At 58.4% G+C, this 56393-nt stretch carries 55 protein-coding genes, 12 tRNA genes and 5 pseudogenes (2 of these 72 cut by a window edge); 45 read left to right on the top strand and 27 right to left on the bottom strand.

Annotated elements, in window-relative coordinates; translation table 11 throughout:
- Together ESO89_RS07130 and ESO89_RS07135 are read right to left on the bottom strand one after the other, a co-directional pair.
- A protein-coding gene (locus ESO89_RS07130) for a hypothetical protein (protein WP_128904875.1) crosses the window boundary here: on the bottom strand, window positions 1–162 show its 5' portion. It extends 567 nt beyond the left edge of the window; only the first 162 of its 729 coding nucleotides appear in the window; the start codon lies at window positions 160–162; its stop codon lies off the left edge, out of view.
- 246 nt (window positions 163–408) lie between these two features.
- Window positions 409–1863 (bottom strand): annotated as a pseudogene (locus ESO89_RS07135) (transposase); the annotation flags it as partial.
- 667 nt (window positions 1864–2530) lie between these two features.
- Here ESO89_RS07135 and ESO89_RS07140 point away from each other — a divergent pair.
- Together ESO89_RS07140 and ESO89_RS07145 are read left to right on the top strand one after the other, a co-directional pair.
- Window positions 2531–2770, top strand: a complete 240-nt coding sequence (locus ESO89_RS07140; protein ID WP_128904876.1) for a hypothetical protein — start codon at window positions 2531–2533, stop codon at window positions 2768–2770.
- Between the two features lie 589 nt (window positions 2771–3359).
- Window positions 3360–4427 (top strand): glycosyltransferase family 4 protein, encoded by a 1068-nt coding sequence (locus ESO89_RS07145; protein WP_128904877.1) that lies wholly within the window; start codon window positions 3360–3362, stop codon window positions 4425–4427.
- 737 nt (window positions 4428–5164) lie between these two features.
- On the opposite strand, the gene ESO89_RS07150 is transcribed toward ESO89_RS07145, so the two are convergent.
- On the bottom strand, window positions 5165–5485 hold the full coding sequence (locus ESO89_RS07150; protein ID WP_128904878.1) for an LSm family protein: 321 nt from the start codon (window positions 5483–5485) through the stop codon (window positions 5165–5167).
- 403 nt (window positions 5486–5888) lie between these two features.
- On the opposite strand from ESO89_RS07150, the gene ESO89_RS07155 reads away from it, so the two are divergent.
- The 14 genes and pseudogenes from ESO89_RS07155 to ESO89_RS07220 all read left to right on the top strand — a co-directional run bounded on the left by ESO89_RS07155 (window position 5889) and on the right by ESO89_RS07220 (window position 15288).
- Window positions 5889–6206, top strand: a complete 318-nt coding sequence (locus ESO89_RS07155; RefSeq protein ID WP_128904879.1) for a PadR family transcriptional regulator — start codon at window positions 5889–5891, stop codon at window positions 6204–6206.
- Window positions 6203–6679 (top strand): hypothetical protein, encoded by a 477-nt coding sequence (locus ESO89_RS07160; RefSeq protein WP_128904880.1) that lies wholly within the window; start codon window positions 6203–6205, stop codon window positions 6677–6679. The genes ESO89_RS07155 and ESO89_RS07160 overlap by 4 nt, the downstream gene beginning before the upstream one ends.
- A 44-nt stretch (window positions 6680–6723) precedes the next feature.
- Entirely contained in the window at window positions 6724–9585 is a 2862-nt protein-coding gene (locus ESO89_RS07165) for a plasmid replication protein RepH (RefSeq protein ID WP_128904881.1), read from the top strand.
- Window positions 9582–9839 carry a hypothetical protein gene (locus ESO89_RS07170; RefSeq protein ID WP_128904882.1) on the top strand — a complete coding sequence of 86 codons (258 nt, stop codon included), beginning with the start codon at window positions 9582–9584 and terminating at the stop codon, window positions 9837–9839. Before ESO89_RS07165 ends, ESO89_RS07170 begins: the two co-directional genes overlap by 4 nt.
- Window positions 9832–10482 (top strand): restriction endonuclease, encoded by a 651-nt coding sequence (locus tag ESO89_RS18475; protein WP_164932760.1) that lies wholly within the window; start codon window positions 9832–9834, stop codon window positions 10480–10482. Before ESO89_RS07170 ends, ESO89_RS18475 begins: the two co-directional genes overlap by 8 nt.
- A 91-nt stretch (window positions 10483–10573) precedes the next feature.
- Window positions 10574–11005 (top strand): type VII toxin-antitoxin system MntA family adenylyltransferase antitoxin, encoded by a 432-nt coding sequence (gene mntA / locus ESO89_RS07180; protein WP_128904883.1) that lies wholly within the window; start codon window positions 10574–10576, stop codon window positions 11003–11005.
- Window positions 10998–11426, top strand: coding sequence for a type VII toxin-antitoxin system HepT family RNase toxin (gene hepT / locus ESO89_RS07185; RefSeq protein WP_241686150.1), 429 nt, complete (start codon window positions 10998–11000; stop codon window positions 11424–11426). The genes mntA and hepT overlap by 8 nt, the downstream gene beginning before the upstream one ends.
- A 30-nt stretch (window positions 11427–11456) precedes the next feature.
- A complete protein-coding gene (locus ESO89_RS07190) occupies window positions 11457–11885 on the top strand; it encodes a hypothetical protein (protein ID WP_241686151.1) in 429 nt (142 codons plus the stop codon).
- 98 nt (window positions 11886–11983) lie between these two features.
- Window positions 11984–12184, top strand: coding sequence for a ribbon-helix-helix protein, CopG family (locus tag ESO89_RS07195; protein WP_128904885.1), 201 nt, complete (start codon window positions 11984–11986; stop codon window positions 12182–12184).
- A gap of 154 nt (window positions 12185–12338) precedes the next feature.
- Window positions 12339–12732: pseudogene (locus ESO89_RS18950) on the top strand (toxin-antitoxin system TumE family protein).
- 23 nt (window positions 12733–12755) lie between these two features.
- Window positions 12756–13205, top strand: a complete 450-nt coding sequence (locus ESO89_RS07205) for an HVO_A0114 family putative DNA-binding protein (protein ID WP_241686152.1) — start codon at window positions 12756–12758, stop codon at window positions 13203–13205.
- 19 nt (window positions 13206–13224) lie between these two features.
- Window positions 13225–13470 (top strand): toxin-antitoxin system TumE family protein, encoded by a 246-nt coding sequence (locus tag ESO89_RS07210; protein WP_241686154.1) that lies wholly within the window; start codon window positions 13225–13227, stop codon window positions 13468–13470.
- A complete protein-coding gene (locus ESO89_RS07215) occupies window positions 13451–13900 on the top strand; it encodes an HVO_A0114 family putative DNA-binding protein (protein ID WP_128904887.1) in 450 nt (149 codons plus the stop codon). The genes ESO89_RS07210 and ESO89_RS07215 overlap by 20 nt, the downstream gene beginning before the upstream one ends.
- A gap of 143 nt (window positions 13901–14043) precedes the next feature.
- Complete coding sequence (locus ESO89_RS07220; protein ID WP_128904888.1) at window positions 14044–15288, top strand: RNA-guided endonuclease InsQ/TnpB family protein; 1245 nt, start codon at window positions 14044–14046, stop codon at window positions 15286–15288.
- A 290-nt stretch (window positions 15289–15578) separates the two neighbouring features.
- Here the strand turns inward: ESO89_RS07220 and ESO89_RS07225 are convergent, their stop codons facing one another.
- From ESO89_RS07225 to ESO89_RS07240, 5 genes and pseudogenes are all read right to left on the bottom strand, one after another.
- A complete protein-coding gene (locus tag ESO89_RS07225; protein ID WP_128904889.1) occupies window positions 15579–15995 on the bottom strand; it encodes an HVO_A0114 family putative DNA-binding protein in 417 nt (138 codons plus the stop codon).
- A 42-nt stretch (window positions 15996–16037) separates the two neighbouring features.
- Window positions 16038–16133, bottom strand: a pseudogene (locus ESO89_RS19485) (toxin-antitoxin system TumE family protein); the annotation flags it as partial.
- Window positions 16132–16539 carry a hypothetical protein gene (locus ESO89_RS07230; RefSeq protein ID WP_128904890.1) on the bottom strand — a complete coding sequence of 136 codons (408 nt, stop codon included), beginning with the start codon at window positions 16537–16539 and terminating at the stop codon, window positions 16132–16134. The pseudogene ESO89_RS19485 and the gene ESO89_RS07230, both read right to left, overlap by 2 nt.
- A 1-nt stretch (window position 16540) precedes the next feature.
- On the bottom strand, window positions 16541–16801 hold the full coding sequence (locus tag ESO89_RS07235) for an AbrB/MazE/SpoVT family DNA-binding domain-containing protein (RefSeq protein WP_094558200.1): 261 nt from the start codon (window positions 16799–16801) through the stop codon (window positions 16541–16543).
- 52 nt (window positions 16802–16853) lie between these two features.
- Complete coding sequence (locus ESO89_RS07240) at window positions 16854–17615, bottom strand: DeoR family transcriptional regulator (RefSeq protein WP_128904891.1); 762 nt, start codon at window positions 17613–17615, stop codon at window positions 16854–16856.
- 232 nt (window positions 17616–17847) lie between these two features.
- Here ESO89_RS07240 and ESO89_RS07245 point away from each other — a divergent pair, with 232 nt between their 5' ends.
- Together ESO89_RS07245 and ESO89_RS07250 are read left to right on the top strand one after the other, a co-directional pair.
- Window positions 17848–20109 (top strand): hypothetical protein, encoded by a 2262-nt coding sequence (locus tag ESO89_RS07245; RefSeq protein ID WP_128904892.1) that lies wholly within the window; start codon window positions 17848–17850, stop codon window positions 20107–20109.
- A 22-nt stretch (window positions 20110–20131) separates the two neighbouring features.
- The gene (locus ESO89_RS07250) at window positions 20132–22123 is read left to right on the top strand and encodes a hypothetical protein (RefSeq protein WP_241686155.1); all 1992 of its coding nucleotides are present in this window, start codon (window positions 20132–20134) and stop codon (window positions 22121–22123) included.
- Window positions 22124–23625: 1502 nt separating this feature from the next.
- Here ESO89_RS07250 and ESO89_RS07255 read toward each other — a convergent pair.
- Both ESO89_RS07255 and ESO89_RS07260 read right to left on the bottom strand, forming a co-directional pair.
- Complete coding sequence (locus ESO89_RS07255; protein ID WP_128904893.1) at window positions 23626–23919, bottom strand: hypothetical protein; 294 nt, start codon at window positions 23917–23919, stop codon at window positions 23626–23628.
- Window positions 23920–23934: 15 nt separating this feature from the next.
- Window positions 23935–24186, bottom strand: coding sequence for a hypothetical protein (locus ESO89_RS07260; RefSeq protein ID WP_128904894.1), 252 nt, complete (start codon window positions 24184–24186; stop codon window positions 23935–23937).
- A 274-nt stretch (window positions 24187–24460) separates the two neighbouring features.
- Here ESO89_RS07260 and aglF point away from each other — a divergent pair, with 274 nt between their 5' ends.
- The gene (gene aglF / locus ESO89_RS07265; RefSeq protein ID WP_128904895.1) at window positions 24461–25216 is read left to right on the top strand and encodes a UTP--glucose-1-phosphate uridylyltransferase AglF; all 756 of its coding nucleotides are present in this window, start codon (window positions 24461–24463) and stop codon (window positions 25214–25216) included.
- 20 nt (window positions 25217–25236) lie between these two features.
- Here the strand turns inward: aglF and ESO89_RS07270 are convergent, their stop codons facing one another.
- The 3 genes from ESO89_RS07270 to ESO89_RS07280 all read right to left on the bottom strand — a co-directional run bounded on the left by ESO89_RS07270 (window position 25237) and on the right by ESO89_RS07280 (window position 28980).
- Entirely contained in the window at window positions 25237–26145 is a 909-nt protein-coding gene (locus tag ESO89_RS07270) for an NAD-dependent epimerase/dehydratase family protein (RefSeq protein ID WP_128904896.1), read from the bottom strand.
- 50 nt (window positions 26146–26195) lie between these two features.
- Window positions 26196–27614 carry a sugar transferase gene (locus tag ESO89_RS07275; RefSeq protein ID WP_128904897.1) on the bottom strand — a complete coding sequence of 473 codons (1419 nt, stop codon included), beginning with the start codon at window positions 27612–27614 and terminating at the stop codon, window positions 26196–26198.
- 199 nt (window positions 27615–27813) lie between these two features.
- The gene (locus ESO89_RS07280; RefSeq protein WP_128904898.1) at window positions 27814–28980 is read right to left on the bottom strand and encodes a sensor histidine kinase; all 1167 of its coding nucleotides are present in this window, start codon (window positions 28978–28980) and stop codon (window positions 27814–27816) included.
- 487 nt (window positions 28981–29467) lie between these two features.
- Between ESO89_RS07280 and ESO89_RS07285 the strand changes: the two genes are divergently transcribed.
- A complete protein-coding gene (locus ESO89_RS07285) occupies window positions 29468–30733 on the top strand; it encodes a dicarboxylate/amino acid:cation symporter (RefSeq protein WP_128904899.1) in 1266 nt (421 codons plus the stop codon).
- Between the two features lie 96 nt (window positions 30734–30829).
- Here the strand turns inward: ESO89_RS07285 and ESO89_RS07290 are convergent, their stop codons facing one another.
- From ESO89_RS07290 to ESO89_RS19375, 3 genes are all read right to left on the bottom strand, one after another.
- Window positions 30830–31021 (bottom strand): ATP-binding protein, encoded by a 192-nt coding sequence (locus tag ESO89_RS07290; RefSeq protein WP_128904900.1) that lies wholly within the window; start codon window positions 31019–31021, stop codon window positions 30830–30832.
- Between the two features lie 45 nt (window positions 31022–31066).
- Window positions 31067–32308, bottom strand: a complete 1242-nt coding sequence (locus tag ESO89_RS07295; RefSeq protein ID WP_128904901.1) for an RNA-guided endonuclease InsQ/TnpB family protein — start codon at window positions 32306–32308, stop codon at window positions 31067–31069.
- Window positions 32309–32812: 504 nt separating this feature from the next.
- Window positions 32813–33211, bottom strand: a complete 399-nt coding sequence (locus ESO89_RS19375; RefSeq protein ID WP_128904902.1) for an outer membrane protein assembly factor BamB family protein — start codon at window positions 33209–33211, stop codon at window positions 32813–32815.
- Here ESO89_RS19375 and ESO89_RS07305 point away from each other — a divergent pair.
- On the top strand, window positions 33202–34086 hold the full coding sequence (locus ESO89_RS07305) for an IS1595 family transposase (RefSeq protein ID WP_128904903.1): 885 nt from the start codon (window positions 33202–33204) through the stop codon (window positions 34084–34086). The two genes, ESO89_RS19375 and ESO89_RS07305, sit on opposite strands and share 10 nt — an antisense overlap.
- Window positions 34083–34880, top strand: a pseudogene (locus ESO89_RS07310) (IS5 family transposase). Before ESO89_RS07305 ends, ESO89_RS07310 begins: the two are co-directional and overlap by 4 nt.
- Window positions 34881–35382: 502 nt before the next feature.
- Here ESO89_RS07310 and ESO89_RS07315 read toward each other — a convergent pair.
- Together ESO89_RS07315 and ESO89_RS18480 are read right to left on the bottom strand one after the other, a co-directional pair.
- Complete coding sequence (locus tag ESO89_RS07315) at window positions 35383–35649, bottom strand: MarR family transcriptional regulator (RefSeq protein WP_128904904.1); 267 nt, start codon at window positions 35647–35649, stop codon at window positions 35383–35385.
- Window positions 35650–36084: 435 nt separating this feature from the next.
- A complete protein-coding gene (locus ESO89_RS18480; protein ID WP_164932762.1) occupies window positions 36085–36321 on the bottom strand; it encodes a hypothetical protein in 237 nt (78 codons plus the stop codon).
- Window positions 36322–36596: 275 nt separating this feature from the next.
- Here ESO89_RS18480 and ESO89_RS07325 point away from each other — a divergent pair, with 275 nt between their 5' ends.
- Genes ESO89_RS07325 through ESO89_RS18485 form a run of 3 tightly spaced genes read left to right on the top strand, consistent with a single transcriptional unit; the run spans window position 36597 to window position 40343 of the window.
- Window positions 36597–39446 carry a plasmid replication protein RepH gene (locus ESO89_RS07325; protein WP_128904905.1) on the top strand — a complete coding sequence of 950 codons (2850 nt, stop codon included), beginning with the start codon at window positions 36597–36599 and terminating at the stop codon, window positions 39444–39446.
- Window positions 39443–39700, top strand: coding sequence for a hypothetical protein (locus tag ESO89_RS07330; protein WP_128904906.1), 258 nt, complete (start codon window positions 39443–39445; stop codon window positions 39698–39700). The genes ESO89_RS07325 and ESO89_RS07330 overlap by 4 nt, the downstream gene beginning before the upstream one ends.
- Complete coding sequence (locus ESO89_RS18485; RefSeq protein ID WP_164932763.1) at window positions 39693–40343, top strand: restriction endonuclease; 651 nt, start codon at window positions 39693–39695, stop codon at window positions 40341–40343. Before ESO89_RS07330 ends, ESO89_RS18485 begins: the two co-directional genes overlap by 8 nt.
- 175 nt (window positions 40344–40518) lie before the next feature.
- Here ESO89_RS18485 and ESO89_RS07340 read toward each other — a convergent pair whose 3' ends face one another.
- Genes ESO89_RS07340 through ESO89_RS07350 form a run of 3 tightly spaced genes read right to left on the bottom strand, consistent with a single transcriptional unit; the run spans window position 40519 to window position 41291 of the window.
- Entirely contained in the window at window positions 40519–40773 is a 255-nt protein-coding gene (locus ESO89_RS07340) for a type II toxin-antitoxin system HicA family toxin (RefSeq protein WP_128904907.1), read from the bottom strand.
- A 9-nt stretch (window positions 40774–40782) separates the two neighbouring features.
- Window positions 40783–41055, bottom strand: coding sequence for a type II toxin-antitoxin system HicB family antitoxin (locus tag ESO89_RS07345; RefSeq protein ID WP_164932764.1), 273 nt, complete (start codon window positions 41053–41055; stop codon window positions 40783–40785).
- Complete coding sequence (locus ESO89_RS07350; RefSeq protein ID WP_128904908.1) at window positions 41052–41291, bottom strand: helix-turn-helix domain-containing protein; 240 nt, start codon at window positions 41289–41291, stop codon at window positions 41052–41054. Before ESO89_RS07350 ends, ESO89_RS07345 begins: the two co-directional genes overlap by 4 nt.
- Before the next feature lie 651 nt (window positions 41292–41942).
- Between ESO89_RS07350 and ESO89_RS07355 the strand changes: the two genes are divergently transcribed.
- From ESO89_RS07355 to ESO89_RS07425, 16 genes are all read left to right on the top strand, one after another.
- A tRNA-Gln gene (locus ESO89_RS07355) sits at window positions 41943–42018 on the top strand.
- Between the two features lie 3 nt (window positions 42019–42021).
- A tRNA-Asp gene (locus ESO89_RS07360) sits at window positions 42022–42095 on the top strand.
- 326 nt (window positions 42096–42421) lie between these two features.
- Window positions 42422–42508 (top strand) — tRNA-Ser (locus ESO89_RS18490).
- Window positions 42509–42510: 2 nt separating this feature from the next.
- A complete protein-coding gene (locus ESO89_RS18765) occupies window positions 42511–42651 on the top strand; it encodes a hypothetical protein (protein ID WP_206731738.1) in 141 nt (46 codons plus the stop codon).
- A 226-nt stretch (window positions 42652–42877) separates the two neighbouring features.
- Window positions 42878–42963 (top strand) — tRNA-Ser (locus tag ESO89_RS07370).
- Between the two features lie 47 nt (window positions 42964–43010).
- A tRNA-Leu gene (locus tag ESO89_RS07375) sits at window positions 43011–43092 on the top strand.
- A gap of 42 nt (window positions 43093–43134) precedes the next feature.
- Window positions 43135–43217: transfer RNA gene (locus ESO89_RS07380), tRNA-Leu, on the top strand.
- 4 nt (window positions 43218–43221) lie between these two features.
- A tRNA-Tyr gene (locus ESO89_RS07385) sits at window positions 43222–43293 on the top strand.
- A gap of 4 nt (window positions 43294–43297) precedes the next feature.
- Window positions 43298–43424: transfer RNA gene (locus ESO89_RS18495), tRNA-Thr, on the top strand.
- A gap of 34 nt (window positions 43425–43458) precedes the next feature.
- Window positions 43459–43531: transfer RNA gene (locus tag ESO89_RS07395), tRNA-Glu, on the top strand.
- Between the two features lie 103 nt (window positions 43532–43634).
- Window positions 43635–43705: transfer RNA gene (locus tag ESO89_RS07400), tRNA-Met, on the top strand.
- 12 nt (window positions 43706–43717) lie between these two features.
- Window positions 43718–44122 (top strand): hypothetical protein, encoded by a 405-nt coding sequence (locus ESO89_RS07405; RefSeq protein WP_128904909.1) that lies wholly within the window; start codon window positions 43718–43720, stop codon window positions 44120–44122.
- A 47-nt stretch (window positions 44123–44169) separates the two neighbouring features.
- A tRNA-Glu gene (locus tag ESO89_RS07410) sits at window positions 44170–44245 on the top strand.
- Between the two features lie 423 nt (window positions 44246–44668).
- Window positions 44669–44743, top strand: a tRNA-Arg gene (locus ESO89_RS07415).
- Between the two features lie 113 nt (window positions 44744–44856).
- Window positions 44857–46386, top strand: a complete 1530-nt coding sequence (locus tag ESO89_RS07420; protein ID WP_128904910.1) for a TROVE domain-containing protein — start codon at window positions 44857–44859, stop codon at window positions 46384–46386.
- Window positions 46387–46546: 160 nt separating this feature from the next.
- Window positions 46547–47227 carry a nucleotidyltransferase domain-containing protein gene (locus ESO89_RS07425; RefSeq protein WP_128904911.1) on the top strand — a complete coding sequence of 227 codons (681 nt, stop codon included), beginning with the start codon at window positions 46547–46549 and terminating at the stop codon, window positions 47225–47227.
- Between the two features lie 269 nt (window positions 47228–47496).
- Here ESO89_RS07425 and ESO89_RS07430 read toward each other — a convergent pair whose 3' ends face one another.
- The 3 genes from ESO89_RS07430 to ESO89_RS07440 are packed head-to-tail and all read right to left on the bottom strand — an operon-like array spanning window position 47497 to window position 49131.
- Window positions 47497–48570: an RNA ligase family protein gene (locus ESO89_RS07430; RefSeq protein ID WP_128904912.1), complete on the bottom strand. Its 1074-nt coding sequence runs from the start codon at window positions 48568–48570 to the stop codon at window positions 47497–47499.
- A 27-nt stretch (window positions 48571–48597) separates the two neighbouring features.
- Entirely contained in the window at window positions 48598–48864 is a 267-nt protein-coding gene (locus ESO89_RS07435; RefSeq protein ID WP_128904913.1) for a hypothetical protein, read from the bottom strand.
- A 15-nt stretch (window positions 48865–48879) separates the two neighbouring features.
- Window positions 48880–49131, bottom strand: a complete 252-nt coding sequence (locus tag ESO89_RS07440; protein ID WP_128904914.1) for a hypothetical protein — start codon at window positions 49129–49131, stop codon at window positions 48880–48882.
- A 247-nt stretch (window positions 49132–49378) separates the two neighbouring features.
- On the opposite strand from ESO89_RS07440, the gene ESO89_RS07445 reads away from it, so the two are divergent.
- The 4 genes and pseudogenes from ESO89_RS07445 to ESO89_RS07460 all read left to right on the top strand — a co-directional run bounded on the left by ESO89_RS07445 (window position 49379) and on the right by ESO89_RS07460 (window position 51822).
- Complete coding sequence (locus tag ESO89_RS07445; protein ID WP_128904915.1) at window positions 49379–49903, top strand: winged helix-turn-helix domain-containing protein; 525 nt, start codon at window positions 49379–49381, stop codon at window positions 49901–49903.
- A 3-nt stretch (window positions 49904–49906) separates the two neighbouring features.
- The gene (locus ESO89_RS07450; RefSeq protein ID WP_128904916.1) at window positions 49907–50335 is read left to right on the top strand and encodes a hypothetical protein; all 429 of its coding nucleotides are present in this window, start codon (window positions 49907–49909) and stop codon (window positions 50333–50335) included.
- A gap of 102 nt (window positions 50336–50437) precedes the next feature.
- Window positions 50438–50578 (top strand): DUF2080 family transposase-associated protein, encoded by a 141-nt coding sequence (locus tag ESO89_RS07455; RefSeq protein WP_121562418.1) that lies wholly within the window; start codon window positions 50438–50440, stop codon window positions 50576–50578.
- A 3-nt stretch (window positions 50579–50581) separates the two neighbouring features.
- Window positions 50582–51822 (top strand): annotated as a pseudogene (locus ESO89_RS07460) (RNA-guided endonuclease InsQ/TnpB family protein).
- A gap of 159 nt (window positions 51823–51981) precedes the next feature.
- On the opposite strand, the gene ESO89_RS07465 reads toward ESO89_RS07460, so the two are convergent.
- The 3 genes from ESO89_RS07465 to ESO89_RS07475 all read right to left on the bottom strand — a co-directional run.
- On the bottom strand, window positions 51982–53355 hold the full coding sequence (locus ESO89_RS07465) for an ATP-binding protein (protein ID WP_128904917.1): 1374 nt from the start codon (window positions 53353–53355) through the stop codon (window positions 51982–51984).
- A gap of 215 nt (window positions 53356–53570) precedes the next feature.
- Entirely contained in the window at window positions 53571–55634 is a 2064-nt protein-coding gene (locus ESO89_RS07470; RefSeq protein ID WP_128904918.1) for a hypothetical protein, read from the bottom strand.
- Window positions 55635–55807: 173 nt separating this feature from the next.
- Window positions 55808–56393, bottom strand: partial view of a hypothetical protein gene (locus ESO89_RS07475; RefSeq protein WP_128904919.1) — the end only. 1700 nt of this gene lie beyond the right edge of the window; the window shows 586 of its 2286 coding nt (coding positions 1701–2286); the start codon falls outside the window, past its right edge — the gene reads right to left on this strand; the stop codon is at window positions 55808–55810.

A 56393-nucleotide genomic window follows, 5' to 3' on the forward strand; every position in this document is an offset into this window, starting at 1 on the left:
GCTCTCGCTCGGGAGTTCCGGCACCGACAGCCCGGAGAACTCCGAGTCGATCGTCGGTCCCGATGCGTCCGCCGGGTCGGTTGCTTCGTCTTCGATCGTGTTGCAGCCGGCGATCGCCCCGACCGCGGCCGACAGACCGACGAGGAGGGAGCGTCGGCGCATACCTCCGCTGTCCGCCAGCGTGTGAAGGGTCTTGTGGGGTCACTCGCCCACATTCTTAGCGTGCTTATAAACCTACAAATGAAACTGGGAAATTCTCGTGCTGGTGACCCCAAATTCGGTGCGAAAACTGACCGATATCTGATTAATAACTAAAAATTAGTAGTCCAGGTGATAGGAAGTGCGAAAATCCGCAAAAACCGATAAAGCAGCCGCTATTGAGTTGATGAACTCTGAGTGGAAAAAGTGTTACCCGACTTCCCGTAGGAAGTCTCCCAATGCTCGAACGAACGTCTTCGCCGTGATCTCTGGTGGCGACCGGATCGGCTCGTCGAGCGCGACCTTGATTAGATAGTCTGTGAGCCGCCACAAATTGTAAATCAGCGTCGACAGCGCGAAGTTGCACAAGCGAAGCCGGTAGTCCGTTGACGACGTCTTCGGCATAAAGTCCTTGATCGACTTGTACTGGTTCTCGATATCCCAGCGCCGGCTGTATCCGTTCACGATACTCCTGATCTCCGCTGGTTCAACGCGATCTTCATTCGTCACGAATACCGCGTACTTCCCGTCAGCATCGTCACTCGTGCTCGGCGCGTACAGGTACTCAGCCTCGTGGTGTAGCTCGCCGTCGATTCTAACCGGAACGTCGTGCTTGACAGCTGCGTCCGCAGTCGGATGCTCCTGTATATTCTGAATCGCCGCCAAGTCATCCTCGTACGTCGGCACTGGAGAGAGATACGTAAGCCCGCGCTCGTGAACATCTGCGTACACACGATTGACGTAGAATCCACGATCGAACATTACCGTGTCCAAATCGACGAACTGCTCTGCGCGGTCAAGTAACCGACTCACCAGGTCAGCCTTCGAATACGATGGCGAGTCGTCGGGCTCCCACGCAGAGTTCTCTTTGACCGGCTCGATACCGAGGACAATCGGTGCGTGATCCCCGACTAAGGTGATAGTGGCGTACTTGTAGCCGCGTTTGTACTCGCCGTCCTTCTTGTACCCGCTCACCATCTTCGGGTAGTCCGGCTTCGCAATACCTGCTTCTTTGTCCTCCCACGGCCAGACGTGGAACTGCTCGTGCGTGATGTCGATCGCCGCAACGGTCTCCCGAGAGTCAAACGGATCGTCTCCACGAATCGAGTTGACGACGTTCTCTGTGGCGGCGTTGAACGCCGTCATAACGGAATCTCGAATCCGATCAATTTCGGGCATCGAATCATCATCCACAAAATCCTCGAACGTGAGCTGACCGTCCGAGCCTTCCGGGGTTGCGATCTTCTTAATTGCCCGTAAGAAGGTGGAGTCGTCGCAGATGAGGTCGTCGTCGGTGAGCCAACCGTACTCGGCTTCTGAATGAGCACTTCCCTTGTTCGCGCAGATGCTCGCGAACATGTCCAGCATTACCTCGTCGGAGTATTTTTTGTGGGCCGCTCGATGGGTGTCGAACTCCGGAAGGACGTGTTTTCGAGCGAGTGTCAGGGTCTTCTGGGCCTTCTCCTTCTTGTACTCGTTCGCACTTTGTGACTCCTCCTCAGTGTCTGGGACTGATGGAAGGAGGCCTTCCGTGAGGACATCGTTGTCGAGAGCAACTTCCCGGATACCAGCAACTGTCCGATTCAGGCTTTTTTGAGTGTCCTCGCTGAACTGCGCGTGCGCGTACGAAAGCTCTTGTTGAGTGGGCGTATCCGAGAGATCGGTCTAAGATCCGATTTGCTGGCGCTTGGAAAGAGATTATGTACTATAACATACTATGAGGCATCATACTAAATGATCTACGGAATATCGCCTCTTCTATCCTTCCTGATATTGTCAAAGAACGAACCTACTACTCTTATCACGAGAAACTAGCCGATCTGAAACATGAACAGATCTCTGATCTGAAGACGCGACGCCCAAGTGCGCCCGACCATGTTCTGATCGTTGTCATCGATGCCCTTCAGTCAGATTTCGTACCGGATCTCCCACTTGATTTTGGTTACGCAGTTGCGCCCGCTACATGGACGTTTCCCTCCGTGACGAGCCTCCATACCGGATTACAGCCGAGCTATCATGATGCAGTGGCGCACACTCACCCGGACGACGAAGAGTACGCGATGCCTGCACAAGTATGAAACATCCCTACTTTCCCGTCGATCTAGAGGTAGCGGGCTACGAAACGTACGCTGGCTGTGGATTTGCCACCCCCTTTCTCTCCCTTCGCGGCTGGTACCAGACACATCGGTACCACGCGGATGAACCTACTGAGGAAGTCCTGTCGGATTACCATATATGACGACAGAGACGCAGTCAAACCGCTGCATACCTCCACCACGGTGATCTACACACCCCGGTCGCCCCGCCGTCCAAATACGTGGCGCGGCGGGATGTGGATATAGATCTCCCAAAACTGGGTTACATTCACCGGTACAGGACAGATTTCGATGGGGACGATCCTGACCACAGACGGTATAGGGAGCACAAACTCCGCCTACATAGGGCTGGGCTTGACTACGTGTCGGATCAGGTGTGGTCTCTCCTCGACGAGATACTGGACGACACGCTTGTTATCGTGACCGGCGATCACGGTGAAGACTCTGGGAGTATCAGAATCTCGACCGTCGAATGACCGACTCCCGGCGGAACTACTGCTTCGGATACGGTGATACGCCGTTTGACGTGATCGCTCGTGTCCCCCTAGGCGTCAGCGCACCAAATGATACACCGGTCCCTCGTGGTGGCTGGGCGTCGTTGCGCGACATACCTACAACTCTTCTGGACTCCTGCGTTGAGAACCGACAGGGCCCCGGGCACAGCTGGCACGACCCGATTCCGGCGGATCGTACTGTGATTTGTGAAGCAAGCAGATACGGCGTTGCAGGAAAGCCGCGTATCGAGACGGATTCAAGCTGATTCGATCCTCAAGCGACGAAGTTACCTTAACCGCCGAACTGACTGAAGACGGTGAAGTATTCGGTAACATTCCTACATCAATAGAGGAAAATCTTATAGCCGCGCTCCCTAACATGTGGGACGGGATAGACACTAGAGACAGCGTGTCCGAGGGAACACAAGAACGCTGGAAGCACTCGGATGCCACTAAAAAAAAGCTCGATGAAAATATAGCTGGCAGTCGTCTTTGCCTCTCCATAATCCCGCGTTCCGACGCGGTGGTAGATGAATACATATAAATCGCTTTCTTTCGAGAAGTCGATCAAATGAGGATTGTAGGGTTGGCTAGGCAACTTGGAAGGCCTGGCGGTGCGGAGGAGTCGATGCGAACTCTGTTTGAAAACCTGGCGGCCAACCATCAGACCGTCGTGTTTGGACACGCGAACAGGAAATCAAACCGGGGCGGGACGGTCACCCGACAGGTATTCACTACAGACGCGGATTTACCTCCTATTGTTCGCCTCCCGGGGATGTACCTAGAGTTCTACCTACGTTTCAGGCACGACCTAAAAAAATTCCGTCCGGCACTCATTTTCGCACAACACGAGCTCGCCCTGCTGGGGACGAGACAAGACGCTCCGCAGGTCCTGTTCTTACGGGATGAATCGCTGCTGTACTCGGACCCTTCCAAGGACGAGACCAGACAGACAGCGCGCAAACGGGCGGAGCGTGCTGCCAAACGACGCCTATATGAGAAAGTCATTTACGGGTCTGACCTACTCATTGCAAACAGCGAACATACTGCAAAGAAGTATGAGCAGCAGTGGGATATCATTCCCGAGGTGGTCTACCCATTTGTCGACGTATCGGAGTTCAAAGTTGAATCGACAGGAAATAAGATCCTCCACGTCACCCCGACTATGAACAAGGGGATCGACGTGACACTGGACGTTGCAGACCGACTACCCGACAAGGATTTCCTTGTTGTCGGACAGGAACCCCCATTAAGTGTCCGCGAACGCATCCGGAACAGTCCAAACGTGGTGTATAAAGGATACGTCGACGACATGCGAGACGTGTACCGGGAAACAAAACTTCTATTGATGCCCTCTCGATGGGAAGAACCGTTCGGACGGGTTCCGCTGGAGAGCGGGATTAGCGGTATACCGGTACTCTGTTCGGGCAGTGGCGGCCTCTCCGAGGCCGTCGGCGACGGCGATCTGATCGTCAGTTCTAACGACCCAGCGGCGTATGTACGGGCCATCGAGTCGGTGCTGTCCGACTACGAGATGTACGCTAAACGGGTGCGGCGGAACGCGTTGGCGAAGAGCGCACCAAACCAGATAAAAAAACTAAAAAATATTGTGAAAAGGCGACTGGACGTAGAGCTATAGTGAGATGTTGGATAGCCGATCAATCGACAGTATTCCTTAAGAATCGCTTGACTACTGGCCGCGTTAAGTTTGGCGTTAATTCTGGTAGGCTCCGGTCGCTTCGAACTAGTTTTGAGCCATCTCTAGAGCCTCATTACTGAAGATATTCCCAAGCGATTATTTCTATATTATGTCTCTCGAAATACACGTTCGATGTCGTTCCAATTTCTATATTTAATGATTTGGAATCGAGATCTACCTTCAGCAAGAATTTGCCTGTGATAGTCTATATCATCAATACAACATTTACATTATCAAACTGGTGGTGCTGGTATAGCCCGATCAAAAAGCATCATGTTGTTTGTTAATTCTCGATTGGATAGGAGCTCACCTGGAAGAACTCGTTCGTATACGGATCAACCGCACCGTGCAGCAAAAACTGCTGACCGTGAAATGGGGTTCAGATAAGAACGAAAAGCAAGTAGAACGATTTTTGAACACTCCATGCCCGAAATTATTCGCCTCATTCAAAATAGTGACTGCTTCAGGTTAGATATTCTGAATCGAGAGGTGACATCTGAGTCCGCAATGAAGACAGTTCATTGAGAAAGCACACCAACTGTCTCTCTACTACGTCTTTCTACGTCCTACATGAGAGCGAGTTTGTTTAACCAACAATCGCTCTCATATTGTGCCAGTTTTGGTTAATTTACCTCTATCGACATAGTATAAATTATGTCAATTCGGAAAGTTACCATTTAACTGTCAGTATCAGTGTCTTCGATCGATTCATTGTCCAGCTTATTATTTACTTCTTCCTCAATATACTGCCAATCTTCGGTGTCCAAACGCCCCTCGAGGTATAACTCGCCGTCTTCAGTAATCACATAGACACCATTTCCAAGATGATCAACTAATCTTTTTTTGGCTAACTTCTTACATCTCCGATCCACCTGTTGACGCGAATATCGGATCGGGCCTTCTCGCTTCATTTTGGTGGGAGAACCGGATTTATGTTCAGATAAATACTCTAGGATACGGTCATCTGCCGCAGTCATCCAACTACCCGCATATCTCATAGAGCACTCTCTTGTTTCAAGGTCTATATTACGGTCGGATCGCACTCCCAATATCTTGTAGCTATTCAGATAGTCTCCGTAATATTAATAGGACAAGCGCGTATGTGTCTAGTCACGGAACCCGAGTGACGAACCCTCGGCTCGTGAGAAAGTGTAGAAACCCCGGCCGCGGTGTTCCAGCACCCGGCCGGGACGGGTTCTGTGCCATAACACAGAACCATGCTAATGCTGGCAACTGTGGGGCTTAAGCCCTGCGAGACGACTGACGGATCGAATAGTAACAGCACCGACTGTAGTCTGTGTGAAAACACAGCCGACGGCTACGACTCTGTCTTCGACGGCCTACTCTGTACACCGTGCGCTACGACACGCAGCGTCGACGAGGACACCGTGGAGGGGCACAATGTCTAGCCACACCGAAAACGACGACATCTCCCTTTCCGACCTCTCAGCAACCCACCGCGACCTGCTCTGGGTACTCTCTCAGACTGGCCCCAGCGAGAGCCGTCCGCTCCACCACGCGCTCAGCGACTACTACACCGACGGTATCGACAAAGATCGAGTCTGTGATACACTCGAGGAACTCGTCGAACGCGACCTCGTTACCAAACAAACCCACGACACGACCGAGTACCGACTCACCGAGTCGGCCCGCCGCGTACTCTCCGCGCGGCAAGCGTGGCAAGCTGGCACTCACAACGCTGCGGGAGGGCACGAATGACGCGACCCAGCGATCCAGAAGCCGCAGATCTCTCCCAGCTTTCACGCATCTCGCTCGACACCAACCACCCGATCTGCCAAGTCTGCGGCCAACCCCTCCACGAAGGCGACGATATCACCGCCTACGCCTACCGCGCGGCCGGCGAACCCGCGTACGCGATCGGCTACATCATGTGCGGAGCAGATATCCACGAACACCCGACTGTCTTCACCCGCGGTGTTCGTGAGTACGTCCTCACAGGCCACATCGGGACCTGTACGAATACACAGACCCAATCGACGACGTACATCCTGCTGGATCCAACGATCGTCGTCACGAGTCCTACGGCGACTACAGATCTACACGTCCACCCGGACGCCCCAACACCACGGAGCCCAACCCACCCGACACCACAGGAGCCCACGCCGCTTCTTACTGCGGTTCGCGAACACGCCCGCTCTGATGGTGGCTCCCCACCCGAGGGGACAGAATGATCCCGGCTGTCGTGACCCACCAACTCACCCACCGGTGATCGCTCGTGGGACTACGCCAGCCTGCGGCCCGCGAGCGAGGGATCCGACTCATCAGCCACGAGACCGCCCTCTCCACAGAAGGGATCGTCTGTACTGCGGTCTCACCGCGAGTAACTGAGTGGATTCCAGACCTCCTCGCCGAACTCAAGCCGCACACCGAACGGGCTATCCGCAATTGTACCGCCACAGATCCGTGGCACGCAAGCGCACAGCTTCTCAACCAAACCCTGCCAGCGTGGCAGACCATAGACAAAAAATGGACCGATGACGTCGCTGAAGCCGTCGCGTACACCCGGGCGATTACGAGCCTTGCGCTGACCTATACAGACACCGACGTCGACGCACTCAGTACGTACCACCAACAGCGACACGCCAACCTAACCGATACGGTTACCACCATCGGCACGGGGCGCGGCCCAGTCAACGGAGACCTCGGCGCACTCGCGAACGGCCCGGTCGCGCTCCATCGAGAACTCGAGGACCAACTGGAAGTCCTCACACTCCTGTTGGACGGCAACGCGTGGACCTCGCTCACGGGTCGGCGGACGGGCGTCCGCGCACTCGCGGCGATCGCCGTCCTCGCCGACGGGTTCGATGTGCGGATCGTCGCGTCCCCGGCGGTCCAACGACACCTCACCAAGCGGTATCCCAAGTGGACCGAGTGTCACCTTGATCTTACTGCCAGCCGGGATCGGTCCCCCCACACCGACCACTCCACGCCCACAGTCGACGCCGCGTGGGAGGCCATTCGAGATCTCGATACCGAGCCAGGAAAGCGACGCTTGCTCGGGCATCTCAACGGCGAGGACGCCCGACGCTACCGTGATCTCAGTACCGATCCCGCGATCGATATCGCCGACGGCACCATCAGTCGGTATGTCCTCGATCTCGAAACGCGCGACTTAGTCACAATCGACCGTCGCGGCCAGCACAACACGGTCCAACTCACCGATCTGGGCCAGCTCGCCGTCCAGCGGTGTCTCGACGACGATTATAATCTCGTCCACCCGGACCAGCGCCGATTCGATGAGCGTCTTACTGCGGCCCCTCAAGAATCCACAAGTACAGTGTCGCCCCGCCGGGCAGGCGGGGAAACACCCACCCTCGACGAGCGAGTGGCGACAACTGGGAACCCAGACGCAGACGCCGACTACGTCCAGTGGCTCACGGACCCTACAAACAGCCCAGACCAGCTCCACGAGCGATTCAGCACCGTCGCCCACGGTGATGCCATCACACTCATCGACGACCAACCAGACTCGTTCGAAGACGGCCGAGTCGCGTACATCAGTCACACCAACGACGAAACCCTCGTCGTGCTCCAGTGGGGCGGGCCCCTCGCGACGTTGGGACGTCTCGCGGGCGCCTTACTCAGTAAGAAAGCACTCTCCAACATCCTCACTCCCGAACGACTTGGCCAGGAGTTCGAAGCGGTCGACGACGATACCAAAGCATATCCCGTCGACCGTATCCTCCGTCGTGGCCACCAAGTCGGCTGGTACAGCGACGCCGAAACCACCTACGGTGCGTGGCGCGAACGAATCACAAGGGTTCGAGACCGCCTCCTCGCGCAGGTTGCCGAACTCACAACCAGCGACAACACGGCGGCCCGTAGTGAACTATTCGAAGATCTCCACGGCCTGATCGCCTCAGCGACCCAGATGTATCACGCAGCCGGTATCGATCTCACGACCACCATCAGAGTACCCGATACCGACGCACTCGCACGCAACACCACCCAACGCCACAACCTCTGTGAATTCCTCGCTAAAACAGCTCCCAAGCAGTCTGTCTACGGGATTCACTCAGGCTACCGCATGCTATTCGAAGACCGGCCCGCAAAGCTGTGCCGGCGACTCCCCGCCGAAACGGACCACGACGCCAGGATAGATCTCACGATGTCATGGGTGGTTGCCGGCCCGACGATCACGGAACTCCACGACGAGATCACCAATACCCTCTCGAGGGAACTCACGACAGTCCGGGAGGCGATCGCTGACGGGACCGAAGCCGCACCGACGCTCGAAATCCCGGTCGTCGACGGGACGACCTACCCCGCCATCCGGCGGGTGATCGACGAGATCGCGATGACCCACGACGCCCAGTGGACATCCCGCGAGCGCCAGCGGCTCGTCCGGCTCTGTCTGCGCTCGTTCGGCCCGACGGACACTCACCAGGCGTGTCCGTACGACGTCGTGGCGAGCCTCCTACGGGCGCTGAACGAGTCTCGAACGCCGACGCTGGCCGCGGTCGAGCGCGCGGCGGCCACGCTCCCACCGGAGCGCTTCCGCCCCGAGCTCACGCCGACAGCCACCACACTGTACGCCACCCTGCTGCGAGCCGACGGCCCACTTGGCCGCTCGGAGCTAATCGAGCAAGCAGGCATCTCCGCGAGCAGCTATGACCGTCGCCTGAGCGATGTCCGCGATCTCGATCGCGTCACGCCCGTCCAGCAAGGGGGCCATCGCCGGTGGGCAACGACGCCCCCGACGCCACACCCGAAGACACCGCCAGTAACGGCGTGGCTCCCAGAAAGAAGCGATCTGACCGCGCCGACGCTGGTGACGCATCGGCAGTCAACCACGCCTGCCGGGCCGAACACCCCGGCTCCCGACCGCAGGGGGAGAGACGATTGCGGTGGATGGGACAGACGTCCACCACTCTCGATCACCACCAAACCCACCGGAGACACCGATTACACCACGCGTCCAATGACGAACGCCAACACAAGCCGACAGCCGAACAGCCATGACAACCAGCTCCCAGCCACCCGAGACCACCCAAATACCATGACACCGACAACGCACCCGACGACAGCAGTCGCAACGCCACAAACACGACTCCCAAATGGGGGTGACCAACAGTGAGCGACCCAACACTCGATCTGGAGACCACCATCAGACGTGATCGCCCGACAGCGACGGACGGAAGTATTCAGGTCAGCACCGATAGCACCGACGTCACTGAGGGATCGCGTGTCCTCCTCGGCTTCGGCGATGACCGCGAGGTCACTTTTGCCGTGCTCACGCCGACAGAAGCCCAAACGATCGCAACAGCTCTCGAAGACGCAGCCCAGCAGGCAGACGCCGCAGACACGCTTGAGGACCCAACCGATGAGTAACGACAGCCCTGATTTCACGGACGAAATTGACACCGTGGGCACGCCCGACGGCGAGGATCCGGATCACGATCCAACCAACGGTCGCTGGCTCGAGACTCAGGTCGCCGAGACACTCGAACAGTGGGGATACAGGACAACCCGCAACGAGTACTGCTTCGGGCTCGAAACCGACGTGATCGCCCGCCGGGACGATCTCCGTGGTGATCCTGCTGATTTTCTCGTCGTCGAGTGTAAAGACTGGCACCAAGTGCCGGTCCAGCGGGACGCCGTCGAAGCAGTCGCGCTGCGGGCCGCGCTCATGCGGGCAATGCCCGTCCTCGCTGTCTCCCGCCGTGTGAGCGCGAGTGCGTGGCAGTTGGCACAGCTACTCGACGTGCGGATTATAACTGAACAGGATCTCTACAAGGGCCAACTCCCGCCGCTGACCGAACGCCGGCCGCCGAGTGGAACGCTCCACGTACGGCGGGAACCGTTCATCCAAGACTTGCGTGACCGATTACCACTACTAGTCCACCGTCGAAGCGGTCTCGATATCGAAGCCCCTGTCTTCCACATCGCGGATCACGGTCCGTGTTACGTGCCGGATCGAACGGGCAACGACGAGTACGTTAAGGCCGCCGACAGCGACTACGAGTTCGGGTGAGAGCACGCGCTTCCGGCCACACCGCCAGTAGTGCCCTGATAGAATGTGACTTGGCGGAATTCTTTTGTGATGATACGATGAGGATCCTCGTATGGAACCGAATGCTGATCAGTCACAGATACGCTCCGCTCTCAAGGATGTGGTCTGTGCTGATCCGGATGTCGTCTTCGCCGTTGTATTCGGATCACAGCTTTCGGGAACAGCAACGCACTCATCAGATTTTGATATCGCTGTCAAATTCACAGCAGACTGTTCTGAACGGGACCGGTTCAAAAAGCGGTGTGTACTGTCTGGTGAGCTCCAAGGGGAGGATCGCCCGTTCATCGACGTGTCCGATATTGACTCGCTCCCGCTGGATGTCGCCCACGATGCCGTAAATGGCGACCTGCTCTGTGGCGATAAACGGGCCTTCGAGCAGTTCAAGACAGACATTGAGGCGGAATTTGATGAGCAACGTGAGACGCTTCGCCGGCACCAGCGTACAGTCATCGATCGGATAGCGGAGGATGGATTGCGTGGTTGATGAACGAGTTGTCTCCGTCAAACTCGAGCAGATCGAACAGTACTACAGCGAGCTCAAAACGAAACGAGAGACAGTGTCTCGCCAAGAATTCCTCTCGAGTACAACGGAGCAACGTGCCGTCGAACGGATGTTCGAAAACGCGATTCAAGCGTGTGCCGATCTCGCTCAACACATTGCCTCACGGGAGTTCGGATTCAACGGGACGACATCCAAAGGCGCAATTCAAGTACTTAATCGTGAGGGTGTGATCGATGAGGAGGCGGCAGACACTCTTGTCGCCGCGATCGGCTTTCGAAATGTGCTTGCACACGAGTACGGGCACGTTGAGTACGACGAGGTATACGAAACCCTCCAGACCGGCCTCTCTGTATACGAGACGTATAGCCAGCAGATAGCACAATGGATACAAGAGAATAGTTGAACCAATTCTGGACGCGGTTGATCGACCTAGGTGGATCAACGCACTAGGCATACTGACGACGAAGCCGATGCCGATCACGACCTCACGAACGGGCGGTGGCTCGAGCAGGAGTTCGCAGACGCACTCGACCAGTGGGGATACCTCACCGCCCGCAACGAACACATCTTCGAACCCGAAACCGACGTGATCGCCCGCCGGGACGAACTCCGTGGTGAGCCTGACGATTTCCTCGTCGTCGAGTATACAGACTGGCACAAAACGCCCGTCCAGCGTGACGCTGTTGAAGCGATCGTACTGCGAGCCACTCGCGCGGGATACCCGTGCTCGCTGTCATGCGCCACGATCCGTGTTACGTACCGGATCGGACGGGTAACTATGAGTACGTCGACGCCCACGACAGCGACTACGAGTTCGAGTAAGCGCAGAACATCACCACGACGACTGCTATTGTTCTTCTAGAGGGTGTCATAGAAGAGGTCTCATGATTTGCTGAATCAGCTGTAACGAATTGGAAGCGCCGTACACTTGGTGCACGCTGTTCTTAGCTTGTTGTAGCTATGGCGAAAGAGAAGTTTGGAGTCGCTGTTGACGAGGAGATCGTGCGAGAAGTGGATGAACTGGTCGCTGAGTGTGACGATCTCGGAGTCAGCCGCTCCGAGATCGTCGAAGCCATCCTCACAGCATTCGTTCAATCCGAGACGAACCACGTTGAACGGGTGCGAGAAGTCATTATTCGGAAACGAAAGGGCACACTCTAACCGGTTCTAAACGTTGTGCACCTAGTGCACGCGTATCTAAGCAAGTAACCTGCTATAATAGTACTCAAACTGACCATAGTATGAGAAGAGTTCTATGACACGCTCCTTCTAACCAATAGTATAATACTATTGGCCTGAGTACCAATAGATGAGGATGGCCTCACTGACCGGCGACGACCTTGATGGCGTGAGCGAGGGGCGAAAGTACCCCGACGGGACTGTCGTCCGTGTGTTCTGTATGCGGACGGACCGTGACGCGTACCCGTCTGGATGGGCCTACAAGCTTCACTACGGCGCAACAGAGCCGAACCCGCCCCACACGCTTGACGATGGGACGATTCGTCGGTATCTCGAAAATCGGACATTTTCGACGAGTCGTCGAAACGGCGGAGCCGTTTCGAGACGACAACTCGCATGAGGACACGAAAGGGCACGAACGACACGTCGCACCGGGCCCCGACCCAGATAGTATCACGTTCCCCGGGATGGTCGAACTCTGGGAACGTTTCTGGAGCGAGATCCCCAAATCCGCCTTCGAGGTCAAGTGAGGCCATCATACCACAGTGATACCATGACCGATACCACGCCGCCGCTACACCCGATGGAGCGCGAACAGCTTCGGACCGAATCAACCCTCGTCGTGACCGTGAAGTCATCCAGTGAGTTCCACGACGACATCACTGACGGGATCAAGACGCTCGAACAGACAGACACAGTAGATTCCACGCCGACGCTCTCGTTCACCAGCTATGATGATCTGATGGAAACGTTGACGCCGCGAGCCCTCGAGCTAATTGAAGCTATCCGCCGGGAGGAGCCAGCCAGCATCAACGAGACCGCACGGGTCGTTGACCGGGACGTGAAGAACGTTCACGAGGAGCTCAGTCGACTCGCCCAGCTGGGCATCATTTTCTTCGAGGAAGATGGACAGCGGAAGCGCCCGATCGTCTGGTTCGACGAACTCGTCATTACTCTCCCATTCGATCCAGAAACTGGTGACACGGCCACTGCCGCGCCGTGAACTACCCCACTCTACTCTCTTGTCATCACGAGACGTCCCTACAAGCGAAGAGTTCCCGGAGGGGCTGAAGTACAGCTTTCAGTACCTTGGTCCGGCCGACGAAGAGATCCTCCGGTACGACAACGCGAACGACGGCCACGACGTTGGGCGACACCACCGCCATACCCGCGACGAGGTCGAAGGTATCGAGTTCGAGGGCCTTCGGTCACACATCCAGAAATTCCTCGAGGAGGTCGAAACCATCCATGAGCAAGAATTCGCCTAACCACGCCCACGAGCCGCCAGAGGACGTCGACTACCCTTCGACGCTTCGCATCACATCGAAGCCGTTCGAAGAACACAAGGAGAGCGTCCTCGACCGTGCGGACCGCTGGGAACAGGGTGAAGAGGTGCCACACGTCGTCAACTTTCAGGACGCCACCCGCCTCCAGCGACTCCTCACTCCTCGACGCCTGGAGCTGGTACGGAGCCTGATGGACGCGCCAGCGGAGAGCATGCGTGACCTCGCCGAGCGGCTCGACCGGGACGTTCGCCAGGTCCACGACGATCTCCAGATTCTGAACGAGTATCGAATCGTCCACTTCCGTGAAGAAGACGGTGCGAAGAAACCGTTCGTTCCCTACAACACAGTCAGAATCGAGGTCGAGTTGGGCCTATCGGGGGGCGAGGAGCCAGAGTCGACCGCTTCAGCATAATTCAAGGTGGAGCCTCCGACCTCAAGGAGCGAGTGTAGCGAGCGAGTAGGTCGGAGAGGAAACCGACAACCGACGACACAACCGCACGACAGTAGCTACCCGACTCCCAATCATATAAGAATCATCAAGTGGTAATCTGAAATATGGAGGTGCGTCGAACCGCGCCGGTCAAGCTCATCGTTCCCGACGAGCGGCGCGAAGACCTCCACGAATCCGCGCGACAGTTCCTTCACTGCGCGAATCGTGCTGCCGAGTTCTGTTGGGACGACCGTTCCTACACGAACTGCGTCACGGCGAACTCAACTGCGCGAGACGCACTCTACGCGGAGCTGCGGGAAGAAACTGAACTCACCGCGAACCTCGTTCAAGAAGCCATCCGACGCGCCGTCCAAGCGACGAAGGGCGTCGTTGAACGGTGGAAACAGGGGAAGCGTGTGAGCCAACCGGAGTTCACGTCGTGGAGTATGCTCTATGACAAGCGGAGTGCGACGTTCTATCGGAACAAAGTTTCACTCTCAACCGTCAACGGGCGGGTTGAGTGCGAGTTTGAACTTCCGGCGGACAGCCCGACGCCCTACGAACAGTACGTTCTTTCGGACGAGTATGAGTTCCGGGCGAGTACACTCCAATACGACAAGGCGACTGACGAGTTCTACTTCCACATTACAACCCGGAAGGACGATGATGACGATGACGAGGTTTCGGCAGATACCGGGCACCAAACAGTCCTCGGTATCGACCTCGGCGTCAACAGCCTCGCAGTATCTTCGACCGGTACGTTCTGGCAAGGTGATGACTACGACCATTGGTGCCGCGAGTTCGAGAAGCGGCGTGGTGAGCTACAGCAGCGCGGCACGCAAGCCGCACACAGCGCCCTTCTTCGCCTCGGAAAGCGCGAAGAAGCATGGCGAAAACAGTACATCCACACGGTTGCCAACGAGATCGTCGAGGAAGCCGTCGAACACGACTGCGACGTGATCGTGTTCGAGGATTTAACGGACATCCGTGAGCGACTTCCATACGCGAAGTGGCACCACGTGTGGGCGTTCCGACGCCTCGCCGAGTACGTCGATTACAAAGCGCCAGAGCAAGGCGTCTCCGTGGAGCAGGTCGAGCCGAGTCACACGTCCCAACGCTGTTCTCGGACGGACTGTGAGTTCACGCATGAAGACAACCGCCACGGAGAACACTTTGAGTGCCAGAAGTGCGGCTACGAGGTGAACGCAGACTACAATGCAGCGAAGAATATCGGAGTGCGATACGCCCGGAGACAGAGACACAGGCTCCGTTCCTCGCCCAAGTCGGGGAGTGGAGACGCACCAGTAGACGTGCGTGTGAATGGTGGGACGGTGAACGGCGAGAGTTACCAGCCTATTGCTGGCGACTGATCACCGGGAGTCCACATCAAAGCCCCACCCTCAACGAGCGAACCGCGTATGCGGTGAGCGAAGTAGGGTGGGGTAGTTTACCCATCACACTATGTGTAGAATCTACACACACACACATAGTTTCTTTGCCGTTCAAGCGAGTGGATCATAATGGCTGAGCCAGTCGAGACACCCATCGGTACCGTAACGACGCTTCTTGGCTGACCGATCATCGCGACGTGCTGTCGCTCGTCCTCGACAAGATCGAAGAGCGGATCGCGACCCTCTGGAACGACTAGGGAGTGCTCCCGCTACGCACTCATGGAGGCGCTATCGGCGTCGCCGAAATCGATAAGCGGGTAGTCAATATGAACCTCAATCCGATCGAACGGGACGACGGGTTGGATCGCGCCGCTGGGGCCGCCTTCGTCGAGAGTGAGGATACCCAGCATGTCGAGCTGCTTCAAATCCGCGTGGACATCCGAGACGTCGCGATCAACGAGGCGAGCTGCCTCGCGCATGCTCTCGGGAGTCTCTTCTGCGATCGCCCGGGTGAGTTCGAGACGAAGTGGGGTGAGGCTGTCGACGAAGTCGTCGTAGGTTCCGAACTGGAGCGTCGCGTTTCCATCCTTGCTGTCAAGCTCATCTGCGTCAACATCTTGGACAAACTGGAGCGTGTCTTGCCGGAGCTGTTCTCGGTCGCCGATGGTGATGTGGAGCGTGGTCATGGTCAGGGTATCGGTGAGTCGGGTGGTAGTCGGCCAGTGTGGTCACGGCGGGTCGCCGCCGACGGCTTCCCAGTACTCGTCCGCTCTCGCCCAAAACTCAACAAGCCGTTCTTCCATTCCCGGAAACTCGATGTCATCACCCCCAGATCGTGTCGTAACCGGCGTCGCCGATAACACCGTCAGTCGTGAGGATCGCATCAGTCTCCTGTGCCCGGTGACTAGCGACGATCAGGCCGTCGTGGATGCTAAACTCACCAAGCAGTTGGGCGTATTCTGCCAGCTCCGCATCACCGACGGGCGCGACCGAGATCGGCCCTTTTCCAACCAGCGCCTGACGGGCGTCCTCTGGCGTCCCCGTGAGGGAGACCCCCCGAACGTCCTTGTCGCGGGAGACCGAGTACAGCACTTCAGCGATCGCCGTACTCGGTGTCTCGATGACCGTTTCCCCAGCTTCAGCTTCGGCGAACACCTGGTCAGCCTCTCGCGGGAGCGCGTCGACGAGATAGACCAGCAGCGAGACAGCGTCAGCAGTGTATGCTGCCATCTCAGGCTTCCTCGTAGTTCCGATCGCGGCGATCTCGGACGCGCTGTCCCAACTCCTCGGCGATCTCCTCACGCTTCGCATCCGAGGTGTCATCAGGAACGAGCATCCCGCGTCCGCCGGTACGAGTACGCTTTTTCACCACGATCCCCTCATCAGTGTCCATCCAGACGACCTCGTCACCGGGATTTAGGTCGTACTTCTCGCGGAGTTCGTGAGGGATCGTCGCTTGGCCCTTCTCTGTGACACGGGTAGACTTACTCATACGTAGTAATACCAGTCGTAATACCTTAGTCTTGCGGAGGGTAATCGATTCATCATGCTGGATTGCTCAGGGTGACATCGTCCTCCGAGACAGCATTCACCAAGCCGACAAAATGGGCCCATGCCCACCCCAAAAGAGACACCACGCCTGCGCGGAGGCTGGAGTCGCTCACAGCAGCAAGCTGGGGGTCGACAGACAGCCCGCTAACGACAAGAATCACTCCAAGCAACCCGAATACAACGCCACTAATTCCGAAAAGAGAGGCAGCAGTCTGCTGTTTGGACGTGAGATTCGCGTAAGCCGCCGTAAACAACGTCAGGACCCGCTGATAATTTTTGACTGGATCATCCGGTTCGGCGTGATCAGTCTCGTGGGTCGCTGTCGGACCATCGACTTCCGACTGCTGTAAATCGGCACCAGAATCTTCGATAGCGACGTCAGTCGTCGTCGGGGTGGCCCAAGAGTCGGCGATGGTGTACCAGTACGGCCGTCCAGTTGTATCGGCATCAAGATAGCCGTGCTCGGCGAGTGTATCCAGATCCCTACGCAGCGTGTCTTCTGCCACATCAAACGCCTCACGTTCGGCCAACTCCTGAACACAGACTGTTCGTGTCTGCTGGTCGGTCGGCTCCCGACTGCGGTCGTCGCCAAGAAGGTCGATGATCTCAACAATCTCTTTCGCCCGGGATTTTACCCGAGAAACCGGTTGCTGATCAGATCCAATCCGGTCGTCACGACTGATAGCAGCTTGTATCGCTTCAACAGGTGGGGAACAGTCCCCTCGCTCGCGTTCCGTCTCTGAGACGGCACCCATCACGAGTGTGTTCCTACTGATAGTAATAAGATACCCTCGACAAAAATATCAGTTCTGAGAACTGACTGACTAACCCAATATACATCTTTCGGAGATTCGACTTTCGAATTCGAGAAATCGATTTTCATAATCCCCCCGTCAGTGCCCAGCGCAGGATGTACGAACCAACGACCTGTCGTGGACACACCATGGCACGACGAACCGACTACCGGTCACACCGGAGGTGGCCCGTATGAGCCAGCAAACACTCTCAACGGACACCGTCGAACAGCTGTTCAATCGACATGAAACGCGCCCCGAACTGTGGATCCCCGAGCTCCTAAGCGGGCGCGTGAGACAGGATACGATTCACGCAACACCACCGGTCGATCCTGTGTACAGAGACAAACTCATACACGAGACGGGTGATGAAATCGCGGAGGCAATCACCGAGCTCATCAAGAAGATAGACGCGCCGATTGAAGTACTAACGTACCCGCGGCCGGTATCGCGTACGGATGTGGATACGGCGGCGGTGCTGTGTCATGCGTTCCATATCAGTCCGCACTTCGTCGATGGCCGCGCGATCCAGGCTGATATCACTGACTTCGACGAGCGGGTGATCCAAAACGTTCTCGACGTCGCCCACGAGAAAATAACCGATAGCTTCCCCGACGTGTACAATGTCGAGGTGGGCGATCTCGACCTTGACCCGATCGCGACCGGTGGACCGACCGCCACATGCCGGCTTGTCAACGAGGACGCCGAAGAACTCGCTGGCGTTGGCAAAGTCAATGCGGAGATGATGGAGCAGACCTACGACGCACTCACGCACGCGCGTGAGCCGTTCGTTCACCAGCTCATCGCTGAACCCGATGACGGGAAAAACTACATCACGTCTCGGCTCGCAGCACTATCGTCCGACCACACATACCAAGGGGATCGTGGACTCGCCCGACTCGTCAAAGAGGGGGCATCCGAGGACTTCGGTCGGCTGTTTAAATCGATCGGCCTCACGTCGAATTACAACATCGACATCGAAGACTACCTTCACATCAAATACGACCAGCAGGTCAACGGACAGACCGCCCACACGGTCAGTATCAGAGACGCGATGCGAAAACGGTATGATACGAAATTCCAACACCGGCGCAAAATCGAGAAGTTAAAAGAAGTTGTACTGGGCCATCCTGATTTTCCACGACTGCTCAACGGCTCAACTGGCTGGAAACAAGCAGCAGAAGATCACGGGTACTACGGCCGGTTCTGGATCCCACCGGCGGCAATTAGCTACTTCACGAAACGGTACGCGCACTACTACGATATCGATCCGTGGACGTATTCGCCGGTCCGAGAAGCGCCGGAGTTTACGCCGCGTTCGGTACGCGACATCGACGTCCAAACGGACTGGGAGGCGCCCGGACCGACCGTCGACGCTGAACAGCGACACCAGACCGATGGAACTGATGGCCATCTGGAACTCGGCGACAGGTTCATGACGTTTGCGCGTGCCCGCGGCGACGAGATCAGCCGTGTCAAACAAGATGGGGAGTCACTGCCGGATCAGGAGCTCACCACGGATGAGGGCTATATCAATACCCTCGAAAAGCAGGTCGACAGCGACGTGGTTAATGTTGAACCGGAGTACAAAAACGAGTCCAAGCCAGCGAACATTCTCACGAACGTCGAACGCGCGATCGCTGCGGACCGCCACGTCATTCTCGTCTGTAAAAGCGAATCGGCCGCTGACCGCGTCTACGATATCGTCTATGCAACGTATAACGAGCAAACTGAACACGGCGTCCAAACGTATCAGGGAGACGCACTCCCCGAAATCGACGGGCAAATGCTCGTCACAGCCGAATCGGAGTCAACGTGGTGTCTCACACCCGATGGGATGCTCGTCTACGTCATCGACGGCGAGACCGTCACCCGGTGTCCGGCTGACGCGGATCTCACTGAGGTCGACCACGGCTGTGCGACAGCGCGGAAAGAAGACGGTACATACATCGTCACCACCCGTGACGGTGAGACGCTGACCTACGAGAGCAGAACGGCGTTCAAACGAGAGTGGAGCCGGGTCACAACGCCTCACGTCCCGATCGACATCAGCTATCTCCAGTACGTGACGATCATGTACGAGACGGGTGCGGAAAGCGAAGACAGCGGTGACTTCGTGGAATATAATGCCACACCCGAGTGGGAACGCGCCGGGGGTAAAATGGACCGGTACGATCAATTCGGAAGCAAGGTCGCAGACGCGTTCCTCACCGAAAGGCCCGACACCGAACTCCTCGTCAACAAGTGTCATTCGACGATGATGGGAGTCTACCGGTGGTGTACCAGCAAAGACGCTCCGAACACGGGGTGGTTCAGCAAAGGGCTCCCCGATGAGATCGACCGGAAAGACACGCGCGGAAAGAAAGCACTCGTCGGCTACGGCTGGGTGTTCCCCCGCGGGCTCGTCTCGCCGCATCTCGCTGGCGTCGACGCTGACGCTGATCTCCCGCTGTAACCGCTGGCACCGATTTTTACCTATGTCCGTACACCGAACCTTCCTGCGACTTCGCTGGCCGGGTGTCGACATCGCTGATGAGCGCCGAACGACGCCACTACGTGATGATCTCGCCCGGGCAGTGTACACCGCGACCAGCCAGCCGGATGATCTGGCCGAAGTGACCATCCACACCGGCGCACAATCACAAGAGCTGCTGTTGGCGGCAGGGAACCGAACACTCGAAGCGAACTACCCGCTCATCCGGACCGCTCAAGAAGCGCTCCCACAAGAGATTGGGTTTGAGATCGTTGACGCAACCAAACTAGGACCGGCTCCCGCACTAACGGCGTGTCTTCTCGGCCCAGACACGACGGACACAGAAACGACTCGCTCCACCCGAGACCCGGAGCTATCCCCACCGCAAACGGCGCTCCAGGGGTATCTTGAGACGCTCATCGACACCGAGCTCGCACACGTGATTCGGATTCTCGTCAGAAACGCGGGCTCCAAACGAGAAGTAACACTCCGCGCAGCACTATACGATCCTGACCGCCAGTGGGTGAGCGACAGCGACTACGCCGCCACGCTCGATGACGGCACCATCGATCCGGCGACGTATTTCACCGACGACGCGATCACGTCGTCATGGCGCCTGCCGATTGACGGAACGTGGAGTGTGTCCGCAGACGCGCCCGTGCTCGGCGAGAGCCATGAGACGCCGCGGCTGTATCTCGACACCGACAAACTCCGTGCGCTTGAGCGCGACGAGACCCACCGACCAGACAGCCGCCGCCGACTCGCCCGCAGTTCCGAGGCGTTCGATGCCTTACGAGACCGAACGCCACCCCCGTCCCGACAGCGCGCATACAGCTCCCTCGACGTCGATCCGTGGCTGACAGTCGACGCCGAGACGCTGCCAGCGTTTCTCGCGCACGTGCCCGCCTACTACGACCGGGATCGATGGCCACGACGCGCTGGCTGGGACCCGTTCACCTACAGTGTTGAATCCGTGCTCCGCGAGGCACCGGGGACGGTCCCCGGAGCAACGGCGGATCGAACGACACCGACACCCGACCCACTCGATTCGCTCGATATCGACGCCACCGACGACCACACTAAAGCTGCAGTCAGGTGGTTACAGACACGGGGGAAGATTCAAGATCCGCGCTGGTTCCCTGCTGCTACAGTCGAACTTGTCCGCCCGGGCCTCGCACGGCCAGTCAGTATCGTCACCGACGAGACGCTCGCTGCCGGGGATCTCATTGCGCTCGTCAGTACCGCCGCTCGCAAGGAGACGACCGCGTACATCCTTGTCGACACCGACGAGACGGCCGCCCGCGTCGCCAGGCTGTTGGCCCAGCCAATTCGGGAGACAACACCGGAGGGAGTGCGGCTGTATACGGCTTCAGAGACGATTAGAGCCGATGGAACAATGGCAATGTTCCCACGGTCGGCTGACCCGCCAACGTGGTGGCTCAGGCCTGATGGCGCGCTCGAGTTGTGGAGCGGTGAAAAGCGGCTCAGAGAGTGGGCCCAGCCGTGGACAGCCGAAACTCTCGTCGCCTCGCTCCCGACCAGTCGCCGCGGTGACGACGCGTACGTCGTCCGTGATGCCGACGGCGACCATCGCACGGAGTTCCAAACGGCAGACGACCTCGCAGCGGCGTGGGCGCCACTTCCAGCGCCCGTTGCGCCGGCGTTTCTCGCAACCGGGCTGTATCATGGAACCATCCTGACGCCAACGACCCGTGGATTCAAAGAGTATCGTCACCATCCAACGTGGGTGACGGAACATAATCCCCGGTATCGGTCACCGTCATTTACCGAGGCGGTCGTCGACCGATTTCTCGACGAGTACACCGTCCCAACGGACGCTGATCCGCTTGGGATCGACCAGGTGTTTCCACGGCTCTGTACCTGGGTGCGGACGATTGATCCCTACGGGCTCGAGTTCGATCTTGATCGCGATCGCGTCGACTACCACATCGACGACCGTCGCCAGTGGCGGTATCCGCCGTCCGAGTCGGAGTAACCGTCACCCCCACTGGCGAGTACACAACTGACGAAGACGCTACCTCAAAATATCTGGTTTCTGTTACAAGATCGAGACTGAAACACAGAGCCAGCAGGGCCCGTGTGCGACCAGCATCGACTCCAAGCGAGCGGTCCCATCTCAGAGCGGTCCAGTCAGAGTCTTGAGGGTCAGTGAACAGTCCGTAGGGAACCGCCACCGAGCCGCCAGGAGTCGGACCGCACCACCAGCAGCAGCACCCTGTTCGGCAGTACTTGCTACCGCACCAGCAGCACCACAAATCGCATGCAGGCGGCGACACAGCAGCAGCAGATTCCGACTAATATAGTAGATATGGTTCCCAAATACAGCGGTGATAACGCACTGCGTATGACTACCAATTCAGGGGGGACCCGAGAATCAGTACCCGACTGGCGGCCGCTGTGGAAAGAGAGATATCAATGGGGGGATTCGACCGCACGCCGGGTCTCAATCAAGACGGTAGAGTGGATGCTCAGTAGGTCGCATCCCTACCCGATACACCTATTTTCTGACATGCTTTCGGGAGGAGAGTAAGCAGTGTAGCTGCTCGGACGCCGTCGCGAGACAGCGGTAGCAGCGTCGATACTCGGATCGAGTCCTGACCGACAGCCGGGAGGCCAGAGCCAACTAGTGGGGTCGTATCGCACCGCGATCGTCGCGCCGGACAGTTGCGGTACCATTGGTCGCCGTCGTATCGATCCAGTTCGCATCATGGATGGAGACCCATAAGCGTCGTCGCAGAACAAGGGTGTCTACGTGGGAACGTCAGTCAAGATGAGCGCACGACAACTTCGGCCCCGTACTACCGAGTCTTAGGACGGTCCAGTTGGCTTGACCCGCAGTCGGGGACGTATTTTGAGTTCGTAGTGACCAGTAGTTTCTGTTTAGTGTGCGTGACTCCGGTTACGGGTTGTGGGTCTGACTGTATTCAGTGTCTCGTCGACTGGTGTCGTCGTCGAGTCATGGTGATCGGAGAGTACTGCTGGTGGCCATCGCCAGTCCGGATCCAATCTGAAACGAGGGGTCTTCAGTGCGCTTCAGCCGCCGGTGGCTGTGTCCCTTCATCCTGGGTGGGCAATTCGTTTCGATCCGACTGTTCGTTGGGTCCCTCCTGTCTTTCTCACAGCCCCCAGCGCACTCACTACTTTGACGACAACTACTATCTCAGTCGGTAACTAGTGCTGCTGTAACCACCCCGTCCGGGGATTTGACACGGAACTGCTGCTGGCGACACGAGGTAGAGCGATGTGCTGCTGCCGATGCTGCGGTAGGTAGCTGTCGCCCACAGAGGTGGGCGAGTTCACAGAAACACCTCACCTTGTATTCACATAGTCGATGAGAATGTTCGAACCGACGACTGCGACTACCATTCGAGCGGTCCTCGTGAATTCAGTATCGTCCTCTTGGCTGTCTGTGAGTTTGGATCTCTTCACGATTCATCGGGGCTTGTAACGTGGAATTTTGGAGTAGACTTTCATCGGCTAGTGGCAGAGTATTGTGAGCGGCCAGGTATCATCGTTCGGTGGCCACTCAACACCCTCCCACGTTCGAACGGCGTCGCCAACAGCCGTCCGAAACTCATCGACCGGCGTGGTACGGACACTCGACGGCATCGGACCGTAATCGTCCCACTCCGCAGTGTAGCGGACGACTCTCGATCGAAGACGGCCATCTGCCGAGTCCAGATCGTACGTTTCGAAGATGTGGTGGACGCCAAGCACGAGCACTTCTTCGAGTTCGTCGTGTCGGTAGATCGTATTTTCAGAGAGGTTCATTTGTGTTCGACGTGCTCATTCGAGCTCCGAATCCGGCCGGTCGATACCATCTTTCAGGTCAGCGAGATCGCGTTCGAGTCGATCGATGTGCGTTTCGAGATCCTCGACGCTCATCAGTGCGAGACGAAGGAACGCCTCGTCCCGCTCCGGCATTAACGGGAGGTGACTCTCCGATGCTGGCAGGTCATCCGACTGTCGTGCGCGTTTGCGGACGAGTTCTTCACGAGCGCCGCGGAGTTCTCGGCGGAGGAGTTCGTCGTCGTTCATGGGTAGGAACACACCAGAGTACAGCCCGCTACGGCCCCGGAAGGGCGGTCGCACGGACCGTCTCACCGAGTGTGTGGCTTGCCGACCAACGCTCGGAGATTCATGACAGTTTGTGCCGAGAGCCACGGTAAATACTTTCTGTGGAGTACACAGACCACCGGTACAGCGGAGAACCCACCGGCTTCAGTTGGACACGTCAAATAGTGTATACAGTAAGACCATCCGGTACGTAAAGGCAGAATCCTTATGATTGGCTGAACGGAACTGTCGTATCATGAAGGCAGTTGTACTCGCAGCTGGTGAGGGTACCCGCCTCCGTCCGCTCACGGAAGACACGCCCAAGGGGATGGTCGAGGTCGACGGGAAACCCCTCATCACCCACTGCTTCGATCAGCTCATCGATCTCGGTGCGGACGAACTCATCGTCGTTGTCGGCTACATGAAGGAGGTGATCATCGACCACTACGGCGACGAGTACGACGGCGTCCCGATCACCTACACCCACCAGCGCGAACAGAAGGGGCTCGCCCACGCCCTCCTGACGGTCGAGGAACACATCGACGACGACTTCATGCTCATCCTCGGCGACAACATCTTTCAGGCGAATCTCCAAGACGTGGTTCGTCGCCAGCGTGAAGACCGCGCGGACGCGGCGTTCCTCGTCGAGGAAGTCCCGTGGGAAGACGCGTCTCGGTACGGCGTCTGTGACACCAACCAGTACGGCGAAATCACCGACGTCGTCGAGAAACCCGAGGACCCGCCGAGCAACCTAGTGATGACCGGCTTCTACACGTTCTCGCCCGCCATCTTCCACGCCTGTCACCTCGTCCAGCCCTCGAACCGCGACGAGTACGAGATCAGCGATGCGGTGGATCTACTCATCCAGTCGGGCCGCACCATCGACGCCATCGGCCTCGACGGCTGGCGCATCGACGTCGGCTATCCCGAGGATCGTGATGAAGCGGAACAGCGCCTCACTGGGGGTACAGAGGATCAATCAGAGCAGAGTGTAGTTGGATCTGATGACTAATTGGTCCGATTGCCCATAACTCACCACAGTGCTTCTAATTTGCTATTGAGCGACTGAGTGGGTTCAAACCCTAACTCACGCTGGGCTTTTCGTATTGACGGACAACTCTGCTCAATATCGCCGTCACGGGCGTCAATATGAGTAACGCTTGAGTTTGTCTCGAATGTGTCCACGACTAACTGAGCAAGGTCTTTGATTGTGATACTGCTTCCCGTTCCAATATTGTACGCCTCCCCAGGGACTCCGTGTGTCGCAGCAAGGCAATTTGCGGTAACAACATCGTCTACATGGACGAAGTCACGTGTCTGTTTACCGTCGCCGTGGATGGTAAGATCCTCTTCGCGACGTGCCTGATCGAGAAAAATATCGATTACGCCGCTGTACTGACCGCCACGCTGACGTGGTCCGTAAACATTGAAATATCGGAGAGCAATTGTCTCAACACCGTAGATTTCGTGATATAATCTGCAGTACTCGTCTGCACTGTGCTTTTCAAGACCGTACGGGGACGTTGGCTGCTTTGGATCCGATTCATCGATCGGAATAGACTCTGGTGTGCCGTAGACTGCTGCACTTGACGCGTAGATGAATCGAGCATCTTCATTACGGGCGTGTTCAAGTAATCGTAGCGTCGCATCAACGTTCGTTTCATGACTCTCCACAGGAGCGTCGACAGAGTGCTCAACACTTACATTAGCAGCCTCATGGAAAATATAATCAACGCCGTCAACAGCTTGATCAACGGCTTGGGCATTGTGTAGATCCGCTGCAATCAATGTCGCCCGGTCGTCAACCCACTCACGGCGCCCACTCGAGAGATTATCGAGGACAACAACGTCATTATCCGCGACGAGTGCGTCAACGAGGTGGCTCCCGATAAACCCAGCACCGCCAGTCACCAGTACCGACTGATCTGTTGGCATTTCCATACTGACTGCTCACAACCCACCCCTAAATCCGGTATGATTTCTGATCGAGATCACCGAACCGTTTGCAGTACGTCTACCATCACCTTCCAGATCTGCCGCACAACCAGCTTCATATCATATGTAAATGACTGATATTTTACATATTGAAGATCGTACCGAAGTTTCTCATCTGGCTCAGCACCAGTCACATCGTTTACCTGTGCCAATCCAGTCAGGCCAGGCTTTACGAACCAGCGTTTTCGCCAGTCTACAACCCCCGACTGGATATCCAAATCCAACTCTGGCCGTTCAGGGCGCGGGCCAACCACACTCATATCGCCCTTCAACACAGCCCACAGCTGGGGGACCTCATCAAGATGGGTCTGACGCAACACGCGTCCAACACGAGTAACACGTGGATCAATCCCACCATTATCTTCGTCGCTGATCGTCGCACCCGTCTCATCCTCGGCGTTTTCGACCATTGATCTGAACTTGTACACCTCGAACGTCTCACCAAACACCGCAGTGCGCTCTTGGCTGTACAAGATCGACCCACCATCATCTAGTTTGATCGCCACCACTATAGCACAGATGATGGGACTCAACACCACTAACCCAACCAATGAGAACAGAAGGTCAAAGCCACGTTTGAGAATATGGTCTTGGATGTCCCACGGTTCTATGTCGACGGTGACGAGGGTCCCAACATTAGTGTCAGCACTTAACACCTGATCGGCGTGATCACGATGGACGAGGACATCGACGCCGTGCTCGTAACACGCATCGAGTACGCCGAAGAACTCTGCCCGGTCTGTGTGCTCAAAGGTTAACACGACGGTGTCAATATCGTACTCAACAAGGACATCCTCGATTCGGGAGAGACCGCCTAGCCGATCTAGCCCGTTTAGCTGAAAGCCTCCATCGGCAACAGCTGCTACCGGATTCGGCGATCCAGTAGTCCTGTAGGCGTTCGTGGGACAGAGATACCCTAGAAGTGGGATATCGATATCATTTGCAAGCTCATCAATCGAACTCGGATCATCTCCGACGATGATCGCACGCTCGGCGTCACCGTTCGGTCGCTGTCGAATCCACACGAACCATGCAGGCAGCATGACGAGTAGCAATGGCGTAATCGCGATGAGCGTCGTCCTCGGCAGTCGATACGTATAATCAAAGTATCCGATCGCAGCGAGCGTCAGCATCGCAACCATGACCCGCTTTTGTGTGAGCGCCACCGTATCGAGAATGCGCCGCGGTCGTGGCTTGTATAGCGGGAGAAACGCACCGGTAACGATGACGACCGTCGTCGCCATCTCAAACACCAGTTCGGCCCCCATCGGTGCATCCGCGGTAAGTCGACCAACCACCGGAAGTTGTGTGAGAAGGGTGTGTGACGCGGAGCTATTGACAATTGCAACGGCAAACGCAGTAATGGCTGCGACACCACCAACGCTTCGCAGCCGATACTGCCACCCGGAGAGCATTAGCCGTACGTACGGTTGACAATATATAAATGGACTGCGATGTCACCGACGGCAGCGTTCTGGTGAACTCACCCACCCGCTCGATCCGGTCCAGCGCGGTCATCCCCTCGGCGTTTGCCCGACCGACTGAAAGGGGCTCCAGTTCGGGCAAGCCTCTCCGTCTGTCTCGGCGGCGGGACCACCGCCGCCACCGCCGCCGTCAGGCGACCGTTCCGCCCTTGCCGCCCTCCACGTCACCCTTCCCGCCCGCCCCGACGGGGGCGTCCCCCTCGTCGCCCGCGGGCACCCCCGCCGTCTCCGCGACGCGCTCGAACCGGACCTCGACGACCTGTCCCTCGGCGGTCGACTCGAACGCGAGGGCGGCGTCGGACCGGTCGACCACCCACCGCACGAGCCACAGCCCGAGCCCGTCGGCGTGCCGCATCGCGGTCTCGTAGCCCCGCCGGATCGTCTCGACCGTCTCCGCGGGGATGCCGGGACCGTCGTCGGCGACCCGGAGCGCGGCGTCGCCGTCGATCAGCCGGACCGAGACCGAGACCCGCGTCGCGCCGCCCTCGTTGTGGACCACCGCGTTCTCGATCACCTCCGACGCGACGACCTCGGTGAGCGGGTGCGCCCGCACCCGACACGCCTCCGCGACGGGCGCGTCGAACGCGGCGTCCGGGTGTTCGGCCCGGAGCCGCTCGATCACCCCCTCGACGACCTCGACGAGGTCCACGACCGCCGCCACTTCCTCGTCGGCGCCGTCGGGGCCGGTCACCGCGTCGATGTGACGGGCGTGCTCGCTGACCGCCAGCAGCCGGTCGACGTTCTCCTCGACGACGGCGACGTGCTCCGCGTCCGCGTCGCCGCGGGCGGCGAGCAGCCGGACCCGCCCCCGGACGACCGTCATCGCGTTCCGGATGTTGTGCCGGAGCACCCGGTTCAACACGGTGAGCTGCGCGTTCGCGCGCTCGACCTCCGCCTGCGCCCGGCGCTGCTCCGCGTCGGTCACGCCGAACGCCAGCCCGAACACCGACCCGACCGACGCCGCGCCGGCGATGACGACGACCGGCCCCGAGGGCGCCGGCCCCTGGCTCGTCTCGTAGGTGACGAAAAGCAGCGCGACCGCCCCGAGCGTCGCCGCCCCCAGCGCGCTCCACGCGGTGACGCGAAGGGTGTGCCTCGGCGAGAGCGGCGACCGGGCGATCGGAACCGTCGCGGCGACGACGAGCGCGCTGCACGCGACGGGCACGAGCGCGCCGGTCACGATCGCGGCGGGGTCGCTCATCGCCGCCAGCGACCGCAGGTGATACCCGAGCGGGACCAGCCCGACGACCGCGAGCAGTCCCAGCGACCCGGCGGCCCGGAGCCGTGTCGTCCGCATTACTGTCGGCTCGTCGTCACCGGGGGTTAACTGTTCCCGATCCGGTATCAGATCGGAGAACCACGGGACGAAACGCTCGACAAGTGTGTTTATTCAGATTGAAATAATCGAGTTGTGACAGAAAACAACCCGTAAACCGACCCGTCGGCCGCCCGCAGATCGTACGATGACGCGGAGACGGGACGCCGACGCCGCGACGAACCGAGCGACGCGGGGAGCCGAGCGGACTCACGCAATTTTGCCGGTTTCGGTGACGGGCCGATGCGTCGCGGACGCGTCGTCGACCCGTCGTCGCCCCGGGTTCGACCGGGGGCGGCCGAGCGCGCGGCTCCCGCCGACGCCGCCGTCCGCGCCGCCGTCGGCCGCCCGCGGGGGACCGGCTCGCGGTGCCGAACGCCCGTCGCCGCGCCCCGAGACCGGCGTCACAGATCGCTTCAGTTGTGGTCCGTAGCGCAGGGGTTTCCCCCGCGGATCGCCACCCGTCGACATGGCCAGTCTCATCGGATCGCTGTGGCGTCGGTACCGATCGGTACCGCTCATCTACCGCATCGCGGCCGCGTTCCTCCTCGGATCGCTCGCCGGCGCGGTCTTCGGCGAGCGGATGACCGTCGTCGAGCCGTTCGGCGACCTCTTCTTGCGCCTGCTCAACATGCTCGTCGTCCCGATCATCGTCTTCACGCTGCTCACCGGGATCAGACAGCTCTCGCCGGCGAAGCTCGGACGGATCGGCGGCGCGACGGTCGGGCTCTACGCCGTGACCACGACGCTCGCCGGGCTGATCGGGCTCGCGGTCGCGAACCTGCTGCAACCGGGTCGCGGCGTGGAGTTCACGGGCGGCGAGCCGCAGTCGCAGGCGCCGCCGTCGCTGACCGAGGTCGTCCTCGGCATCGTCCCGAACAACCCGGTGGCCGCGATGGCCGAGGGGAACCTGCTCGCGACGGTCTTCTTCGTGATCGTGTTCGGCGTCGCCCTCACCTACGTCCGGGCGCAACAGCCGGAGCTCGAGGGCCGCGTCGACGGCGTCTTCGGGGCGTTCGAGACCGGGGCCGAGGCGATGTTCGTGGTCGTCCGCGGCGTGTTAGAGTACGGGGTCGTCGGCGTGTTCGCCCTCATGGCGGTCGGTATCGGCACCGAGGGCGTCGGCGTGTTCTCCTCGCTCGGCGCGCTCGTGTTAGCGGTCGGCGTCGCGGTCGTCGTCCACATCGCGTTCACGTACCTGTTCGTGCTCATGCGCGTCGTCGCCGGCGTCTCCCCCGTCGCGTTCCTCAGGGGCGCCAAGGACGCGATGCTCACCGCCTTCGCGACGCGCTCCTCCAGCGGGACGCTCCCGGTGACGATGACGAACGCCGAGGAGGACCTCCGGATCGAAGAGCGGGTGTACTCGTTCGCGCTCCCCGTCGGCGCCACCGCCAACATGGACGGCGCCGCCATCCGGCAGGCGATCACCGTGATGTTCGCCGCCAACGCCGTGGGACAGCCCCTCGCGCTCACCGAGCAGCTCCTCGTGTTGGTCGTCGCCGTGCTGATCAGCATCGGGACCGCCGGCGTCCCCGGCGCCGGCCTCGTCATGCTGACCGTCGTGTTGAGTCAGGTCGGCCTCCCGCTGGCGGTCGTCGGCTTCGTCGCCGGCGTCGACCCGATCTTAGGCCGCATCGCGACGATGAACAACGTCACCGGCGACCTCGCCGTCGCGACCGTGGTCGGCAAGTGGAACGACGCCATCGACCTCACCGACGGCGTGTGGGCTCGGTAGGGCGATCTGACCCCGTCAGCGGCCCGGTCCAGACGCCCCATGCTCGACGACGGCAGGGCACGGTGTGGTCGCTGCCGGTAGGTTTCACCGGCTGTGTTACCACTGAATTTCGAACCGAACTCCCTCCTCAGAGCTCTCTGTGACTGAGATCTCCCAGCCGTGACCTGCGACAATTTGAGAAACGATCGAGAGACCGTAGCCAGTTCCGTCTTGGCTTGCTGAGTACCCATGTTCAAACACATCAGATCGAATATCATCGGTATTGTTTGGATGGAGATCTGAGACCATGTGTCACGTACGTTTGGACAGACGCCGGTGTGAATCGCCTCGGGGTCAAGCCCCGAAGCTTCCCGTTTCTACGACGTGACTTGCAGACACAGACTCAATCTGAGTCGTGTCCGTAGCGGTCACAGTCTCCACGAGCGTATCTTCGGGCCATCCCAGCCCTAATTCAGAAAAGCCTCGCTGCAAGACGTTCATTGCCGCGTTCGCATCCCTATCCGTCTTTAACCCGCAACTCGGACAGGAGTGTTCCCGAACCCAGATGGGTTTCGCTGTTTCCACACCACACGAGGCGCACTCTTTCGTTGTTCCTCGGGCATCAACTTGAATGACGTGAGTACCGTACAACTTAGCCTTGTATTCGAGGAGTGTGATGAACTGTCGCCACGCTGCATCCTGCTTGTTCCGGGCGTTGTGCGGCTGTTCAAGCATCTCCTTCACGTCCAAGTCCTCCACGAATACAGCGCCGTACTCGCGGACGAGCCACGTCGTTATCTTGTGCTGGTAGTCCAGCACCTTCCGCTTGATGTGACGCTTCACCTTCGCCACTTCCCGGCGTTGTTTCTCGTAGTTGTTCGACCCCTTCTCTTTCCGTGAGAGTTCGCGTTGCTCACGCTGAAGACGCTCGTACTCGTCTTCGAGGTCGAGCCAGTCCACCGCCTTTCCGTCCGACGTGTGGATGTAATTCTGAATACCGAGGTCAATTCCGACGCTGTTACTCGCGTCCAACGAGTCCACGTCAGATTTCTCGGGCAGTTCAGCATCGTCGATTTCCAGTCCGAAGGAGACGAACCACTCGCCGGTCGTCTCCTTTTTGACCGTGACTTCTTTGATGATGGCTTGGTCAGGAATCGGTCGGTGGTAGCGGATTTTCACCCAGCCGATCTTGCTGAAGCGGACGTACGCGAACCTGTCACGGCCCCTCTTTTCATCGAGGTCGAAACCACTCTGGTTGTACGTCACGCTCCGATAGTCAACAGGTGATTGCCGTTTGAGACGGCCAACGTTGTATCCTTTCTCTTTTTTCTTGCGAAGATTCGAGAGGTTGCGGTGGAAGCGGGAGACAGTAGCTTGGGCGGCCTTCGAGTGTAGCTGGCTGAACACCTTCCACCGCCGTTTCCACCCGGGAAGTTTGTTGTTCTGGTCGTATTCACTCGGTTTGTCGTCCTCTGGGCTGTTCTCGTAGTCCCAGCGGACGTGGTTGTAGAGTTGGCGATGAACGTTCAAATGGTGTTCCAGTCGCTCCGCTACCCCTTGTGTCGGGTAGGCGTGGTAGCGGTAACTGTGTTCCATCGCTGTCTCTTGATTATGGATATGTTGACTTAATGTCTTGTATCACGAGTTGTCGGCTTCATCCCCGAGGTCAAGCCTCGGGGTATTCGCCTTGGCAGCTGACAAAATCTGTGAGATAAAATATAATAATTCGAGAGAAGGTATTGGCGATTAGCAGCCTATTGCTGGGGCTGGTTGCCGGGGGTCCACATCAAAGCCCCATCACCTGCTTTGTTGAATCCGCAGAAGGCGTCGGGATCGGGTTACTCTGTACTCGACTCAGGGGCGCTGTCGAGAGAATTCAGAGATAGAATCTTGGCAGAGAGAGTGAGGATTGAGATCACCAGTGGATCGTTCCAACTCGTCGACGACGAAGAGCGAGATAATCACTTCTCCAGAGATCATGATCCCGGTGCCGTCATCGGATTCAACAGAGCAGATCTGTCAGGAACAAACTGCTGAATATAGAGCGTATTTTGTATACGCTGATTACGCATTTCTCACTAGTCATTGTATAAATCATAATCAGGATTCTTCGATTGTATATATAGCCTGTTCGCCGCCAATCAGCAAATGCCCGTTTATAAAGGATATATCACTCCCGCTGATCTCACGGGTTGAATTATGAACACGCTCACCGGTTGTTCGAGTAAAGCCATAGAGACCACTTTGTCTATCTGTGACAAATACATAGGATGGGGTCATTGTAATAAATTGAATGCTGTTTCTGATGCTTTTTGACCAGATTGTATCCCCGGTAGAGCGGTCGATTGCATACAAATCCCCTGACTGTGTTCCAACGATGACGAGAGAATTATCAACTACGCTCTTCCGAAGCAGATTGTTGGTCGGGTAGAGCTGGCGCTGTGAAAGCGTAGCGGGCAAGGGTGACGCGTCCGCGTCACCCGAATGCAATGTTCCCATTTGAATTGCTGAGTTCAGAGGCGAGCGCCGCGAACCTGCTGGAGCAGGTTCGCTGGCGCGAGGGCCCCTACTGCCCGCGCTGCCAGTCTGAGTCAGTGATCAAACACGGCAGCTATCGAGAGTATCAACGGTATCTCTGTAAGGATTGCGACCGCACGTTCAACGACAAGACCGGCACGATCTTCGCGCACGCGAAGATCGGCCTCGACAAGCTCTTGTTCGCGTTCTACTCGTTCCTCCGGTTCAACACGAGTATCCGCCAGTTAGACGCTGAAATTGACGTTTCGTATCGCTCACTTCGCCGGCGCGTCGAGCAGTTCGCCAGAACGCTCGACGCGCCAGCCATCTCCCTCGTTGGCCCGGTCGAGATTGACGAGTTCTACGTCTCTGCGGGGAAGAAAGGCCGCGAGCGCGACCGAGAGTCGCGCTCGCGTGCCCTCTCGAAACGCGGACGAGGAACGTATGAGGGGGACAAACCGCCAGTGTTCACGCTCGTTGATCGCGGCAGCGGTCAGCGATACGTCGTCCCGGCGAAATCCGCCGACGAAGCGACTGTGCGACTCCTTCTCGACAACCGCGAGAAGGAGTCGCTGACCGTCTATACTGACGGATTTCGGGCCTACGATCCACTCGACGATGACGAATGCTTCCACCGAAAATCAGTAATTCACGGTGACGGCGAGTACGTTGATGGAGACGCGCACGTGAACACGTGCGAGAGCCACGCGTCGCTGGCGCGACGGTGGCTCTCGCCGCATCGGGGCGTCTCAAAGGACAAACTGACAGCGTATCTCAGACCATTCCAGCTTCGGCGGCGAATCCTCCGCAAACCGGGTCGAGAAGCATTGAAACAGATTATCCGAGAAGTCCTTTGACTCACCAACAATGTACTTCACAAGAGCGGCATGTTGATGATCCGGACGTACCCGCCGCGCCGGACGGCGCGGACGGGTACGCCGAGTGGGTACAGATCGCGTTGACCCTGTACCGCATCGAACTCGACAAGAGTCTCCGTGAGACTGAAGAGTACCTTAACGAAATGCCCGGCATCCTCGCCGTGTTTGATCTCGACGACGCACCGCACTACAGCTCGTTTTGTCGGTGGGAAAATGAGTACCGAATGCGTGAACTCCGCCGCCTGCTCCGCCGAAGTGCGGAGCAGGCGGGCTGGAGTGGTGAAGCTGCAATTGACGCAAGCGGCTTTCAACGCGATCAAACGAGCTACCACTACCGCGACCGCGCAGACTTCTCGTTTCAGTCGATGAAGACGACGATCTTGATCGACGTGAATTCGCTAGCGATCAAGGACGTTCATTTCGCGACGCAGAAGGCATGGGACGGTCATATTGGGATGCAGGTCTTCCGCCGGAACGCGGAAGACCTGCGCGTGTTATCTGCCGACACGAACTACTCATGGAGCGATCTCCGTGAGGAGTGTCGCTCCAACTCAACGTGACCACTGATCAAGCACAGAGAGCAAACACCGCTACAGAAGGCTCACAACGCCCGGATGAATGAGGATTACAACCAGCGCTGGATGAGTGAAACCGGCTTCTCGCAGTTGAAGGAAGACGACGGCGAGAAGCTACGCTCCCGGAACTGGCCGTGCCAGCTCCGGGAGCTCACGCGGAAGTGCATCATCCATAACCTAACGCAGGCGGCGAGTTAGGGCTCGCCACCTGCTCCCCCTTCTCCGGACATATTTGGGAGAGGCATCGCTGTCGTCATCTGATCAAGGGAGTAAGATAGCATAGTTTTGACTCTTCGAGCAACACCGTCAGCGGCAGCTACTACATCTTCTGAGTGTAAGAACCGTGCTTTAACGCCGTGAAACCGTGAGTTACCGATCCTACCCCGACGCTGTCTTGCGTTCAACAGGGCATGTGAAATGCTGCCGATTCTCTCCGTGTGCGGATTGGAATCGTGAACGCCATGCTCGGCGGAAATCCGATGGTAAGATTCGACGTCCTTCAGGGTAGAGGTGGTCAAGAAGTATTCACTCCGCATTTTATCTACACTCAAAAATCGGATGAGACAATCACCGACAAAAACGTCCATGCGATGGCCAGCGCCCGCGAGTAGTTGGATCCTCATGGTCCCACCAGCTTCGGAGAAGCAGCGAACTTGGTAACATCGAATACGAGGTAGTAGTGAGTCTGGTTGATCTACTTCTATTTAGACTGAAATTCTTGCTTTGCAACATTTAATTCTCCATCAAGATATTGTTCGCCGTTTTTTGTGAGGCTATAGACTCCGTTCGGAAGACGCTCGAGCAGATCATTATCTGCCAGTTTGTTTAGACGGCGAGAGATTGTGGATTTACTTACATGGATGTATTTGTGATCTACCAGCTCACTAGCAGAGCTTGGTCCCTCATCTCTAATAACCTCCATAATTCGGTCGTCCCAGAGTGTCATCCATGAGCTACTCTTTCGCATTAGGGCTATAATCTCATTACTAAGTCTTTATTTCACCGAACCTACTTTTTGTGAGCATCTAGTCTTATAATAACCTAATAGCTTATTTATGGTCTATCGATGTGTTTATGAGACAGTAGATCAATAGTAGAATTACAGAGCCCGACTGACGAACTATCGGCTCGCGAGATACAGTAGAAACCCCAGCTGCGGTGTACCAGCACCCAGCCGGGACGGGTTCTGTGTCCACCCACAGAACCATGCTAATGATCCCAACTGCGGGGCTTAAGCCCTGCGAGACAACCACGGAGTTGTATACCAATAGCGACGGCTGTCGCCTTTGTGAACAGACAGCAGACGGCTATGACGCCGCCTTCGACGGTCCACTCTGTTCCACGTGCGCAACTGCGTTCGGCGAGTTCTACGCGGACCTTGTAGAGGGCCGCAATGAATAACTCACACAGCCTCCGGACCGATCGCAGCCACCTTACACTTATCGCGCTCGGAACGAGCGACCCGCGGTGCCAAGTCTGTGGCGATCAGTTCCACGAAGGCGACGACATCACCGTCTACGCGTACCGCCCAGCCGGCGAGCCCACCTACGAGATTGGCTATCTCATGTGCGGCCACGACACGCACGAACATCCAACCGTCTTCACCCGCGGTGTTCGCGAACTCGTCGTCACTGGCCACATCGGCAGCTGTGCGAACACCCGCACCCAATCAACGACCTGGGTCCTTCTCGCGCCGACCATCGTCGTCACAAGCCCCACCACACGCACGGAGCCACACGTCCACCCAGATACCACAACCCCACGCACGCCCACCCAGACCACCCACCAAGAACCAACACCACTGCTCACCGCTGTTCGCGAGCAGACGCGTGCTGATGGTGGTCCGCGTGATGGAGGCTCGGAGTAATGCGGCCCAAACGACGCCACCCCGCAGCCAACCCACGGTGATCGCTGGTGCGGACACGCCAGCCTGCGACCCCTGAACGAGGGGTCCACCTCGTCACCGACGAAACAGCCACCTCCACAGACGGACTCGTCTGTTCAGCAGTCACACCACGACGGACAGAGTGGCTTCCAGACCTGCTCGCCGAACTCAGAGCACACACTAAAGCAACAATCCGAAACCACTCCACCACCGGCTCGTGGCGGACAAGCACCGCACTCTGCTCGCGACTCCACCCCAGGTGGAACTCCTTCGACGACGCGTGGACCGACGACGTCGCCGAGGCGGTCGCGTACACCCACGCGATCACGACACTCGCGACCACCTACGACACAACCGAGGAACTCTCGAGGTACCACCAGCAACGCCACGCTGACCTCGTCGATACTGTCGAGTCCATCGGGACCGGTCGTGGCCCCGTCAACGCTGGGCTTGGCGCACTCACAAAAGGCCCGGTCGCACTCCATCGAGAACTCGACAGCGACCCACGCGTCATCACACTCTTGCTTGATGGGGCCGCCTGGACCAGCCTCAAGGATCGCCGCACCGGGGTGCGCGCGCTCGCGACGATCGCCGTACTCGCACACGGGTTTTGTGTTCGGGTCGGTGTCTCACCCACCCTCCAACGACACCTCAGCGCGCGGTATCCACAGTGGACCGAGGCTCATCTCGATCTTACTGTCAGTCGGGATCGGTCCCCCACTACGGGCCACCACCAGCAGCAGTCACGACGCGTCGGCGACGCGTGGGCAGCCATCCGCGATCTCGAGACGGAACCAACGAAACGCCACTTGTTGGGGTGTCTCACCGACGAGTACGCGCGCTCGTATGCTGACCTCGTTCAGGAGCCCACACTCGACATCGCTGAAGGCACCATCAGCCGCTATGTCCTTGATCTCGAAGCACGCGACCTCGTCACGGTCGATCGGCGTGGCCAACGGAACACCGTCCAGCTCACCGCGTTGGGAACGACGGCCGTCGAAGCGTGTCTTGACCACGCACAGGTGCTCATCCACCCGGATCAGCGCCAACTGGGAGAGCGTCTTACTGGGACCCCTCAGGAAGTCACAAGTACAGTGTCGCCCCGCCGGCCGGGGGCCCTCACCACCGAGGAGTGGCTCACAGCAACTGGCGAGACAGCCGACGACGCCGAGTACGTCCAGTGGCTCACCGACCCTAAGGCCAGCTCCCCAACCAAACGCCACCAGCGATTCGCCACCGTCGCTGCCGATGACAGCATCACGCTCGTCGACGACCCACTCGACGCATTCGAGGACGGCCGTGTCGCGTATCTCAGCCACACCGATACAGAAACGCTCGTTGTGCTCCAGTGGGGTGGCCCGTTAGCCACGTTGGGACGTCTCGCGAGTGCCTTACTGAGCGAGAAAGCACTCGAACACATCCTCACCCCAACACGGCTTGGCAACAAATTCGAGAACATCACTAATTCAGCCGAGGACACACCCCGCATCATCCAGCGTGGCCATCAAGTCGGGTGGTTCAGCGACGACGAGGCTACCTACCACGCCTGGCGAGATCGAATCACCAGCGTTCGCGATCAGCTGCTCGCCCGCCTCGCTGAACTCACAGACAGTGATGACACCGCTGCTCGCAGCGACCTCTTCGAAGATCTCCACGGGCTCATCGCCTCTGTAACCCAACTGTACCAGGCAGCCGGACTCAACCTCACAACCACACTCAGAGTGCCAGACACGGCCGCGCTTGCTCGCAATCCCACAACCCGACAGAACTTCTGTGAGTTCCTCGCCAAGACAGTCCCCAAACAATCAGCGTATGGAATTCACTCGGGGTACCGACTGCTGTTCGAAGATCGGCCCGCAAAATTGCGCCGGCGACTCCCCTACGACGTCGACCCAACTGATCGTCTCGATCTCACGATGTCGTGGGTGATTGCGGGCCCAACGATCACCGAACTCCACGAGGAGATCACCACCACCCTCCAAAGAGAACTCACCACCGTCCGCGAGGCAATTGCCGAGGGGACTGAAGACGCACCACCGCTCACCATTCCCGTTCGAGACGCGACGACCTACCCCGCCATCCGGCGGGTGCTAGAGAAGATTGCGATGACCCACGACATCCAGTGGACACCCCGCGAGCGCCAGCGGCTCGTGCGGCTCTGTCTCCGCTCGTTTGGCCCGGCGGACACCCACCGAGCGTGTCCGTACGACGTCGTGGAGAGCCTCCAGCAAGCGCGAAACGAGTCCCACCGTCCAACCCCTGCCGACGTCGAGCGCGCGGCGGCCACGCTCCCGCCGGAGCGCTTCCGCCCAAGCCTCACCCCGACGGCAACCAAGTTGTACGCCACCCTCCTGCGCGCCGACAAACCGCTCGGCCGCTCGGAGATACTCGAGCGCGCAGACATCTCCGCGAGTAGCTATGAGCGCCGACTGGGTGATGTTCGCGAGCTCGATCGCGTCCGTCCCGTCCAAGTCGATGGCCATCGTCGGTGGACGACCACAGCGACACCCACGTCGCGAACGCCACCCGTGACGGCGTGGCTCCCACCGAGCAGGGGCACAACAACACCGCTGGTGACGTACCGACACTCGTCGACAGCCTGCGAGCAGAAACCACTCCCCAAGGCCAACCGGGAGGACCAGCCGCAGACGTGGAAGCAACCCCCGCCTGGCCTGTGTGCTGCCACCCCCAGCGGGGCCACTCCCCACACCACGCGTCCGATAGCCACCGCTCACGACCGTCGTCCGTCGCACAGCACCAACACCCACCGAAATACCCGAGACGCCGACACCAGCGATACAATGACAGCCACACCCCATCCGACGACCGCAGTCGCAGCGCCACTCGAACAGCTCTCACCCGAGGAGACCACCCAATGAGTGACCAACAACTCGATCTGGAGACCGTCATCAGATACGACCGCCCGACAGCAACAGATGGGTCCATCCAGGTCAGCACCGACAGCACCGAGGTCACCGAGGGCTCGCGTGTCCTCCTCGGCTTCGGTGATGATCACGAAGTCACCTACGCCGTGCTCACGCCGAGTGAGGCTCAAACGGTCGCGACCGCGCTCGAACAGGCAGCCGAACGCGCAGCCGCGGCTGACACCATCGAGGATCCAACCGATGAGTGACGACAGCCTCGAGTTCACAGCCGACATCGACACGGTCGGCACGCCCGACGGCGAGGAGCCAGATCACGATCCAACCAACGGTCGGTGGCTCGAAACCCAGGTGGCCGACGCACTCGACCGGTGGGGGTACAGGACCGCCCGCAACGAGTACTGTTTCGGGCTCGAAACCGACGTGATCGCCCGCCGGCACAGACTGCGTGGGGATCCGACCGACTTCCTCGTCGTCGAGTGTAAAGACTGGCACCAAGTGCCGGTTCAGCGGGACGCTGTCGAAGCGATCGCGCTTCGCGCCGCTCTCGCGAGAGCAATGCCTGTGCTTGCTGTTGCCCGCCGCGTCACTGCGGGTGCGTGGCAGTTAGCACAGCGCCTCGACGTGCGGATCATGACCGAAGAGGACCTCTTTAAAGACCGGCTCCCGCCGCTCACCGAACGCCGGCCGCCGAGTGGCACGCTCCACGCACGGCGGGAACCACTCATTCGAAACTTGCGTGACCGGCTACCGCTGCTGGTTCATCGTCGAAGCAGCCTCGATATTGAGGCGCCCGTCTTCAACGGGCCGAGTCACGGTCCGTGTTACGTGCCGGATCGAACGGGCAACACCGAGTACGTCGACGCCCGCGACACTGACTACGAGTTCGGGTAGGAACGAACACTAGGGGGATCACGGACCATCCCGCATGGTGAGGCGAGTGGCGAGGGGGTCCAACATCTCCCACAGAAGTCCAGACACCGAGCCTGCGTCGAAGGAGACTGGTTCGTACGTGTATGGCTCGTTCACTCGGGTGTCGACAGCCTCTTCGGCGGTACTGGCGGCGTCATCACCGATTTTGATCGATCCAGCGTTTGAACTTCTGGTAGTCTTTTGCGCCTGCTTGGTCGGCGATCTTTTGAAGTGTCCCCTCACTGATTTCATCGTGGAGTGGGACGGGCACAGTTCGAGCCTCGGCGTCGTGGTCCTCAGGCGGTTCCCAACGAAGGATAGCGTGGTCACCCCGCGTACGCTGCCACTCGTAAATCCCACTGTTGACCATCACTTTCACGACATCTCTCCCGGAGAATGGCGCATACGACATCAGGAGAGACTACTCGAAGATCTCCGAGTCGTCGAGAGAGCCGGATGTATTTCGCTCAGGGTCGATCCCCATCTCACGGAGTTCCGTATCACTTGGTGCTTCGCCCTTGCCGTGGTAGCCTTGGAGCGCCTCGTCGAGATTTTCAAGCGCCTCCTGGCGGCTCTTCCCTTGGCTGACGACATCTGTCTCTTCGTCCTTTGCGACCCACCAGTTGCTCTCTCGGGTGAGCGTGATGGTGGTCCCTGTCGGCAGGTCGTGGTTGGTGTCAGATTCGGTACTCATGCTTCAACTCCTGAGGTGAGACGCCACGCGAGAGAGTTCCCGATCATCTTACTGTCTACCCTATCCTCGTTTTTGAGTTGCCGGAGTCGGTAATCAGCACTGGGACGCTCAATTCCTAACTCTTCGGCAATCTCGCTTGTCCCTGCGGGTTCGTGTTTCTGTACGGCATCGAGAACCTCGTCGTCGGTGTGTTTCGCGGAGAATCGTCCGCGTTCATCGCGTTCGCTCGTGCTCATATCTATGAGATCTACCTGCTCAAATAAAAAACCATCTACCGTGTAGTAGACGGCAAAACCCCATCCAGAACGGCTAGTGGTGGGAACTACACGGGTGAAACGGTTCAATCAAAAATCTGAGTGTGACATTCGACTGTCCACGACTATGGGTATGCTACCCACTCTCTAACTAATTTTAATATCATTGGCACGATACTCAAAGCTGACGTCCGATACACCCCTCAAACGGGGAGCGTTCAACACGATGATTATCACTCGCCTCACCCCGCGGCGTGCTCGTTCTCGCTTAGCCGCGGGTCCCGTGTTCGGCGAGTGCCTACAAGATCAGCGTGCGAAGAGCCCGGGCATAAACCGCCGGATCCACGTCGACTTCGAATACGAGAGTTCGACGCAATCCGGCGATGTCCGGACACTCTCACCCGCATAACTCGGCCCCCATACGGACTACCCGTCACGGGTCGGGGAACACGGGATTGCCGCCTGCCTGTGCCCAGTACTCGCTCAGGACACAGCCTGATGCGAGTGCGAGGTGCCAGGCTCGCGGCTGCTTGGTTTCCGTTCGTTCGATACAGGAGCGAGCGGACTTCGTCCGCGCTGAGCGTACGGAAGTCGTTAGCCAACAGCCCCGCAGCGAGAGCTGCGGCTACGTCGAGCCCCGGAGTCTCCGCTGGCGAGGGACGCCGGACTTTGAATCCGGAGGTCGCCGGTTCGATTCCGGCCGGGGCGACATGCCGACGTGGTGTAATCCGGCGAGCATACGGTCCTGTCACGGCCGTGATCCGGGTTCAAACCCCGGCGTCGGCGTGGATGCGTGGCGTGGCCACGTGGGGATACCCATCGAGGTAGGCAGCCCGTTGGTGCGATCAGCTGGATCGTTCCGACGATGCTGGGCCCAGCAGGGTCTGCAACCTACATGAGCCGGTGTGGTATTCCCGGGAACACCCGAAGTACGCCCCCGCGATGAGACGCGCAACCACGACTACTCGGTCGCGGTTGCGCAGTTGGAAAGTCGTACAGATAGATAATCAACTGCCGAACGCTCGGCAGTCCCGTGAGCCGATGGTCCAGCGGACGACGATCTGTGCCTTGGGCGCACAGGACCGAGGTTTGAATCCTCGTCGGCTCACTGTGCCGCGACTGGGTATTGGGGAACCCAGCGGCCTGCTATGCCGTGGCCGTCTGCTATCGGTCTCCCGGTTCGAATCCGGGTCGCGGCGTCATGATAACGAATGTCTGCCCTGCCTGCGAGGAGGAAGCGTTCCGTCACGTCCCGCTCGGTGAAACAACGTCTATCGACACGATTGGAAGCGTGGAAATCTGCGTCACCGAGGACGGCGCATACTTCTACGGAACGAGGTGACCACCATCCATCCCTGCTGTGACTGGATGCTGATGAGCACATTCGCCTCGGTAGTGAGGGTCAGAAGCTGAGTGATGCGCGTCTTCCGGTGTCCCGGTGAGAAACGCGAGGCGGGCTTGTCGGAGCAAGTTCCGACGGAGATGGTGAGACATACGGATAGGCGACCGCGCTCGGTGTAAAACCGAGAGCCGCGAGGCTTCGGAGTTCGACTCTCCATCTCACCGTTGGCGGGGTTTCCCTAGCTTGGTCAAGGGACTGCGTTGGAACCGCAGCGTCCGCAAGGACACGAGTGTTCAAATCGCTCTCCCGCCGCTGCGTGCCGAAGTGATTCGCAGAGTCGCCGGCAATGCTCGAATTGCGCCGCCATGCCAGAGTGGTCGAACGGACACGGTCGAGACCCGTGTGGTTAGTCCTTCCCAGGTTCGAATCCTGGTGGCGGCATCCGGCCATCGTGCCGGGAGAAAATTCTCGCTTCAACGTTCCGTCGCCGTACTCAAGTGGTCAACGAGAAGCGGTTCAGACCCGCTGGCGTAGGTCCTTCCGAGGTTCGAATCCTCCCGGCGACATTTTCTCCCTGTGGTCTAGCGGCTACGATGCCTCCCTGTAGAGGAGGAGACGCACGTTCGAGTCGTGCCGGGGAGACTGCGGGACGGTGGAAGAGCCTGGCATTCACACACTCTCGCCGAGTTTTCACCGGAGAGCCGGTGCGACGGTGAGAGTTCCTTCGTCTCACCTGTAATGAGAACACGCAGGTTCGAATCCTGCCCGTCCCACTGGCCGATGACCCTTCCAAGGAGAGGCCAACCCGCTCCAGTGGAGTAGCGGCCAAACTCACGGCCCTCTCACGGCCGAGCCCCCGGTTCGAATCCGGGCTGGAGCATTCTCCAACAGTCCGAGACCTCTCACTTCCAGCCGACTAGACAGAGGGACGGACAGCTGTGGAGAACTGAGAGATGCCCATGAGTGAGTTCCGAATTGTGTGCTGCGGGATAGGGTAATGGCAGTCCACGGGGCTCATATCCCCGAAGTCCAGGTTCGACTCCTGGTCCCGCAATGGAGGACACCAATGGGACTATTCGATACAGTCGAACTCTACGACGACGTCCACCTACCGGAGTACCCCGACGGGATTACTCCTGCCGAGGACGTCGACTGGCAGACGAAAGGCATCGATCGACCGACTATGACCACATTTCGGATTACGGCGGAGGGTCGGCTCCTCGAAGCAGAGTGGCACACCGAAGCGGTCCCGCCGGAAGACCGACCATACGCGAGCCGTGACGACGTCGACGAGGAAGATCTCCTCTATATGGCCGGCTGTCGGAACCGAGTCCACGACGGCTGGAGCGAACGAGACGACTACCACGGCCGCTTCGAGTTCAAACACTCCTTCGAGGATCTCGATACACTCGTCACGTATCGAGTGACGTTCACGCACGGGCAGCTCGAGAGATTCGAACGCCTGCGATAATCCGTGCGTGTCCGCCCCACCTCAGCGCCTGACTTCGTCCCTACCGCGCTCCCGGAGTCTCCGTTGGCGAGAGACGCCAGTTTTTCAAACTGGAGGTCGGGGGTTCGATTCCCCTCGGGAGCACTCGGGGGCTGGCTCTGACAGTATTTTCCTGTGCCTGACATAGCGGGCAGCCACGGATTCGTGACGCTGTCACGGTCGGCTTTCCCCAAGCGTGTGGTCGTCGAGGTGGTGCGTTTCTTCGCCCGCAAAGCACACCAACGGGAGTCATGGCCCGTCGCACCACCGGTTGCCCGACCACACGTGGCGACCGTCGAGTCGGAGCGTTGCTTCGCCAGGAACTCGCAGGTTCAAATCCTGTCGGTGGCGTAGTCCATCGAGAACATCCCGGACAAAGAGCGTACGAGAGGACGCTCGACACCGGTCCCGCTCCGACGGTTTTCCGGTCGCCGTGTCGCCAGTGGCCGTCGATCTGGAGCGCTACGTCGATGGCACTCTACGGGTTCGAATCCCGTCGTTCGCTCCAGGAATTGTCCGGCCACTCGTGTTCCCGTAGCTCAGTCAGGACAGAGCTCCGGCCTTCGAAGCCGGGCGTCGCACGTTCGAATCGTGCCGGGAACGTCCAGCCGAGCGATGCGAGGCTGGTTCGGGAAGTTTCTCTCCCGAGACTCGCTGCTCACAGAGCGAGTGGGCAGCTGCGATCGGAGTCGCCTATTGCGACTCCGGGTGATAGGATGGAATTCAACACGCCAAAACAAACGGTCGCGGAGGCAACGCGGACCACCAACTACGAAGGTGGGGAAGCGTTCGAGCCTGCCGACCCCCGACTCGCACTGTACAAGCGCACGATCAACCAGCTGCTGGAGGGCTCGTTCTACGAGACCGATGACGAACAGCTCGCTGCTGTCGTCCGCCAGTTCGATGCCGCCGCAAACGACAACCCGGAGTTCGTCCTGAAGCTCGCGGCCTATGCGCGCCAGGAGCTCTACTTGCGGGACATCCCACAAGTACTGCTCGTGCTGGCAGCCAACGACGACCGATTCAAGGACGACTCCCCCGAGTCGCTCATCCGCGAATGGGCGCCGGCAATCATCCAGCGGATGGACGAGACGGCCACCGCGCTCGCGGTCCACGATCAGCTGTTCGGCGGGACTGCGCCGTGGCCGCTTCGACGCGGGATCGAGGACGCGCTGGTGGAGATGGCCGACGCCTACACGCTGGGCAAGTACGAGCTGTCGCAGCGTGAGGTGACGCTACACGACGTCTTCAACCGCGTTCACCCCACGCCCGTCGACGCTGAGCAGGAAGCACTCTTCGAGCGGTTCATGCGTGGCGGCCTCGACGACTATCCCGACGTCGACCCGGTGCCGGCGCCCAACACGTGGGAGACGGTTATCTCCGAGCGCGGCAACACCCAAGCCGCCTGGGAACTGCTCATCGAGGACGACGAGTACACGCTGCCCATCTTCGCGTCGATCCGGAACCTCCGGAACATGCTCGAAGCCGGCGTTCCGGAGGACACCGTCGTGGATCACCTCGACCTGGAGGCAGTCCGGCACGCGCCGCTGTACCCGTTCCGGTACTACCAGGCCTACACCGCGCTACAAGACGCGGATGTCCAAGCACCGACGGTCGAGCAGTGGCTCGAAGACGCAATTGATGTCGCGGTCGAGACGGTGCCTGGCGGATTCGGCGGTACCTTTGTCGCGGTCGACCTGTCGGGATCGATGGATCAACCGCTGTCCGCGAACAGCACACTCCGATTGAAGGAGATCAGTGCGTTGTTCGGTGCGATCCTGGCCGACCAGGATGCCGACGTCGGCGGGTTCGGAGACGACTTCCAGACCGTTCCGATGCACGTGGACACGCCAGTCCTGCAGCGCCAAGCGGCGGTGTTGGCGATCGACGAGGACGTCGGGAATTCGACGAACGGCTGGAAGGCGATCAAGCACCTCCACGACCGAGGGGATGCTGTTGAACGTATCGTCGTCTTCACCGATATACAGATCTGGGACAACACGCCGTTCACAGCCCGCAATTCCCAGACGGTCAAGGAGTCGTTCGATGCGTATCGGGACGAGGTGTCTGCGGACACCGCGCTGTATCTCGTCGATCTCGCGGCCTACGGCGACCTGGTGACGCCAGAAGGCTACGAGAACGTCTACAACATCTCGGGGTGGTCGGAAAACGTTCTCTCGTTCATCGAACACGCCGAGAATCCGAAGCAAATCATCGATGAGATCGGTGCATTCGAGCCAATCTAGCCCTGTCCGTATCTTTTGTCTAAACACGGACGCCCCGCGCCACCGTGCGCGGGGTACTTCACTCCGAGTCGTTCTCGTCGTCGTCCACCACGTACGGGTGCCACCTGGGTAGCAAGACGAGACACCAAGACTTTTCTACAATTGAATCGTCTAACAGATCATGACTGCTAAAACAGTTCAAACAGAGGAGACATATATTCGGCTCCCTATCCCCCTTGGAGATCCCGACGCATTCCGATACGGAGCAACGGCAGACATCGTACACCTTCTTGTCGATAATCCAGATCGGGAGTTCACTAACCGTGAACTTCACCGCGTGACAGAACGAGGACTGAGTGGTGTGAACGCTGCCGTTGATGTGCTTGAATCACTTGGCGTAGTTAGTGTCGACCGATCTGGCCGAGCAAATGGAGTTCAAATCGATCCGTCGATGCTCGTCAAAGCAGACGATCCGATAACAACGATCCCACAAGCAGAGTATCACGAGCCAGTCAGGACAATTGTTACCGAACTCAACGAACAGCTTAGTCAAGACATCGGTATCGTTCTGTTTGGGAGCGTGGCGCGAGGCACCGCTGATCGGACGAGTGACATTGACTTGTTCGTTGTTGTCGATGAAAATCGAAGACAAGCCCAGCGTGAGGCTCACCGCATTGAACGTGAGATTGCCAACACGTCGATTGATGGCGATCGGTATGAGGCACACATTATCGTCGAACCCAGCACGTCAGCAGGAAGCCACGATCGAATCGGAGAGATACTTACTGAAGGACTGACGCTTCGCGACTCACCAGCGCTCAAGACGGTGAAACAGGAGGTGTTCCACAGTGGGTCTCACTGAGGTTGTCGACGCTCTCGAGCGCGTTGAACGGCTCGTGGAAGACGGTGAAACAGGGCCGGCACAGGATTCACTCTCTTGGCAGCGGGTTGGTGATGATGCTGACTCTTCGAGCTCGAAACGGACGTGAACGCCCGTCAAGACGAGACCGTGGTGAACCAGTTGATTTCCTCGTCGTCGAATATCAAAGACTGGCACACAGTTCCGGTTCAGCGTGACGCCGTCGAGTGAGATGGACACATCGGCCGTGTCATGCACGCAAGAACGAATTGCTACGAGAGGTGTTGCCAGATCGTCGTCGGGTCGGCGTCGTTCAGTTCGGCGTTCGTCTCCATCTTTCGGAGTTCCGTGACACACCGCTTGGCGACGAGCGGGTAGACATCTGCAGGTGTGAACTCGAAATCAAGTCGCATGATCTCCTGCCAGTGTTCGGCCCAAATATCCTCGACGACCCGCGGGTACAGGTCTTCCACGAGGTGAAGCCCAAACTCGTGACCCTCTTCAATGACGAGTGATCGGACCATCTTTCGGATCCGGGCGGATGTACAGTAAATCGCGACGAACTGTTCAGCACCTGTCTCCGCATCATCCGGATCTTGACCGAACTGCTCACGATTCAATTCTTCGAACGCGTTGCGGACCACTTTGACGCGGCGGTCGTGGCTGTCACTACGGATGACGACGCCCTCCGCACGGACATCGCCGGCAAGCGACGACCGTGGAACGGTGTAGTTCTCGGGATCGAACGTAGTCGTCTCGGCGAGGATTGCCGCAGGAACGAACGCGCGATCAGGGGATGCGTTCTCGATCCGGACCCGGTCAAAGATGCGCCAAGCCGCCTTGATCGGGAGGAATCCCTCGAAAGTCTCGGCGTATGGACTTCCTGGTGGCGTCATCGAGTCGATGGCCGCGTACGGAAGGATGTCGAAGCCAACCAGTGCGGGGAGATCGCGTTCGGTGTATCCGTAGTCCAGCGTCGAGTACACCAGGTTCTCTGCGTACACGATGAGCGGGCTGCCGTGTTCGTCGTGGGATCGACGGAGAGCATCCACGTCGATCCCGTCACGGAGACACCGGACGGCTCGGTGAAGTGCCCCGTCGATATCCTCGAGATCGTCGCGATGACTGCCCATGATCGAGCGCCGCGTCCCGAAGACGAGACTTCCGTCTCCGTTGGCGGTGTTCACGACGGGCTCGGGATAGGACGACGCGTGACGCTCATCATAGAGTGTGAAGCGGAACGAGCTCCCATCGAACTTCTCGAGGACCACCAAGTCCTCAGCATCGAAGAACGACTCCGGGACGACGGGGTGATCGTATCGTGGGATCTTCGGGTATACTTTCATCGGTCAGTGGTAGCGTGTTGTGTACGGTCAGGTATCGCCGTTTACACCCTCACCTCTATCCCACGGTCGAACGACGTCGCCGACAACCGTCCGAAACTCTTCGACAGGAGCGGTACGGACACTCGCGGGTATCGGTCCATAGTCGTCCCACTCCGCAGTATAGCGAACGATTCTCGATCGGAGACAGCCGTCTCCTGCGTCCAGATCGTACGTTTCGAAGATATGGTGGACACCGAACACGAGTACTTCACCGAGTTCGTCGTGGCTGTAGATCGTGTTTTCTGCGAGGTTCATGTGCGTTCGAGGCGTCTATTCGCGCTCCGTATCCGGGCGATCGATACCGTCTTCGAGATCAGCGAGATCGCGTTCGAGTCGATCGATGTGCGTTTCGAGGTCGTCGACGCTCATCAGGGCGAGACGAAGGAACGCCGCGTCCCGCTCTGGCATCAACGGAAGTTGACTCTCCGATGTTGGCAGGTCGTCTGACTGTCGTGCGCGTTTGCGGACCAGTTCTTCGCGAGCACCGCGCAGTTCTCGACGGAGGAGTTCGTCGTCGTTCATGGGTAGACACACACCGGCGAACAGCCCGCTACGGCCCTGGAAGGGCGGTCGCACGGACCGTCTCACCAAGTGCGTGGCTTTCCGACCAACGCTCGAGCGTTCATGCTAACTTGACCCGAGGGGCATGATAAATGCTTTCTGTCAGTGAATCTGCCGCTCGGCGTCACCGTTCCAGATGTCAGGGCGAATTAAACACAACAATTATTTTTCAGAGAAATATATTATGTCCGAGCTTGAACACGCACGTATGGATTCCGATTCTGATCATGAGACACTCAGTAACGCTCGTGACCAGTGGAAGCGGTCGACGACAGCACTAGAACGGGTCCACCAGACCATTGAACAAACGACATCAGCGAAAACCGCGAGCGACATTGCCGAGGAAGCCCTTGTGAGCGAGCCGACTGCGCGCAAACATCTCAACTCGCTCGTGGAAGTCGGGACGGCGACCGCAATAGAAGACGGAACTGGAACAACGTACACGCGTAACGAGGACACACTCCTCTACCAGCGGATTCGCGACCTCTCGACAGACTACAGTCGAGAGACCCTGATCGAGAAGGTCCAGATAATGAAACAGCGAATTCGGGACTTCGAGGACACGTACGACGCCGTATCCCCAGAAGACCTTGCGACTTCGTTGGGAGACAGTCCTCCTGAAGGTGCATGGGAGGCAGTCTCTGAGTGGCAGACGACTGAACGGAACCTCCATATCGCCCAAGCCGCGATCAACTACAGTCGAGCCCGCGATCTCGGCGCGGCGACACAATGACTGATGGCCGGTGATATCGCTGGCCCTGTTGGACCCGTCGATTCCGTTGTCCTCCGACAGATTCGGGATCTACTCGTGACCGAAGAACCACTTGTCGACTCTGCGGCAATCGATGATCCGGTGAATCCGACTGAACTCGTCGTTGCGTTTTCATCTGGGCTGGACACAGCGGGTCGAATAGAGATTACATGGTGGAAACGTGGAGCATATCGCTATCACTACACGGAACCCGACGGGATTGATTTTCGGTTCGACAACCACCCGAAAACAAACGCGCCCGACGCGCACTTCCATCCACCACCGGACGCCGGAGCTGCTGAACCGTCGTTTCTCGGCGAGGAAACCCAAGTTCAGGTTGTCACTCGAGCAGTGATTAGCAGAATACAGGCGGTAAGCCCCCTTCCTCAAGGAGCGACCAGCGGGAGCGAGTAGGGAGGGGATACACCGCCGTCATCATGTCTCAAACACGTTCGTACTCGCTGCCCAACCACCCCACCGATAGAGTCAAGTTGAAATAGTGTTTAAACACAGATGATGGATAGACACGAAGTAGAAGGCCACGAAGTCATCGAGGGAGAGGTGAAGCCGACCGGCAACGGCGCACACGTTCTCGTTCCGAAGCGATGGCGTGGTGCAGACGTGAAAATCGTCCGAACCTCAGCCCCCGACGAATAGTCAATGCGCTACACCTACAGATTCCGGCTTGATCCCACGCCTGAACAACGTGAGCTGTTGGATCATCACCGAGACACCTGTAGGCAACTCTACAATCACGCACTCAACGAATTTGAGAAAATCCCCGAATCGGCGGGAACACTCACCCAACGAGTACGCCAAGTACGCGATCAGCTCACCGATCTTAAAGTCTGGTGGGATGAACTAAATGACCTCTATTCAACGGTCGCACAAGCCGCTGTCATGCGTATCGAAGACAGCATCAAAGCCCTCTCCCAGTTGAAACAGAACGGCTACAACGTCGGAAGCCTCAACTGGAAGGCTCCCAAGGACTTCCGCAGTTTCACCTACATACAGTCTGGCTTCGAGTTCGATAGTAAGAACGGTCAGACCGTATTGTCGCTGTCGAAACTTGCGGATGTTCCACTCATCAAACACCGCACAATCCCCGACACCAAGACGATCAAACAAGTCACGATTAAGAAGGAGCCAACTGGGGACTGGTTCGCTTCATTCGTTGTCGACGGGAAAGAGACACCTGAGAAACCAACCGATCCAGATCGGTGCGTTGGTATCGACGTGGGGATTCTCAAGTATGCCCACGACACCGATGGGTACGCCATCGAAAGTCCCGACTTCAGCGACGAGCGCGAACGATTGGAACGCGCCCAACGCGACCTTTCGCGGAAGGAACACGACTCTACGAATTGGGAGACACAACGACAAATCGTGGCGGAACGCCACGCTGATCTCAAGCGAAAGCGCCGCGACTTTCTCCACAAGCTGTCGAACTACTACGCCACCGAGTACGACTTGGTGGCTGTTGAGGACTTGGATGCGAAAGGGCTGGTCGAACTCCCCAAAAACTCACGAAATCGGGCGGGAGCGGCGTGGGGAACGTTCCTGCGGATGCTCGAATACAAGTGTGAACGTGAAGGGGCGCACTTCGTCGCCGTGAACCGCGCGGGACGACAAAGGAGTGCGCTTCCTGTGGTGTGAAGACTGAGAAACCGCTGTGGATGCGCGAACACTCCTGCCCGGCGTGTGGATTTGAAGCGGATAGGGATGCGAACGCGGCGTGGAACATCCTTTCTCGTGGTCTTGAAGAAGTAGGAGTGGGATACTCCGAATCAACGCCTGTGGAGACTGCGCTCCCTGTGGATACGCCTGTATCTGCAAAGCGCGTCGTGGAAACAGGAAACCCCACCCTCAAGGAGCGAACGGCGTCAGCCGTGAGCGAGTAGGGTGGGGTAGTTCACCCGCTGGCGCGAGGTAGCGATGGAAGAGGAGCCTCTGGACATTCTCAACGTGGATACTGGGCGGTGAACCCCTTCCGAGAGCGATGAGAGGTCGCTGAGCTCAACGAACTTCCTCAAAAACGGGAACCCAGCGATGAGCGAGTGTCACTCAAACAGGGCAGCCAGTCCGTCAAGCCCGTACAGAGACACGTCAGGACGCTCGTCAGCGACTGCCTGTAACTCGTCGGTGAACCCAGCACGCGAAAAGAGGACATAGTTCACCGTCCGATCATCTCCGTGCCACCGAACGTCTGACTCAAGTGCTGTGAGATCATCGAATACTGCGCAGCCGATCGGTGCGGACGTCCACTTACACTCGCCGAGTAACAGGGTGTCCGTGTGTTGGTTGAGGCCGACGACATCGATCTCCTCGCCGCCGTACCACCAGCGGCCAACGCGCGAGCAGGACACGGGAAACGCGGCCGTCTGAACCGCCTGCTGACAGACCGTCTCGAAGGTTCGACTCGTGTGTGTGGGGAGCGTCTCGGCGATCGCCGCCCGGACTGGTTCTGTTTGTCCCTGCTCAAGCGTTCCCTGATTCGGTGCCACGTACCGGAACCAGAACCGAAGGAAATCATCTGTCAGTCGATACAGTCCACGACCGTCTGGATCTGTGACTGGGTGCTCCTGTTCGAGAATCGCTAACTGTGTGAGGTTTTGGAGGTATCGGGAGAGGCTGCTTGCAGCCTTGCCGATCTCGTTGGCAATATCGGTGACACGGGTCGCGCCACCGGCGATGGCTTCGAGGATCGCCATATACGTTGCGGGCTCACGAAGTTCCTGCCGGAGCAGGAACTCCGGCTCCTCGTAGAGGAACGCGCCTTTCGAGAGAATCGCTTCCTCGATGTTCTCAAAGAGGCGTCGGTCAGTATCGAACTGTTCGAGATACGCGGGCACTCCACCCAAAACACTGTATATCTGGATCTGCGTCTGTAGATCGGTATTGGGGAAGAATACACGAACATCCGCGAACGACAGCGGAGCGAGCTCCCACTGCCCGGTTCGACGACCGTATAATGGGCTCTCGTAGCTCAATACACCCTCTTTCATCATCGAGATCGACGACCCCAACAGCACGAGTGAGATCTCCGTCTCGGCGAGGACGTCGTCGACAATGGTCTGAAACACTGACGGAATGGTCTCGTCATCCGCGACGAGATATGAGAACTCGTCCAGGGCGATGACACAGGGTCCATCAACACGGGAAATAAGATACTGAAACGCCTCCTCGAAGCCGTCGACATCTGGGGGAACATCATCGAATGTTTCGGCACACCGAGCCGCAAATCGCCGCGCGTTGTGACGCGAACCACGCTGATCACACAGATAATAAACCGAAGTTGCTTCCAGATCCTCAAGCGCAGTCGTCACCAGCGTGGTTTTTCCGACCCGACGTCGGCCATAGAGAACCAGTAGCTGTCGTTCTTCCCTTGAGAGATGTGACGTGAGCCACTCCAGTTCATTCTCTCTGTTGATCATTATGTGTGCGATAATATTATCGCGTACATAATATGCGTTCGGGTTCCACACATGCTGGAGACTTAGCCTACACGGCTGAGGGCGACCAGTCGGTGTCGTCGCAGATGATAAGCGTGTTCGGACTACGGCTCGTGGGTTCGGGGCGACAGCTACCGCACACGTTAAGAAAACAAGAAACCACCACCTCACGAACCACACACTAGGGAGGCAGCCAGTCACTCCTCAAGGCCGAGTTCGGACAGCACACGCGAGTCACCAACAAATGACATGTCCGGCGAGGTCACATCGTGAGGCCACCGCCACGTCCGGTTTTTGATCAGATCAAGGGCATTGTTGTCACGAGACTTACGCTCAGCGAACTGCCAGAGCGCCCGGCCAGACTCACGCATCCCGGGGGCTTTGCGTGACGTCTGTGGTTTGTAGATCCGCTCGTTCATCGGCTTGATAAAGTCGGGCTTTTCAATCTCGGTGTAGTCGACAGCGACAGTGTATCGGTCAACAAATGTTTCGTAGGCATTCTTGTACCGTTCACGTTTCCCAGCCGCGTCGCTTTGATCCCAATCAGCAGGGTACTCATTTGGATCAAGCCGCTCGAGTTGGTCGCCGTTACGATACCGAAGGCTACTCCGGGCTAAGTACGCAAGTTGCGTTGGGACAAACGGTCCATGAACCTTCGTCCGGTCGGCAGCACTCGGATCCGATTCGCGGAGGAACTCTTCAAACTCCCATGTTGCGACGCTCTCGTCAACGGACCCAGCGGCAAGCACCTCCCCATCCGGTGTCTCAAGCCGGAGTTCCGGCTCGATCTGTGATGGCGAACGCGCTTCGATATCAGCATCGTCCTTGGCTTCGGCTTCCGGTGGCTCCTGATACCTTAGATACCACTGGGATGACTCGACATCCGGTGGCAACACCGGGGTACTCCCGTCAGTAAGCGTCAGCTCGTCCGACATCGTGTACAGCTGTGCGCCATTGTGAACGTCGGTGTCGGTGACGGGCTCTCGAAGTATTTTGGCGATCGATTGCGCTTTGGACTTATTTTTGGCAACAAAAATGACCTCCATATCATAGTGCGCGGCGCGCGCTGCGTTTGTCAATACATTTGCTGGTTGATCGGTGTTTTCTTCTTCGACTTCAACGAAGTACTCGATCTCGTCTTTTTGTATCCAGATATCAGGCACAGACTCGGTTGCCTCAGTATCGAGTTGCTTGACCGTCCAGCCAGCGTTCGCAAAGTAGTCCGCAACCCAGTCCTCGTTGAGCTGATGTTCCGCTGACCCACGAGTGGCCAGTGTGACCGACTGCTCGTCGTCGTACTGGGTGACGTTTTCGGGCGAAGCGGCCTCCGGATCCGCTGTCTCGCCCGTAGTTGTCGGTACGACGACGGGATTCGTGATCAGCTTGGGCGGATCGATGTAGCCGACGTTCTCCCACGGAGAGTACTTGATTGAGTCAGACACGAGCGCGACGAACGCTCGCACTGTTCGCTTATCAACTGGGATCTTCGTGTAGTAGTTGGCGTACTGGTAGAGATTCTCGAGTTCTTTGTCGGTGTCGTGATACCCGGCATACAGGTCATGACAATCCTTGCGACCGGCAAGGACGCGTCGTGCCGCACGGATGATTTCGACATCATGTTTGTGTCGTGAGACAGCCTCGTAGCGATCGCCAGAGGTGTCGATATCGAAATACCGTGTCGCATCGAGATCAAAGTTCGAGCGAATCCGATTCGTTTGGTCGTCATAGTACGTGCTAAGATCGACTCGCTCACCAGTATCGAGATGTTCGGCGAAATCGTGTTCGGTGGCAAGTCCGTAGTTGGGCCGATAAACGGCAAGCCGCTGTGAGAGTTCGAATGTGGAGTTATCCCCCCGAGAAATAATTGTCTGTAGCAGATAGGGGATATCCTTGTCGTTGAGATCGCTGATGAGTTCGACGACACCGTGTGGATTCCGCTGTGCTAACGGTAGCAGATCGGGACTTTCCCGAACCGCAAGCCGACACGTCGGCCGAATGGTTGCTTCAAGCGGTGACAGATCGACAGCACACCGATCGTAGCCGTACCCATACGGCTTGACGAGATGCTCTTTACACGCCGATTCAAGCGCCCCAGTCGCCGCGCTCGCTTCGTCGTGAGTCACCGATGTTGAAGTGCCAAATTGGTCAACCTGGGTCTGGCCGGGGTCATCAAGATCATCGTCTTCATCTGGTTGGGCTTGGACCGTCGAATCAATCGGGTGAAGCACCCATTCTTGATGCGGTGCTGCCGGCCATGACAACAACTCAAGCCGCCGGAGTTTGGTGTTTGAAAACGCCGATCGGATCACCGACGCAAGCGGGTGACTCTGCGCCGGTGGCGTTCCATCAGTGCGTTCCGGTGGCCGCAATCGGAGACAGCCGACGCGGGGCCACTGTGAGTAAATCGCTACGTCGTCCGCGGCAGATGGGTCTGTCATTTGTAATCAGGATCAATCGCAAGGGTCTCTGCAAGCGATGCTGTCGGCGTCCCGGCCGCCGTCGCGTCAGCAAACGGAGCGGCCGGCCGATCCGCTGTCGTGTCCGGGTAGATCCACCCACGTTGGGTGAGCGTCATGGTGTCGGCCTTCTTGAGTGCTGAGTCGAAACTGACTGGCCCAGTGATCCGGCGTGAGAGTTCTGTCACCAGCCGCTTGAGCTTCGCGTGTGACACCACCGTGGCCGACTGTGGCCACAACAAGCGGCGACACGCAGTCGCGATCGTTGACGCTGTCAGCGTCGTCTCAGCCTGACACGTGTACGTGGTGACGAATTCTTCGAGAGCCGTTTCGAGTGACTCCTCGTATCTCCCGAACCGCCGGCGTGGATCAACCACCGACGGGCCCGGAGGCCCGAGTGAGAGACACGTCGCGCGTGGACTCCACCAGCGCCGCGCGGGGACAGCTGGCAACGGGATCGACCGATACTCGGCAGCGAGCGCAGCTGGCGTGTCGTACTGATCGCGAGCGACGCCATCGGTCGTCCGCACAACCGGCGACGAGTCTGGGTCGACCCATCGTAGC

It is taken from the genome of Halorubrum amylolyticum, assembly GCF_004114995.1.
Classification (GTDB): domain Archaea; phylum Halobacteriota; class Halobacteria; order Halobacteriales; family Haloferacaceae; genus Halorubrum; species Halorubrum amylolyticum.

Excerpts from the sequence above, each read along its gene's own strand:
- ESO89_RS07145 (WP_128904877.1), top strand. The coding sequence starts at position 3,360 with ATGAGGATTGTAGGGTTGGCTAGGCAACTTGGAAGGCCTGGCGGTGCG.
- ESO89_RS07150 (WP_128904878.1), bottom strand. The coding sequence starts at position 5,485 with ATGAGATATGCGGGTAGTTGGATGACTGCGGCAGATGACCGTATCCTA.
- ESO89_RS07155 (WP_128904879.1), top strand. The coding sequence starts at position 5,889 with ATGTCTAGCCACACCGAAAACGACGACATCTCCCTTTCCGACCTCTCA.
- ESO89_RS07160 (WP_128904880.1), top strand. The coding sequence starts at position 6,203 with ATGACGCGACCCAGCGATCCAGAAGCCGCAGATCTCTCCCAGCTTTCA.
- ESO89_RS18475 (WP_164932760.1), top strand. The coding sequence starts at position 9,832 with ATGAGTAACGACAGCCCTGATTTCACGGACGAAATTGACACCGTGGGC.
- mntA (WP_128904883.1), top strand. The coding sequence starts at position 10,574 with ATGGAACCGAATGCTGATCAGTCACAGATACGCTCCGCTCTCAAGGAT.
- ESO89_RS07195 (WP_128904885.1), top strand. The coding sequence starts at position 11,984 with ATGGCGAAAGAGAAGTTTGGAGTCGCTGTTGACGAGGAGATCGTGCGA.
- ESO89_RS07205 (WP_241686152.1), top strand. The coding sequence starts at position 12,756 with ATGACCGATACCACGCCGCCGCTACACCCGATGGAGCGCGAACAGCTT.
- ESO89_RS07215 (WP_128904887.1), top strand. The coding sequence starts at position 13,451 with ATGAGCAAGAATTCGCCTAACCACGCCCACGAGCCGCCAGAGGACGTC.
- ESO89_RS07220 (WP_128904888.1), top strand. The coding sequence starts at position 14,044 with ATGGAGGTGCGTCGAACCGCGCCGGTCAAGCTCATCGTTCCCGACGAG.
- ESO89_RS07225 (WP_128904889.1), bottom strand. The coding sequence starts at position 15,995 with ATGACCACGCTCCACATCACCATCGGCGACCGAGAACAGCTCCGGCAA.
- ESO89_RS07230 (WP_128904890.1), bottom strand. The coding sequence starts at position 16,539 with ATGGCAGCATACACTGCTGACGCTGTCTCGCTGCTGGTCTATCTCGTC.
- ESO89_RS07235 (WP_094558200.1), bottom strand. The coding sequence starts at position 16,801 with ATGAGTAAGTCTACCCGTGTCACAGAGAAGGGCCAAGCGACGATCCCT.
- ESO89_RS07240 (WP_128904891.1), bottom strand. The coding sequence starts at position 17,615 with ATGGGTGCCGTCTCAGAGACGGAACGCGAGCGAGGGGACTGTTCCCCA.
- ESO89_RS07245 (WP_128904892.1), top strand. The coding sequence starts at position 17,848 with ATGAGCCAGCAAACACTCTCAACGGACACCGTCGAACAGCTGTTCAAT.
- ESO89_RS07250 (WP_241686155.1), top strand. The coding sequence starts at position 20,132 with ATGTCCGTACACCGAACCTTCCTGCGACTTCGCTGGCCGGGTGTCGAC.
- ESO89_RS07255 (WP_128904893.1), bottom strand. The coding sequence starts at position 23,919 with ATGAACCTCTCTGAAAATACGATCTACCGACACGACGAACTCGAAGAA.
- ESO89_RS07260 (WP_128904894.1), bottom strand. The coding sequence starts at position 24,186 with ATGAACGACGACGAACTCCTCCGCCGAGAACTCCGCGGCGCTCGTGAA.
- aglF (WP_128904895.1), top strand. The coding sequence starts at position 24,461 with ATGAAGGCAGTTGTACTCGCAGCTGGTGAGGGTACCCGCCTCCGTCCG.
- ESO89_RS07270 (WP_128904896.1), bottom strand. The coding sequence starts at position 26,145 with ATGGAAATGCCAACAGATCAGTCGGTACTGGTGACTGGCGGTGCTGGG.
- ESO89_RS07275 (WP_128904897.1), bottom strand. The coding sequence starts at position 27,614 with ATGCTCTCCGGGTGGCAGTATCGGCTGCGAAGCGTTGGTGGTGTCGCA.
- ESO89_RS07280 (WP_128904898.1), bottom strand. The coding sequence starts at position 28,980 with ATGCGGACGACACGGCTCCGGGCCGCCGGGTCGCTGGGACTGCTCGCG.
- ESO89_RS07285 (WP_128904899.1), top strand. The coding sequence starts at position 29,468 with ATGGCCAGTCTCATCGGATCGCTGTGGCGTCGGTACCGATCGGTACCG.
- ESO89_RS07290 (WP_128904900.1), bottom strand. The coding sequence starts at position 31,021 with ATGGTCTCAGATCTCCATCCAAACAATACCGATGATATTCGATCTGAT.
- ESO89_RS07295 (WP_128904901.1), bottom strand. The coding sequence starts at position 32,308 with ATGGAACACAGTTACCGCTACCACGCCTACCCGACACAAGGGGTAGCG.
- ESO89_RS07305 (WP_128904903.1), top strand. The coding sequence starts at position 33,202 with ATGTTCCCATTTGAATTGCTGAGTTCAGAGGCGAGCGCCGCGAACCTG.
- ESO89_RS19375 (WP_128904902.1), bottom strand. The coding sequence starts at position 33,211 with ATGGGAACATTGCATTCGGGTGACGCGGACGCGTCACCCTTGCCCGCT.
- ESO89_RS07315 (WP_128904904.1), bottom strand. The coding sequence starts at position 35,649 with ATGCGAAAGAGTAGCTCATGGATGACACTCTGGGACGACCGAATTATG.
- ESO89_RS07330 (WP_128904906.1), top strand. The coding sequence starts at position 39,443 with ATGAGTGACCAACAACTCGATCTGGAGACCGTCATCAGATACGACCGC.
- ESO89_RS18485 (WP_164932763.1), top strand. The coding sequence starts at position 39,693 with ATGAGTGACGACAGCCTCGAGTTCACAGCCGACATCGACACGGTCGGC.
- ESO89_RS07340 (WP_128904907.1), bottom strand. The coding sequence starts at position 40,773 with ATGTCGTATGCGCCATTCTCCGGGAGAGATGTCGTGAAAGTGATGGTC.
- ESO89_RS07345 (WP_164932764.1), bottom strand. The coding sequence starts at position 41,055 with ATGAGTACCGAATCTGACACCAACCACGACCTGCCGACAGGGACCACC.
- ESO89_RS07350 (WP_128904908.1), bottom strand. The coding sequence starts at position 41,291 with ATGAGCACGAGCGAACGCGATGAACGCGGACGATTCTCCGCGAAACAC.
- ESO89_RS18765 (WP_206731738.1), top strand. The coding sequence starts at position 42,511 with ATGATAACGAATGTCTGCCCTGCCTGCGAGGAGGAAGCGTTCCGTCAC.
- ESO89_RS07405 (WP_128904909.1), top strand. The coding sequence starts at position 43,718 with ATGGGACTATTCGATACAGTCGAACTCTACGACGACGTCCACCTACCG.
- ESO89_RS07420 (WP_128904910.1), top strand. The coding sequence starts at position 44,857 with ATGGAATTCAACACGCCAAAACAAACGGTCGCGGAGGCAACGCGGACC.
- ESO89_RS07425 (WP_128904911.1), top strand. The coding sequence starts at position 46,547 with ATGACTGCTAAAACAGTTCAAACAGAGGAGACATATATTCGGCTCCCT.
- ESO89_RS07430 (WP_128904912.1), bottom strand. The coding sequence starts at position 48,570 with ATGAAAGTATACCCGAAGATCCCACGATACGATCACCCCGTCGTCCCG.
- ESO89_RS07435 (WP_128904913.1), bottom strand. The coding sequence starts at position 48,864 with ATGAACCTCGCAGAAAACACGATCTACAGCCACGACGAACTCGGTGAA.
- ESO89_RS07440 (WP_128904914.1), bottom strand. The coding sequence starts at position 49,131 with ATGAACGACGACGAACTCCTCCGTCGAGAACTGCGCGGTGCTCGCGAA.
- ESO89_RS07445 (WP_128904915.1), top strand. The coding sequence starts at position 49,379 with ATGGATTCCGATTCTGATCATGAGACACTCAGTAACGCTCGTGACCAG.
- ESO89_RS07450 (WP_128904916.1), top strand. The coding sequence starts at position 49,907 with ATGGCCGGTGATATCGCTGGCCCTGTTGGACCCGTCGATTCCGTTGTC.
- ESO89_RS07455 (WP_121562418.1), top strand. The coding sequence starts at position 50,438 with ATGGATAGACACGAAGTAGAAGGCCACGAAGTCATCGAGGGAGAGGTG.
- ESO89_RS07465 (WP_128904917.1), bottom strand. The coding sequence starts at position 53,355 with ATGATCAACAGAGAGAATGAACTGGAGTGGCTCACGTCACATCTCTCA.